The sequence below is a fragment of the Colwellia sp. PAMC 21821 genome, from assembly GCF_002077175.1.
GTDB lineage: Bacteria > Pseudomonadota > Gammaproteobacteria > Enterobacterales > Alteromonadaceae > Cognaticolwellia.
Genome location: NZ_CP014943.1, coordinates 807,399 through 865,069 on the forward strand (window position 1 = coordinate 807,399; position 57,671 = coordinate 865,069).

General features: G+C 39.9%; 41 protein-coding genes (2 of these 41 cut by a window edge). 18 read left to right on the forward strand and 23 right to left on the reverse strand.

The window, feature by feature from the left end:
* Positions 1-247, forward strand: partial view of an amidohydrolase family protein gene (locus A3Q33_RS03430; RefSeq protein ID WP_081178720.1) — the end only. Its footprint begins 608 nt before the window's first position; only the last 247 of its 855 coding nucleotides appear in the window; its start codon lies beyond the left edge, outside the window; its stop codon occupies positions 245-247.
* A 126-nt stretch (positions 248-373) separates the two neighbouring features.
* Positions 374-832: an Lrp/AsnC family transcriptional regulator gene (locus A3Q33_RS03435; protein WP_081178721.1), complete on the forward strand. Its 459-nt coding sequence runs from the start codon at positions 374-376 to the stop codon at positions 830-832.
* A 184-nt stretch (positions 833-1,016) separates the two neighbouring features.
* On the opposite strand, the gene A3Q33_RS03440 is transcribed toward A3Q33_RS03435, so the two are convergent.
* The gene (locus tag A3Q33_RS03440) at positions 1,017-2,201 is read right to left on the reverse strand and encodes a mandelate racemase/muconate lactonizing enzyme family protein (RefSeq protein WP_081178722.1); all 1,185 of its coding nucleotides are present in this window, start codon (positions 2,199-2,201) and stop codon (positions 1,017-1,019) included.
* A 63-nt stretch (positions 2,202-2,264) separates the two neighbouring features.
* Positions 2,265-3,035 carry a class II aldolase/adducin family protein gene (locus A3Q33_RS03445; protein WP_081182254.1) on the reverse strand — a complete coding sequence of 257 codons (771 nt, stop codon included), beginning with the start codon at positions 3,033-3,035 and terminating at the stop codon, positions 2,265-2,267.
* 121 nt (positions 3,036-3,156) lie between these two features.
* Between A3Q33_RS03445 and A3Q33_RS03450 the strand changes: the two genes are divergently transcribed.
* On the forward strand, positions 3,157-3,912 hold the full coding sequence (locus A3Q33_RS03450; RefSeq protein ID WP_081178723.1) for an NRDE family protein: 756 nt from the start codon (positions 3,157-3,159) through the stop codon (positions 3,910-3,912).
* Between the two features lie 109 nt (positions 3,913-4,021).
* Here A3Q33_RS03450 and A3Q33_RS20560 read toward each other — a convergent pair whose 3' ends face one another.
* Complete coding sequence (locus A3Q33_RS20560; RefSeq protein ID WP_155866687.1) at positions 4,022-4,195, reverse strand: hypothetical protein; 174 nt, start codon at positions 4,193-4,195, stop codon at positions 4,022-4,024.
* Between the two features lie 228 nt (positions 4,196-4,423).
* On the opposite strand from A3Q33_RS20560, the gene A3Q33_RS03455 reads away from it, so the two are divergent.
* The 5 genes from A3Q33_RS03455 (at position 4,424) to A3Q33_RS03475 (ending at position 7,948) form a co-directional block, all read left to right on the forward strand.
* Positions 4,424-5,650 carry a threonine/serine exporter family protein gene (locus tag A3Q33_RS03455; RefSeq protein ID WP_081182257.1) on the forward strand — a complete coding sequence of 409 codons (1,227 nt, stop codon included), beginning with the start codon at positions 4,424-4,426 and terminating at the stop codon, positions 5,648-5,650.
* Positions 5,651-5,681: 31 nt separating this feature from the next.
* Positions 5,682-6,293 carry a TetR/AcrR family transcriptional regulator gene (locus A3Q33_RS03460; protein WP_081178724.1) on the forward strand — a complete coding sequence of 204 codons (612 nt, stop codon included), beginning with the start codon at positions 5,682-5,684 and terminating at the stop codon, positions 6,291-6,293.
* Positions 6,294-6,339: 46 nt separating this feature from the next.
* The gene (locus A3Q33_RS03465; protein WP_081178725.1) at positions 6,340-6,954 is read left to right on the forward strand and encodes a hypothetical protein; all 615 of its coding nucleotides are present in this window, start codon (positions 6,340-6,342) and stop codon (positions 6,952-6,954) included.
* 498 nt (positions 6,955-7,452) lie between these two features.
* Positions 7,453-7,671, forward strand: a complete 219-nt coding sequence (locus tag A3Q33_RS03470) for a hypothetical protein (protein WP_081178726.1) — start codon at positions 7,453-7,455, stop codon at positions 7,669-7,671.
* Positions 7,672-7,696: 25 nt separating this feature from the next.
* The gene (locus A3Q33_RS03475; protein ID WP_081178727.1) at positions 7,697-7,948 is read left to right on the forward strand and encodes a hypothetical protein; all 252 of its coding nucleotides are present in this window, start codon (positions 7,697-7,699) and stop codon (positions 7,946-7,948) included.
* A 654-nt stretch (positions 7,949-8,602) separates the two neighbouring features.
* On the opposite strand, the gene A3Q33_RS03480 is transcribed toward A3Q33_RS03475, so the two are convergent.
* The 3 genes from A3Q33_RS03480 to A3Q33_RS03490 all read right to left on the reverse strand — a co-directional run bounded on the left by A3Q33_RS03480 (position 8,603) and on the right by A3Q33_RS03490 (position 21,591).
* The gene (locus tag A3Q33_RS03480) at positions 8,603-20,347 is read right to left on the reverse strand and encodes an Ig-like domain-containing protein (protein ID WP_081178728.1); all 11,745 of its coding nucleotides are present in this window, start codon (positions 20,345-20,347) and stop codon (positions 8,603-8,605) included.
* A gap of 17 nt (positions 20,348-20,364) precedes the next feature.
* Complete coding sequence (locus tag A3Q33_RS03485; RefSeq protein WP_155866688.1) at positions 20,365-20,643, reverse strand: hypothetical protein; 279 nt, start codon at positions 20,641-20,643, stop codon at positions 20,365-20,367.
* Positions 20,644-21,339: 696 nt separating this feature from the next.
* On the reverse strand, positions 21,340-21,591 hold the full coding sequence (locus tag A3Q33_RS03490) for a hypothetical protein (RefSeq protein WP_081178730.1): 252 nt from the start codon (positions 21,589-21,591) through the stop codon (positions 21,340-21,342).
* A gap of 491 nt (positions 21,592-22,082) precedes the next feature.
* Between A3Q33_RS03490 and A3Q33_RS03495 the strand changes: the two genes are divergently transcribed.
* The 3 genes from A3Q33_RS03495 (at position 22,083) to A3Q33_RS03505 (ending at position 24,891) form a co-directional block, all read left to right on the forward strand.
* Positions 22,083-23,405 carry a M24 family metallopeptidase gene (locus tag A3Q33_RS03495; protein ID WP_081178731.1) on the forward strand — a complete coding sequence of 441 codons (1,323 nt, stop codon included), beginning with the start codon at positions 22,083-22,085 and terminating at the stop codon, positions 23,403-23,405.
* 137 nt (positions 23,406-23,542) lie between these two features.
* Positions 23,543-24,127: a TetR/AcrR family transcriptional regulator gene (locus tag A3Q33_RS03500; protein WP_081178732.1), complete on the forward strand. Its 585-nt coding sequence runs from the start codon at positions 23,543-23,545 to the stop codon at positions 24,125-24,127.
* 149 nt (positions 24,128-24,276) lie between these two features.
* Positions 24,277-24,891 carry an MlaC/ttg2D family ABC transporter substrate-binding protein gene (locus tag A3Q33_RS03505; RefSeq protein WP_081178733.1) on the forward strand — a complete coding sequence of 205 codons (615 nt, stop codon included), beginning with the start codon at positions 24,277-24,279 and terminating at the stop codon, positions 24,889-24,891.
* Between the two features lie 85 nt (positions 24,892-24,976).
* Here the strand turns inward: A3Q33_RS03505 and A3Q33_RS03510 are convergent, their stop codons facing one another.
* Positions 24,977-27,508, reverse strand: a complete 2,532-nt coding sequence (locus A3Q33_RS03510; protein WP_081178734.1) for an acylase — start codon at positions 27,506-27,508, stop codon at positions 24,977-24,979.
* Between the two features lie 300 nt (positions 27,509-27,808).
* Positions 27,809-28,753 carry a LysR family transcriptional regulator gene (locus tag A3Q33_RS03515; protein WP_081178735.1) on the reverse strand — a complete coding sequence of 315 codons (945 nt, stop codon included), beginning with the start codon at positions 28,751-28,753 and terminating at the stop codon, positions 27,809-27,811.
* Between the two features lie 140 nt (positions 28,754-28,893).
* Here A3Q33_RS03515 and A3Q33_RS03520 point away from each other — a divergent pair, with 140 nt between their 5' ends.
* The 6 genes from A3Q33_RS03520 (at position 28,894) to A3Q33_RS03545 (ending at position 37,615) form a co-directional block, all read left to right on the forward strand.
* Positions 28,894-30,075, forward strand: coding sequence for an efflux RND transporter periplasmic adaptor subunit (locus tag A3Q33_RS03520; RefSeq protein WP_081178736.1), 1,182 nt, complete (start codon positions 28,894-28,896; stop codon positions 30,073-30,075).
* Between the two features lie 9 nt (positions 30,076-30,084).
* A complete protein-coding gene (locus A3Q33_RS03525) occupies positions 30,085-33,240 on the forward strand; it encodes an efflux RND transporter permease subunit (protein ID WP_081178737.1) in 3,156 nt (1,051 codons plus the stop codon).
* A complete protein-coding gene (locus A3Q33_RS03530) occupies positions 33,233-34,657 on the forward strand; it encodes a TolC family protein (RefSeq protein WP_081178738.1) in 1,425 nt (474 codons plus the stop codon). The genes A3Q33_RS03525 and A3Q33_RS03530 overlap by 8 nt, the downstream gene beginning before the upstream one ends.
* A 10-nt stretch (positions 34,658-34,667) precedes the next feature.
* The gene (locus A3Q33_RS03535; RefSeq protein ID WP_081178739.1) at positions 34,668-35,699 is read left to right on the forward strand and encodes a zinc-binding dehydrogenase; all 1,032 of its coding nucleotides are present in this window, start codon (positions 34,668-34,670) and stop codon (positions 35,697-35,699) included.
* A gap of 244 nt (positions 35,700-35,943) precedes the next feature.
* Complete coding sequence (locus A3Q33_RS03540) at positions 35,944-36,336, forward strand: BlaI/MecI/CopY family transcriptional regulator (RefSeq protein WP_081178740.1); 393 nt, start codon at positions 35,944-35,946, stop codon at positions 36,334-36,336.
* A complete protein-coding gene (locus A3Q33_RS03545; protein ID WP_196798045.1) occupies positions 36,329-37,615 on the forward strand; it encodes a M56 family metallopeptidase in 1,287 nt (428 codons plus the stop codon). Before A3Q33_RS03540 ends, A3Q33_RS03545 begins: the two co-directional genes overlap by 8 nt.
* 240 nt (positions 37,616-37,855) lie before the next feature.
* Here the strand turns inward: A3Q33_RS03545 and A3Q33_RS03550 are convergent, their stop codons facing one another.
* The 11 genes from A3Q33_RS03550 to trmJ all read right to left on the reverse strand — a co-directional run bounded on the left by A3Q33_RS03550 (position 37,856) and on the right by trmJ (position 49,515).
* A complete protein-coding gene (locus tag A3Q33_RS03550) occupies positions 37,856-40,282 on the reverse strand; it encodes a bifunctional diguanylate cyclase/phosphodiesterase (protein ID WP_081178742.1) in 2,427 nt (808 codons plus the stop codon).
* 605 nt (positions 40,283-40,887) lie between these two features.
* Positions 40,888-41,904, reverse strand: a complete 1,017-nt coding sequence (locus tag A3Q33_RS03555; RefSeq protein ID WP_081178157.1) for an IS110 family RNA-guided transposase — start codon at positions 41,902-41,904, stop codon at positions 40,888-40,890.
* 357 nt (positions 41,905-42,261) lie between these two features.
* On the reverse strand, positions 42,262-42,600 hold the full coding sequence (gene fdx / locus A3Q33_RS03560) for an ISC system 2Fe-2S type ferredoxin (protein ID WP_081178743.1): 339 nt from the start codon (positions 42,598-42,600) through the stop codon (positions 42,262-42,264).
* A 4-nt stretch (positions 42,601-42,604) separates the two neighbouring features.
* The gene (hscA, locus tag A3Q33_RS03565) at positions 42,605-44,467 is read right to left on the reverse strand and encodes a Fe-S protein assembly chaperone HscA (protein ID WP_081178744.1); all 1,863 of its coding nucleotides are present in this window, start codon (positions 44,465-44,467) and stop codon (positions 42,605-42,607) included.
* 115 nt (positions 44,468-44,582) lie between these two features.
* A complete protein-coding gene (gene hscB, locus A3Q33_RS03570; protein ID WP_081178745.1) occupies positions 44,583-45,110 on the reverse strand; it encodes a co-chaperone HscB in 528 nt (175 codons plus the stop codon).
* A gap of 27 nt (positions 45,111-45,137) precedes the next feature.
* A complete protein-coding gene (gene iscA / locus A3Q33_RS03575; protein WP_081148935.1) occupies positions 45,138-45,461 on the reverse strand; it encodes an iron-sulfur cluster assembly protein IscA in 324 nt (107 codons plus the stop codon).
* 14 nt (positions 45,462-45,475) lie between these two features.
* Positions 45,476-45,859 (reverse strand): Fe-S cluster assembly scaffold IscU, encoded by a 384-nt coding sequence (gene iscU / locus A3Q33_RS03580; protein WP_081178746.1) that lies wholly within the window; start codon positions 45,857-45,859, stop codon positions 45,476-45,478.
* 18 nt (positions 45,860-45,877) lie between these two features.
* The gene (locus tag A3Q33_RS03585) at positions 45,878-47,092 is read right to left on the reverse strand and encodes an IscS subfamily cysteine desulfurase (RefSeq protein WP_081178747.1); all 1,215 of its coding nucleotides are present in this window, start codon (positions 47,090-47,092) and stop codon (positions 45,878-45,880) included.
* A 29-nt stretch (positions 47,093-47,121) separates the two neighbouring features.
* Positions 47,122-47,631 (reverse strand): Fe-S cluster assembly transcriptional regulator IscR, encoded by a 510-nt coding sequence (iscR, locus tag A3Q33_RS03590; RefSeq protein WP_081148931.1) that lies wholly within the window; start codon positions 47,629-47,631, stop codon positions 47,122-47,124.
* A gap of 241 nt (positions 47,632-47,872) precedes the next feature.
* Complete coding sequence (cysE, locus tag A3Q33_RS03595; RefSeq protein WP_081178748.1) at positions 47,873-48,682, reverse strand: serine O-acetyltransferase; 810 nt, start codon at positions 48,680-48,682, stop codon at positions 47,873-47,875.
* 71 nt (positions 48,683-48,753) lie between these two features.
* Positions 48,754-49,515, reverse strand: coding sequence for a tRNA (cytosine(32)/uridine(32)-2'-O)-methyltransferase TrmJ (gene trmJ, locus A3Q33_RS03600; RefSeq protein WP_081178749.1), 762 nt, complete (start codon positions 49,513-49,515; stop codon positions 48,754-48,756).
* 403 nt (positions 49,516-49,918) lie between these two features.
* Between trmJ and suhB the strand changes: the two genes are divergently transcribed.
* Positions 49,919-50,722 carry an inositol-1-monophosphatase gene (suhB, locus tag A3Q33_RS03605; protein WP_081178750.1) on the forward strand — a complete coding sequence of 268 codons (804 nt, stop codon included), beginning with the start codon at positions 49,919-49,921 and terminating at the stop codon, positions 50,720-50,722.
* A gap of 757 nt (positions 50,723-51,479) precedes the next feature.
* Here suhB and A3Q33_RS03610 read toward each other — a convergent pair.
* The 4 genes from A3Q33_RS03610 to A3Q33_RS03625 form a co-directional block, all read right to left on the reverse strand.
* Positions 51,480-52,718, reverse strand: coding sequence for an IS4 family transposase (locus A3Q33_RS03610; RefSeq protein ID WP_231295619.1), 1,239 nt, complete (start codon positions 52,716-52,718; stop codon positions 51,480-51,482).
* 917 nt (positions 52,719-53,635) lie between these two features.
* Complete coding sequence (hppD, locus tag A3Q33_RS03615) at positions 53,636-54,679, reverse strand: 4-hydroxyphenylpyruvate dioxygenase (protein ID WP_081178751.1); 1,044 nt, start codon at positions 54,677-54,679, stop codon at positions 53,636-53,638.
* 514 nt (positions 54,680-55,193) lie between these two features.
* Positions 55,194-56,996 carry a DEAD/DEAH box helicase gene (locus A3Q33_RS03620; protein ID WP_081182259.1) on the reverse strand — a complete coding sequence of 601 codons (1,803 nt, stop codon included), beginning with the start codon at positions 56,994-56,996 and terminating at the stop codon, positions 55,194-55,196.
* A gap of 356 nt (positions 56,997-57,352) precedes the next feature.
* Positions 57,353-57,671, reverse strand: the 3' portion of a protein-coding gene (locus A3Q33_RS03625) for a DUF4097 family beta strand repeat-containing protein (RefSeq protein WP_081178752.1). Its footprint extends 215 nt past the window's final position; only the last 319 of its 534 coding nucleotides appear in the window; the start codon falls outside the window, past its right edge; it ends in the stop codon at positions 57,353-57,355.

Here is a 57,671-nt window from a genome sequence, read left to right on the forward strand (position 1 = left end):
TATCAAATGCTCTGGCTTGGAAATGGCCGATAGAAATTACTCAACAGCTTGGCAGGAAAAAGTCATCCGTCGATGTATCGAAAGCTTTGGATTTTCGCGGGTAATGCTTGCCAGTAATTTTCCCTTAAGTTTATGGCACGCTAGCTATCAAGATACTTGGCTGGCCTACGCTGCACTGAACTACAACGATGAACAATTACAGCAACTCTGCTTTAGTAATGCGCAACGTTTTTATAAATTCCTTTAAGCTGACCCAAGCTTCTGTAAATAAAAACGCTTTGGCATAAAATATAACTCGCAATAATTGCAGGTTTATCGCAAAATAATTCCATATTAACTCTCAATTAAGTAAAACTATTTCGTTTTAGCGCTTATGGATGCATTCGATAAAAAAATACTCAACATATTACAACATGACTGCACCGCCTCGGTAAGTGATGTTGCCAGCCAAGTGGGTCTGTCAACAACGCCATGCTGGCGACGTATTCAAGCAATGGAAAAATCTGGCATTATTAAAGGCCGAGTTGCATTGGCCGACCCTGAACAACTGAATGTTGGTTTAACCGTATTCGTTACGATTAAAACCAATCAGCACAACCCAGATTGGCTGAGTGAGTTTAGAAAAGTCGCTGTAGATTTCCCCGAAATTTTAGAGTTTTATCGCATGAGCGGCGAAGTAGATTATTTACTACGCGTTGTGGTACCAGACATGAAAGCTTATGACGGTTTTTATCAGCGCTTAATTACCCGCGCAAGCTTTGCTGATATTAGCTCGAGCTTTGCAATGGAAGAAATAAAATACACCACCGCTCTACCCATTGATTACATTTAGCTAAAGTGTCGGTTAGTAACCGTTTTATCCGGTAAAAAAAGCATACTCGACTAACTGATTCACATTGACGAGCCTATTCACACTTCAAGCCAAACATTAAAAAAGGTAGCTAAGCTACCTTTTCAAAAACTAAAATATATTAACTGAATGCTGACAGCTTAAAACTGATAGCTGCCCCACTCTATTACTTCAAAGCATTTACCGTAGCATGAGGCGAGCGTTTAACCACTTCGTCATTCAATTCAATACCAATACCCGGTGTTTCTGATACTTCAAAAAAGCCATTTACCGGTTGAGGGTCTTGTATACATAACTCGCGATTCCAGTCTTTAATCGCATAAGTATGATGCTCATGAATTAAAAAGTTCGGAATGGCGGTTTCAAGATGCAAAGATGCTGCTGTTGCTACTGGGCCGCCACATACGTGTGCTTGAATTCGAATGTCGTAAACATCGGCATAGTCACATACTTTTTTAGCTTCGGTAAATCCACCACATAAGCCAATATCCGGTTGTAATACATCGATACTTTGATCTTCAAAGTAAGGCCTTACGTCCCAGCGGTGATATAAACGTTCGCCACCAGCAATCGGCACATTAACATTATCAGAAACTTTTTTATGTACGGCAGAGTTCAAGTAATTAACCGGTTCTTCATAGAACATACAGCCAACCTCTTCAACAATTCGACCCATTTGAATCGCCGATGCTGCACCCATCAATGAATGCGATTCAAAAATAATGTCAACATCTTCACCAACTGCATCACGAATAGCGCGCAAGCGATTGCCAAATAAACGCATTTGTTTCGGGGTAAATAGTTTAGTGCGATCAAAGGAAGAACTGCCATCGTGGTTATAAACAATAGGGTCAACTTTTACCGCGTCATAGCCTTGAGCGACAGCTTTCAAAGCGGCTTCGGCATATTGTGCCGGTTCAATCAGTTTATTGATTTTTTCATCCCAATCAAACTGCAATTGGCTAGCATAGGTACGCAATTTACCATTAGTTTTACCGCCTAATAATTGATAAACCGGTAAACCTAACGCTTTACCTTTTATATCCCACAACGCAGTATCGATTGCGCTCATGGCAGAATACAATACAGGTCCGCCGCCTAATCCCCAAAAACTTTCTCGCAACATACGCGACCACAACAATTCAGTATTAAAAGGGTTAAAACCGATTAATACCGCTTCAGTAATTTCTTTCAGCATTGCCGCTGCAGCGCTGTGCCCCCAGTCGTAAGCTAAGCCAGCTTCACCAACGCCGGTTATACCTTCATCGGTATGTACACGAATAAATACCGGGTTCCACCCCGGACGTTTAGGACATTCAATATCAAAGATTTCTACATGAGTTACTTTCATTATGCTCTCTTTACATTTTTTTTTAATATACTTAAAAGTGGCTACACCAAAAATTGTTGGTGGTTATAGCGCGAAACTTGGATCTTCTTTATAAACACGTCTTAACATGGCCGGCCATGCTTTTTGCCCACCGGTTAGCCCAGTATGGACAATATTTGCCTGCGCTTTAATGCCGTCAACAATGCTTTGATCAACCAATATTGGTTTCATACCCGTTGACATCACTTGTACTTGAATTTCACAAGCACGGATCAAGTCATACATATGCATAAATGCATCACCGATGGTTTTACCCATGGTTAATGCGCCATGATTACGCAGCAACATAAAGTTTGTATCACCTAAGTCTTGCTGAATACGTAACTTCTCATCAACATTGACAGCTAGGCCTTCATAGTCGTGATAGCTTAACGAGGCTAATGCGAACATTGAATACTGGCTAATAGGCAATAAGCCTTCTTGCAAACTTGCTATGGCTATTGCTTCATTACTGTGAACATGCAGCGCACAAATATCGTCATGACGAACTTCATGAATTGCGCTATGAATGGTAAAACCTGCTGGGTTGAATTCAAATGGACAATCGGCATCGACAATCTTTCCTGCCATATCGACTTTAACTAAATTAGAGGCGGTTATTTCATCAAATCGTAGCCCGAATGCATTAATCAACACATGTTCTGTCTCTGGAATACGCACTGATACATGGGTATAAATTAAGTCATCCCAACCATGCAGCGCAATCAGTCGATAGCAGGCAGCTAAGTCTACTCTGAGCTGCCACTCTTGCGCTGATACTTTATTTTTTAAATCAATTACTGGAAGTGCTAACATCAGCATTTAGTACCTTTTTCTTGAAACATAATTTAAGAGCTTTATATGCTACAAACCTTATCCTATGATGGCATAGAGTGAAAGCACCAGATATTATTACATAGAACAAAACAGGTGAATTATGTGCATTTTGTTTATTGCTGTTGAACAGCACCCTGAGTACCCTATTATTATTTGTGCTAATCGTGATGAATTTCATCCTCGCCCGACACGAAATATGCATTGGTGGCCAGAAAAAAATATATTAGCCGGTAAAGATATGCAAGCTGGAGGCACTTGGCTTGGCTTAAACACTGAAGGATGCTTTTCCGCGTTAACTAACTTTCGTCGACCCGCCGCATTTGATAAAAATAAACGTTCTCGTGGTGATTTAGTCTTGCAGGCATTGACAGATAATCGCCACAAAACACAGCAACATTTGCTCCAAGATTCACGCCAGTACAACGATTTTAATTTAGTTTTTGGCCCACTAAATAACTTACAAGCCTTTGATAGTGTGAATAAGCAATTTGTCAGCCTTACCCCCGGTTTTCACAGCGTATGTAATGGCGCACTAGATGATATTTGGCCTAAAATGGCCTTAGGTGTAACCGCCTTAGAAAACTTAATTACGACTAATAATGTAAATATTGAAGCATTTTTTTCTATCATGATGAATCAAACACTCGCTCAAGAAAAACAATTACCTCTTACTGGTATAAGCACAGAACTAGAATTGTTACTCAGCAGTATATTTATTGTTTCGCCAGATTATGGCACGCGTTCAACCGCTGTAATTTTGCAATCTAAGGCTGGCAATGTAGAAGTGTATGAACGCAATTATAGTAAAACGGGTGAGGTCATTGATAAAAATAAATTTGATATTAAGCCGCGCTAAAAAAGCTAACCTGAATATTTGATCATCTTTATGGTTAATTCACAACTAACCTTCGCCCCTGTATGAAGGTCGCTGTTTGGCTTCAATAGCTATATTAAAATGTAGATAATTACATCATTTGACGAATGATAGCGCCAATAATCGCGATAAAAACCACTACCCATAATATTTTAGAATATTTTTGTTGCTGCTCTGCTTCCATGGGCTTGCCGTAGCGTTCCCCGATAATGACCATGAGTGCAACGGCGGCAAATACACAAAATAAAATAATCAATAAAGTCATTGGGCATACTATCCTATTGGGGCAATTTTATTAGCGACTGTTAAGTTTTGAGAAAAAACAATCACGGAAGTTGAAGTATCATACCGAGATTAATGCTATCTGCAAACTTTCGTAAACAATAGTAAAGTAGCTTTAGAAAACAAATTCATTCAGAACAGACATCTATGCTTTCATTTTAAAATTAATCATTTACCATATACAACTCTCTAAAATTTGAATAAATTTGCCATGGCTGATACTGATAACTTCACCGATAAACGTCGCTTTATAATTCGCTTGGGCAAAGCCTTACATAAATTTGGCACGCCTGCTTATCGATTAGAAGCTCATTTAACTGATGTTTCGAATAGCTTAAATGTATTTGGCTCTTTTGTTATTACTCCGACATCGTTAACTTTTGTTTTATCAGAAGATGACGAAAATCAGGACTACAACCATATTCTTCGCGTTGCCCCAGGCGAGCTCGACTTGGGTTCATTGGCACGTGCCGACGAATTAGTTGATGAACTAACCTCTGGTCAACGCACACTAGCTGAATCTATTGAACGCCTAGACGAAATCGCAAATAAGCCTAACCCTTATGGTCGTTTTTTAACCTTTCTTGCTTTTGGCGCATCGAGTGGTGCTTTTGCCATGTTAATGCACACCAGTTGGAATGACGTGTTTTGGTCTAGCTTGTTAGGCTTAGTTGTTTGCTTATTTACTTTTTGGGCCGAACGATCACGCCGTGTAACGGATATGTTAGAGCCTATTGCCGCAATGACAACCGCTATTTTAGCAACGGCTATTGCCTTAGTTGATCCCAGTATAAATATCCCGCTAGTGGTTTTATCGAGTATTATCGCGTTTATTCCAGGCTTGTCGTTGACCTTGGCACTCTCAGAGCTTGCCGCTCGTAATTTAATATCAGGGACGGCAAGATTGATGGACGCCTTGATGATCTTGTTTAAAATTTACTTTGGTGGTGTTCTAGGTATCGCTTTAGGAAAAATGATATGGGGAGAAGTCGCTTTTATTCAACCTCCAAGCACCCCTAATTGGACCTCTTGGGCGGCAGTTACGACTCTATCAATTAGTTTAGTTATTTTATTTAAATGTCGAAAAAAAGATGCCCCATGGGGAATAATTTCAGGTTATGTCGCCTTTGGCGCGAGCATAATTGGTGCTGAATATTTAGGTGTTGCCCTTGGGGCTTTTGTTGGCGCTTTTGCTTTAGGTATATACAGTAGTATTTTTTCACGCATCATGAACCTACCCTCCAGTATTGTTAAATTGATGGGGCTTGTTGTACTGGTGCCGGGTAGTAAAGTGTATATTGGTTTAAGCAATGCGGTTTCGGGACAAAACATGTTGAACGCCACCGACATAGGTTCACAAACATTTCTAATTTTTATGTCTTTAGTCGCTGGATTAATATTTGCTAATGTCGCCTTTCCATCGAGAAAAATACTTTGACGAACCGCAATATAAATAGGCTGCTAAACTTATGGTGACCAAAACAAAATACCACCACGGTGATTTACGAAAATCGCTGGTCAGTACGGCAACCGACATGGTGACTGACGGCGGTATTGAAGGCTTGTCGTTAAGAAAACTTGCTGAGCGTATTGGCGTTTCACGCACAGCAGCTTATCATCACTTTACCGACAAAAATGATTTACTATGTGCCATTGCTGAGCAAGGTTTTGAACAGTGGCATCAGCGCGTTAGTGATATTTTTTCTGAAGATAAGCTGTCTAATGAAGAAAAGTATCGCAACTTTGTTCATGCTTATATCGGTTTTGCAACGAAGAACCCTTCGTTATACGAATTGATGTTTGGCCGTATTATTTGGAAAGAAAATAATAGCACTGAAGCATTAAAGAAAATTGCCTATGCAAGCTTCAACTACCAAGTTGAAATGACAAAGTTATGGCAAGAACAAGGTATTATTATACCTGATGAAAACTCTCTAAGATTGGCTCAAGTTACTTGGGCAACCCTGCATGGTATAGCGCGTTTAGTTATTGATGGTATATATGCGCAAGAAAACCAAATTGATGAAATGTGTGAGTGCGCAGTGAATGTGTTTCTCGCTAGTACGCATAATACCCATTGAAATAATGAATTAGCCTAACGAAGGCAAAATATAAGGTGATTTATTTATGACTACCGCTAACAATCAAACTAAATTAGCTCAATTTGACGAGTTTTTTTCCATAAACTATGACTTTCATATTAACGCGAGCGTTATCGAGTTAGCACAATTACCGTCTTATCAGCAGTTTATTGAAAACATGCCGGCACCATTTAAAATAGCATCCGAAGTAAATTCAATCGATCAAAATGCCCTACGGCCGCTGCAAGCTGCTGCTGGTGTTGCTAGCCAATTAATGGAACACCTTAATCTTCAAGCGAAAAAAATGGACTTACTCGTTGGCTATATTCTGAGTCAACAAAATGAAGCCAGCATGCGATTTCAAGCCGTTAAATTTGGTGGTGGAGGCATTATTTTTAAAGCCAAAGATCCAACAACTTTTATCACAAGTGATTTTATTGAATTAAAGTTGTTTTTTTCCGATGAGAATACGGCCCTTTACTGTATTGGCGAAATCGTCAACAGTGAATTAGTTGACGGCGAAAGCCAGCATAAAGTAATTTTTCATCATATTCGTGAAGAAGATCAAGAAACACTGGTGCGTAATAGTTTGCATCAGCAATCAAAACAGCTTCAAGCCTTAGCTCAGCAGCGCAATCAAGCTAAGAATACAGAAGTGTAAACTCTAGAATAAGAATTACTTCTCGTTTACTGTAGCCGTTTACAGTAGGCGTTTACAGTAGCCGTTAAATTAAGCTTAAATATAATGCAGTAAAGTGCCTATAGACTAACAAAAACGACAATCTACGGCACTTTTACGGGCTTTATAGAGTTAAAATTGATTCAAACAATATTTATTTAAAATAAAAGTAATACAAAGCCTACTATCAACACTTTCATACCTTGCTTGTCTTTATAATCACACATTGTAGAACCACCTTTATTTACACCAAAAAACACAGCTCAACACATTGTTTTATATGTAATTATTTTAAAATCATTCATTCTCGCATTACTTTATATCTGTTAATAATCACTTTATTTTATGCAATTTAGCGCTTAGATTTATTTGATTAAAAATTTTGATTAATAACAGCAAAATATTTCACTTTTCTATTTCCAATTATCGGCACATTATCTAGTGGAAAATCCAAATATGATGTTTTTATAAGGTAAAGAAATGAACATTGATACATATTCAGACACTGATATTGATGAAGATTCAAATTTTGATACTGGTATTGCTGGTTTTGAAATTGCCTATGGTTCCGCCAATAAAAAAGCAATTAGAAAGACAACGAAACAAACATATCAAATCAGACAACGTTTAGATTCATTAAACGAAAAAAAATTTCTTGATAGACAACTTAATTCATTAAGTGACTATTGGGACATGTAATAGCGATATATTAACGAGATTCAATATGAAAAAATTTATTTTAGCATTGGCTGTAGTGGCACTAACGTCAAATACAGCGTTTGGTCAAGACGATGCACCAGAATTAATGGCAGCATCGCCTGAGTATGTTTTAAGCCTTCTAGCCCAGTGTAAAAACGATGCTGCGGAAGATGAAATTTCAACGTCAGAAATGAATAGTTACTTATTAACTTGTATCAATGACGAGTTAGAAGCTAGCTTTTATGAGCCAATAAAAGTTCTGCCAAAAGCAGAATAAGTTTATTTAGTCATTTAACGCTAAGTCACTCAAATTATTTAACTCATTTAATAAAGTGTGTTACTTAATTTGAGTTCACTTATTTTTTAATGCACAACAAATTAACGGCTAAATCATCACTACTATTCCCATTGTTCACTGTCGTAATTCAATGGATATAATACCAATCTCATTTAATATCTGAACATTCCTACTGCTTAAAACGACCCTCAGCTGCGTTATACCAATTGAAATAAATAATCGATCATTTTAAGGCGGTTTAAATCGTCAATAACTGCGTTGTTTTCAATCACACACGCCCGCTATTACTCGACAATTGCTCCTGCATTGTTCTACTTACGGGCATCCATGCCCTAATCAATCAAACGCCTTGCCTGCAGGGATAATGGTACTTATGTTTAGTCTGGAACAATAAACATGTATTCTTGAACAATTTATCCTCGCTTAAAATTGGTCAATAACTTATTACATTTGGTATTATTTATTTAATCATTATCGCTGCATAGATGCAGCTTATTATAAAATGCAGGAGCATATTGTCCTGAACAACTCGTTATTAAAATAAAGACCTTGTGCTTGGGCATTTTTCCTACGTATAAAATAGCTCACCTGATTAATGAAATTGGTATAATTTCTTTTAAAGTAACTATTCAGCTAATAAGTTCTATTATCAGCGGCAAGTTTAGTTTTACTCGTTCTGTAACGAATCAAGTTCAATAACATAAGCATCATAATCAACAATCCGCCGACATTACCAGAGCCTTTTAAGTTACTCTGCACTTTTTTCTGGTCTTGAGTGGTGTCATTAATACCATCGCTATTATAATCACCATCTTCTTCTTTATCAGGAATGCCATCATTATCACTATCAAGATCTAAATAGTTAGATGAACCGTCACTGTCCAGATCATTAATCCCTTCTATAGCATCACTGAGACCATCGTTATCACTATCAAGGTCTAAAAAGTTGGCTGAACCATCACCATCAAAATCAGTAGCTCCCTCAAGTGCATCACTAATACCATCGTTATCACTATCAAGGTCTAAAAAGTTGGACGCTCCGTCGCCGTCAAAGTCAGTATCTCCTTCTATAGCATCGCTAATACCATCATTATCACTATCAAGGTCTAAGAAGTTGGACGCTCCATCGCCGTCAAAGTCAATATCTCCTTCTATAGCATCGCTAATACCATCGCTATCACTATCAAGGTCTAAAAAGTTGGACGCGCCGTCAGAGTCGAAGTCATTTAACCCTTCTATATTATCGCTGATATTATCATTGTCGCTATCAAGATCAAGGTAGTTAGGTATACCGTCATTATCGAAATCTACTGCTTTTTCATCAATATCTTTAATGCTGTCACCGTCGCTATCTATATCTTGAAAGTTCAACCGGTCATCGCCATCTGGATTAGTTAAAATAACCAGGGTATCGTCAATTCCATCTAAATTATCATCTTGATTAGAATTAAATACCGGATCAAACGCATCATCGATACCATTTAGATTCACATCAAAGCCTGATGGCTCAACGGTAAGCTGTTCTAAGTTATCACTAATTCTATCATTATCGCTATCAAGATCTAAGTAATCTGGCACTAAATCTCGGTCGGTATCTTTAACGGTAAAAATATCATCAATGCCATCGAGATCATTGTCTTCGCCACCGGTAAAGTCAGCATCGAACACATCATCGATACCATCCATATCGTGGTCGAACCCCGATAAATTGGGTCTGCCATTTTCGATTAAATCAGATATACCGTCGTTATCACTATCCTGATCTTTTTCATCGATAATGCCATCTTTGTCAGAATCCAATGAGCGTATATATTTATTGGTCTGCATTCCATTGGTATTTATGTTCGAAACGCTATTAATGCTAGCAACTGCATTTCCGTCATCTACAAATGCACGCTCAGTAACATCCGCAATACCGTCGTTATCATCATCCTTGTCTATAATATCCATCACAGAGTCATTGTCGGTGTCGGCGTTATTTCCATGACCTAGCACTTGTGTATCGCCATCAATCGAATCATCGATGCCATCTTTATCAATGTCCTTAGTGATATCAGCACGTCCATCATTATTTAAGTCAAATGTACTAAATCCATTAGTTTGAATATCAAAAATACCATTATTATCTTTATCTAAGTCTAGCTGATCTGGTATGCCATCTTCATCGGTATCAACCACCAGAGTAGTGACTAATGCTCCAATATCAAGAATTCCATCTCTGTTATCATCTTGAACATTCGCTTCTAAAGTATCAGTATCACCATCATTGTCACTATCAAGATCATTCATATCAATAACACCATCGCCGTCTGAATCTATGAAGACGTAAACATCAATAACCCCATCACCGTTTTCATCTAATTCGTTATAAAGATCAGAGTCAAAAGCATCATCAATACCATCATTGTCATGATCAAAGCCTGTAACTTTAGCTTCTACACCATCTAAAATGCCATCGCTGTCACTATCAATATCGAGGTGATCCGGTTTAAAATTTCTATTGTGATCATTTAGCAATACTCGCAAATCATCGATACCGTCATTGTCGGAATCTACACCATTGGTTTGATTGACATCATAAAAATCTATAATCCCGTTATTATCCACATCAAAACCACCCGTTACGGTTTGGTCATATCTATCCCAAATGCCGTCATTATCTACATCCTTGAAGCCAATAAAAGCTTCTAGTGCGTCTGGAATGCGATCTCCATCTGAATCTTGATCCAAGTAATCAGCAATACCGTCATTATCCGTATCAATAATTTGATAGGTAATCCCGTCACCATCAGGGTCGTCTCCCCCTATGTCTGCATCAAATATGTCATCAATACCATCTTGGTCAATATCATTACCAGAAATTCGCGCTTCAAATCCATCAACAATGCCATCATTATCACTATCTGCATCAAGTGCGTTAATAATACCGTCATTATCAATATCGCCATTACCCTCAATTATATCAGGGATGCCATCACTATCTTCATCACTACTTGAATCTTGAAAATTAGGAATGTTGTCATTGTCATCATCACCGATACCTTCTTCGCTATCAAGAATTCCGTCATTATCAGAATCAGTATCTAGGGCATCAGGTATGCCGTCATTATCAGTATCACCATAACCTTCAATAGAGCTTGGAATGCCATCATTATCTTCGTCTAGATTTACGATTTGCGTAAAATAGATAATGGCGAGGTTTCCTGCTATATCTTCAACTTCAGCTCGAAGATCATAGCTTCCTTCTGATAAAGCAAGCGCACTTTCACACTCCCAAAGGCTTTCAGCTACTGGTGCTAAACATAGCGTATTGTCTGTTGATTCTATAATGGACACAGCGGTCCCATCTTCCGAGTTAGATGCACCTCTAAAGACTAAAGCACCGCTTAGACTATAAGTAACACTATCAAGACTAAAAATGGGTTCTTCCGTGTCCTTATCAATAACAATAGGCTCTGCATTACCAATATTTCCAGCATTATCAGTTTGGCTAGCATTAATCGTCACGACTTCTGCGCCATCAGGAATAGCACTCATATCTTCTGTTAATAACCATTGGCCTGAAGCACAAGTTGCTGAGTTTGAATTCAAACTGTTAATAATAACGTTTACGGAGATACCTTCATCACTACATGTCCCTTCAATGATATAACTTGATTGGTTAATAATATTAATTGCTGCGCCTTTAACAATAGTTAATTCAGGAGGCGTAGTGTCATAATTACTGGTTGCGCGCACGGCTGCAGTATTGAAGTTATTATTACTATCTTGCGCAACATTAGCGTTGACATCTAACGTGACATCGCCGTTCAGTAATGGTGTGATCAACGCTGTAAAGTTACTGCTATCAACTACAGTAAAGCTACTTACTGTTGCATTAGTAACGCTGATATCAGTAATGATAAAATTGAACACCGGCTCACTGAATGAAAAAGTAGCGGTAAAAGTCGTGTTCGTCTCTAAAGGTACATTTTGAATTTGTACCGATGGACGACTACCATCATATTGGCTGCTGACCTGTAAAGCCGCTATGTTAAAATTACCACTGATATCTTGTGCCACATTCGCATTAACATTTAGCGTCACTAAACCATCGGATGTTGGTGTGATCAACGCCGTGTAGTTGCTACTACTCACCGTAATAAAGTTACTAGCTACGCCGTTATTGACACTGATATCACTCAAAATAAACCCAGTAACAGGTTCATTGAATACAAAACTCGCCACAAAAGCACTACTGGTATTCGGTAACACACCTTGGATCGCAATGATCGGACGGCTCATATCAAAGGTACTGAGCGCTGGCACGGCGGCGGTGTTAAAATAGCCACTACTGCTTTGTGCTACATTCGCGTTAACATTGATGGTCACCACGCCATCAGCTGTTGGTGTGATCAACGCCGTATAGGTACTGCCACTAACCGTTGTAAAGTTACTCGTTGTGGCATTTATCACACTTATATCACCCCGAATAAACCCAGTAACAGGCTCACTAAACGCAAAGGTCGCCGTGAAGGCCCCCTTGCTATTGGTTGGTACGTTTTGAATAACAACAGAGGGCAAATTAGCATTAAAGTTACTGCTGACTTGCACCGCGGCAGTATTTAAGTTGCCACTGCTGTCTTGCGCTACATTGGCATTAACATCAATAGTGACCACACCATTGGATATCGGCGTGATCAAGGCCGTGTAGTTGCTGCTACTCACCGAAATAAGGTTGCTGGCTGCGCCATTATTAACACCGATATCACTCAAAATAAATCCAGTGACAGGTTCATTAAAGGCAAAAGTGGCCACAAAAGCGCTATTGGTATTCGGTAATACACCTTGGATCGCAATGCTCGGGCGACTCGTATCAAAGTTACTGAGCGCTGGTACGGCCGGTGTATTGGCATTGCCACTGCTGTCTTGCGCTACATTCGCGTTAACATTGATGGTCACCACACCTTCAGCTGTTGGTGTGATCAACGCGGTGTAACTACTGCCGCTGACCGCATTAAAAGTACTCGCCGTGGCATTTAGCAAACTGATATCACTCAAAATAAATCCAGTAACAGATTCACTAAACGCAAAGGTTGCTGTGAAAGCAGCGTTGGTGTTAGCTGGCACGTTTTGAATCGTAACCGACGGTAAAATCGCATCATAAAGAGTGCTGACTTGCACGGCAGCCGTGCTCAAGTTACCACTACTGTCTTGCGCCACATTAGCATTCACATCAATAGTCACTACTCCATCTGCTGATGGTGTGATCAACGCCGTATAGGTACTGCTGTTAAGGGTTATAAAACTACTGACTGCGGCATTAGTGACACTAATATCACCCAAGATAAAATTACTGACGGGCTCGCTGAAACTAAAAGTGGCCACAAAAGCACTGCTGGTATTTGGTAACACACCTTGGATCGCAATGCTCGGACGACTCGTATCAAAGTTACTGAGCGCAGGTACGGCCGGTGTATTAAAATTACCACTGCTGTCTTGTGCCACACCCGCGTTAACACTGATGGTCACCAGGCCCTCAGCTGTTGGTGTGATCAACGCCGTGTAACTACTGCTGCTGACCGCGGTAAAAGTACTCGCCGTGGCATTTAGCAAACTGATATCACTCAAAATAAATCCAGTAACAGATTCACTAAACGAAAAGGTTGCTGTGAAAGCAGCGTTGGTGTTAGCTGGCACGTTTTGAATCGCAACCGACGGTAAAATCGCATCATAAATAGTGCTGACTTGCACGGCAGCCGTGCTCAAGTTACCACTGCTGTCTTGCGCCACATTAGCATTCACATCAATAGTCACTACACCATCTACTGATGGGGTGATCAATGCCGTATAAGTACTGCTGCTAACGGTTAGAAAACTACTGACCGTGGCATTAGTGACACTGATATCACCCAAGATAAAATTACTGACGGGCTCGCTGAAACTAAAAGTGGCCACAAAAGCACTGCTGGTATTCGGTAATACACCTTGGATCGCAATGCTCGGACGACTCGTATCAAAGTTACTGAGCGCAGGTACGGCCGGTGTATTGGCATTACCACTGCTGTCTTGTGCCACACCCGCGTTAACACTGATGGTCACCAGGCCCTCAGCTGTCGGTGTGATCAACGCGGTATAACTACTGCCGCTGACCGCGGTAAAAGTACTCGCCGTGGCATTTAGCAAACTGATATCACTCAAAATAAATCCAGTAACAGATTCACTAAACACAAATGTTGCCGTAAAGGCGCTATTACTATTGGTTGGCACGTTTTGAATAGCAACCGATGGTAAACTCGCATCAAAATTAGTGCTGACTTGCACGGCAGCCGTGTTCAAGTTGCCACTGCTGTCTTGTGCTACATTTGCATTCACATCAATAGTCACCAAGCCATTAGATGCCGGTGTGATCAAGGCCGTATAGGTGCTACTACTCAACGCAATAAGGTTGCTGGCTGCACCATTATTAACACCGATATCACTCAAAATAAATCCAGTGACGGGTTCATTGAAGGCAAAGGTGGCCACAAAAGTACTGCTGGTACTTGGTAACACACCTTGGATCGCAATGCTCGGGCGACTCGTATCAAAGTTACTGAGCGCAGGTACGGCCGGTGTATTAAAATTACCACTGCTGTCTTGTGCTACATTCGCGTTAACATTGATGGTCACCACACCTTCAGCTGTTGGTGTGATCAACGCGGTGTAACTACTGCTGCTGACCGCGGTAAAAGTACTCGCCGTGGCATTTAGCAAACTGATATCACTCAAAATAAATCCAGTAACAGGTTCACTAAACGCAAAGGTTGCTGTGAAAGCAGCGTTGGTGTTAGCTGGCACGTTTTGAATCGTAACCGACGGTAAAATCGCATCATAAATAGTGCTGACTTGCACGGCAGCCGTGCTCAAGTTACCACTGCTGTCTTGCGCCACATTAGCATTCACATCAATAGTCACTACTCCATCTACTGATGGGGTGATCAACGCCGTATAAGTGCTGCTGTTAAGGGTTATGAAACTACTGACCGTGGCATTAGTGACACTAATATCACCCAAGATAAAATTACTGACGGGCTCGCTGAAACTAAAAGTGGCCACAAAAGCACTGCTGGTATTCGGTAATACACCTTGGATCGCAATGCTCGGACGACTCGTATCAAAGTTACTGAGCGCTGGTACGGCCGGTGTATTAAAATTACCACTGCTGTCTTGTGCCACACCCGCGTTAACACTAATGGTCACCAGGCCCTCAGCTGTTGGTGTGATCAACGCCGTGTAACTACTGCTGCTGACCGCGGTAAAAGTACTCGCCGTGGCATTTAGCAAACTGATATCACTTAAGATAAATCCAGTAACAGGTTCACTAAACGCAAAGGTTGCTGTGAAAGCAGCGTTGGTGTTAGCTGGCACGTTTTGAATCGCGACCGACGGTAAAATCGCATCATAAAGAGTGCTGACTTGCACGGCAGCCGTGCTCAAGTTACCACTGCTGTCTTGTGCTACATTGGCATTCACATCAATAGTCACTACTCCATCTGCTGATGGGGTGATCAACGCCGTATAAGTGCTGCTGTTAAGGGTTATGAAACTACTGACCGTGGCATTAGTGACACTAATATCACCCAAGATAAAATTACTGACGGGCTCGCTGAAACTAAAAGTGGCCACAAAAGTACTGCTGGTATTCGGTAATACACCTTGGATCGCAATGCTCGGGCGACTCGTATCATAGTTACTGAGCGCTGGTACGGCCGGTGTATTAAAATTACCACTGCTGTCTTGTGCCACACCCGCGTTAACACTAATGGTCACCAGGCCCTCAGCTGTCGGTGTGATCAACGCGGTGTAACTACTGCCGCTGACCGCATTAAAAGTACTCGCGGTGGCATTTAGCAAACTGATATCACTTAAGATAAATCCAGTAACAGGCTCACTAAACGCAAAGGTTGCTGTGAAAGCAGCGTTGGTGTTAGCTGGCACGTTTTGAATCGCGACCGACGGTAAAATCGCATCATAAAGAGTGCTGACTTGCACGGCAGCCGTGCTCAAGTTACCACTGCTGTCTTGTGCTACATTGGCATTCACATCAATAGTCACTACTCCATCTGCTGATGGGGTGATCAACGCCGTATAGCTGCTGCTGTTAAGGGTTAGAAAACTGCTGACTGTGGCATTAGTGACACTAATATCACCCAGGATAAAATTACTGACGGGCTCGCTGAAACTAAAAGTGGCCACAAAAGCACTGCTGGTATTTGGTGACACACCTTGGATCGCAATGCTCGGGCGACTCGTATCAAAGTTACTGAGCGCTGGCACGGCCGGTGTATTGGCATTGCCACTGCTGTCTTGTGCTACATTCGCGTTAACATTGATGGTCACCAGGCCCTCAGCTGTCGGTGTGATCAACGCGGTGTAACTACTGCCGCTGACCGCATTAAAAGTACTCGCGGTGGCATTTAGCAAACTGATATCACTTAAGATAAATCCAGTAACAGGTTCACTAAACGCAAAGGTTGCTGTGAAAGCAGCGTTGGTGTTAGCTGGCACGTTTTGAATCGCGACCGACGGTAAAATCGCATCATAAAGAGTGCTGACTTGCACGGCAGCCGTGCTCAAGTTACCACTGCTGTCTTGTGCTACATTGGCATTCACATCAATAGTCACTACTCCATCTGCTGATGGGGTGATCAACGCCGTATAAGTGCTGCTGTTAAGGGTTATGAAACTACTGACCGTGGCATTAGTGACACTAATATCACCCAAGATAAAATTACTGACGGGCTCGCTGAAACTAAAAGTGGCCACAAAAGCACTGCTGGTATTTGGTAACACACCTTGGATCGCAATGCTCGGACGACTCGTATCAAAGTTACTGAGCGCAGGTACGGCCGGTGTATTGGCATTGCCACTGCTGTCTTGCGCTACATTCGCGTTAACATTGATGGTCACCACACCTTCAGCTGTTGGTGTGATCAACGCGGTATAAATACTGCCGCTGACCGCGGTAAAATTACTCGCCGTGGCATTTAGCAAACTGATATCACTCAAAATAAATCCAGTAACAGCTTCACTAAACGCAAAGGTTGCTGTGAAAGCAGCGTTGGTGTTAGCTGGCACGTTTTGAATCGTAACCGACGGTAAAATCGCATCATAAATAGTGCTGACTTGCACGGCAGCCGTGCTCAAGTTACCACTGCTGTCTTGCGCAACATTAGCATTCACATCAATAGTGACTACTCCATCTGCTGATGGGGTGATCAACGCCGTATAAGTACTGCTGTTAAGGGTTATGAAACTACTGACCGTGGCATTAGTGACACTAATATCACCCAAGATAAAATTACTGACGGGCTCGCTGAAACTAAAAGTGGCCACAAAAGCACTGCTGGTATTTGGTAACACACCTTGGATCGCAATGCTAGGACGACTCGTATCAAAGTTACTGAGCGCAGGTACGGCCGGTGTATTGGCATTTCCACTGCTGTCTTGTGCCACACCCGCGTTAACACTAATGGTCACCAGGCCCTCAGCTGTCGGTGTGATCAACGCGGTATAACTACTGCCGCTGACCGCATTAAAAGTACTCGCCGTGGCATTTAGCAAACTGATATCACTCAAAACAAACCCAGTAACAGGTTCACTAAACGTAAAGGTTGCTGTGAAAGCAGCGTTGGTGTTAGCTGGCACGTTTTGAATCGCAACCGACGGTAAACTCGCATCATAAAGGCTAGTAACTTGCGTCGCTGCAGTATTCAGATTACCAAAACTGTCTTGTGCCACATCAGCATTCACATCTATCGTCACCAAACCATCTGCTGCAGGAGTGATTAACGCTGTGTAGTTACTACCAGTAACCGTAATAAAATTACTCGCTACGCCATTATTGACACTGATATCATCCACGGTAAAACCGCTAACATTTTCGCTGAAATTAAAAGTGGCCACGAAGGGACTAATGGTATTCGCTAACACACCTACTATGGCTATTGACGGGCGGCTGGTACTGAAGGTACTGAGCGCTGCCACGGCGGCTGTATTTAAATTACCACTAATATCTTGTACCACATTTGCGTTAACATTGATGGTCACCACACCATTGGCTGTTGGTGAAATCAATGCAGTATAGTTACTATCACTAACCACGATAAGATTGCTCGCAGTGGCATTTGTTAAGGTGATATCAGCCAGGTTAAACCCGATAACGGATTCACTAAAGGCAAACGTAGCAGTGAATGGATTATTGCTAGTTACAGGTACGTTTTGAATGGCAATTGATGGACGACTAGTATCATACTGACTAGTAACTTGTGCTGCCGCAGTATTCAGATTACCAAAACTGTCTTGTGCCACATCCGCATTCACATCTATTGTCACCACACCTTCAACTGCTGGTGTAATCAAAGCAGTGTAGGTAGTGTCATTAACTGTAGTAAAGTTACTCGAAGTGCCATTTATTACATCGATATCACCGAGTAGAAATCCAGTAACAGATTCACTAAATACAAAAGTAGCTGTAAAAGCGGCGTTACTGTTTAAGGGGACATTTTGAATAAGAATTGACGGTAGGCTTGTATCGTACAGGCTGGTAACTTGCGCAGCCGCAGTATTGAATTTACCACTACTATTTTGTGCTACATTCGCGTTAACATTAATGGTGACAACACCATCAGTTATTGGTGTAATTAAAGCAGTATAGCTGCTGCCATTAACATCAGTTAAGCTAGTCGCAGTAGCATTGGTAACACTGATATCAGCCAGAACAAACCCAGTGACTAATTCACTAAAAGCAAAAGTTGCCGTGAATGATCCATTACTATTGGTTGGCACATTTTCAATCAATATTGAAGGACGACTCGCCGTAAAGTCACTGCTAACTTGCGCCGCTGCTATGTTTGAATTACTTGCACTATCTTGTGCAACATTACCATTCACATCGACAGTCACCGCACCATCCACTGTTGGTGTGATCAACGCAGTGTAGGTACTATCATTAACAACCGTGAAGTCACTGGCTGTTGCATTCGACAGACTAATATCACCCAAAGTAAACCCGGTAACAGGCTCACTAAACGCAAAAGTCGCCGTAAAAGCAGCGTTACTGGTAGCCGGAACATTTTGAATAGTGATTGTCGGCTGAATAAAATCTACCGTTAGTTCTAAGCTACTTTGATCCGAAACATTATCAGTACCATTTGTTACGGTAGCAATAACATTATAGGCTCCTTCAGATAATGAATTACCTGAAGGAATAGTTAACGACCATGTATTATTTGTGACAGTAAAGTCGATATCTTCAACGTAGGTAATACTGTTCAATACAATGTTTAATTTTTCTGAGCCTACTGCAGAACGATAAGCTAAACCGGTAAGTGTCGGCGTAGCATTATTTGTATTTAAACTATTAACGGTTGGAATACAACTATCGCCAGTGATAGCAAATACTTTTTCGGTAGCATTACCGATACTAATACCTAACGCATCAACCGTTGGGTCAGCAAACTTATTCACAATATCACTAATAACAGGTGCTAAAACATCATCGACGACAGCACTACGAATCAAGTTTGTAACTTGAGTAGTAGTGAGTAAAGTTGGATCTGGCGTAGTGGTCAGTACTGTATTCGTCAGTAAAGAACTCAGCAGTGTATTAACAATACCAACACCCGACGTTGTGGTTTGGCTTTCAGGAAACGGAGAAATAAAATCAAGGCTTTCTAATAAGCCATTTGCATTGGCATTAGCACGTGCTTCTAATGCAATGGTTTCACTAGCTAAACCTAAATCTAAAGCTATACTACCGATAACAACAGGCGTTACTTCAGTTGTATAGTCAATATCACTGTCTAATGTTCTGTCATTAAAATCGGCGGCATCAATTTGTCCTAGGTATAAACTTGCGACTCCTGGTGTTACATTTAAACGTAAAGTTTGAGTTAAATATGACAACTGATCGATGGTGCCATTTGCTCTTGCAACGTCCGCATACATTTCAAAGTCAGTCAGAGTTACAGCAACATTGGCTGTCCCTAAAGTTAAGCCTAAGTCAATCGATAATGGTGCTATAGCTACATCAACCAGATCAGCTAATATTCTAAGCCTAATAGACGAGGTACTAAATGCTGTTCCTACTGGACCACTGACTAGTTTAGGTCCTTCAACAGCAATTATACCGACAGATATATCGCTAAGAGAAACACCTAATGGACCAATGTTACCATTAAGTCCAAGTGCTGATAAATTTAAAGAAATGTCTTGTGCGCTAATGGCATTTTGGTGATTAAATGCTTGTATTATCAGCATATGAAAATCGAGTACATTAACCGTAGTTGACAATATAGCGTTGTCTGCCACATCTAAATCAATAACATCGAGTAATGAAAAAGTACCGACTGGCACCTCAGCTTTTATGGTATTTAATGTGGCAATGGCAAGCGTATTCCCCCCTGACTTTGCAGAACGGTAATTGCCGCATTAATTGCTTGAGTGAGGGTTATGTTGGCAGCAACAGCATCTGATTTGTTAGCAACACTGAGATCTAATGCTAAGGTGTCGAGGTAAGTTTCTAGATCTATTCCCGCCGTTAGCAAAGAGCTATATTCAGTGTCTGCAACGGAGAGTTTTACATTTAATCCTAATAGCCCGCCAGTAATAAAATTGAGTAACTCTGCATCAGAGGTACTAATTGTAGCCACGCCACTACTTGCTACAAAAACCGATTCGCAAGTTTCAATTGATTTTACATAAAATGATGTAATCAACAGCTGAAAAATAATAACAAACCGTAAAGAACTTAATACTTTTTTAAAAAAAACATCCATATTTATTGACCACCTGCATTTTGAAAAATCTAATAAAACATCAAAATTGTTCAACGTATCAATAAAGCGTAGGTCAAGAATTTAAAAAGTAAAAAAAAAGTAAAAAAAATTAAAAAATAAACATGAAATAGTTTTAGCTAAAATAAAAAATAAAATCATTCGGCCGCATACCTGTACCCCTTGTTTTATATAGCTCTATTTTCTCACTAAAAAAAAATGTGATATCTGCTTTATTTTATCTCTAGATTAAATCAGTAGTAAAAACAAAATTCGTAAAGTTAAAGTTACAATAAAAAAGTTATTAACGTATGTAGCCTAACTAATAAAGAAGTTAAGTTTGCTATTTTATCAATTAGCGAGATGTGTTTTTATATGCATAATCAAATAAAAACATGGTGAAGCTGGCTTGTGTAGTTTTGTGTGGTGATGAATTAACGAAGCGATATTTTAACGGGTAAAACTTAGTCTAAGGCTTTTCCATTTATCATAGCTCGAGAGTGCAATATTTGACGCCTTTAGTCATTTTCAAACCAGCAAAGCATTAGTATCAAACATTTGACTTAATGACTGTTATTTAAACCAAACTTTACCACCAATAAATTTATAAGCTGGCAATCCTCGGATCAGACTCTCGCGAGCAAAGGGTTTTTGGCATTTAGGACAAACACAAGACTCAACCGTATAATCTTGACTGATGCGTTCTTTAAAACTTTTAACTAACGCCCCTTTTCCGCCCTTCCGATATTTAAATAGTAAGCTGTTGCAACCGACACAAAAAATATCGACGGTTTTCGTGGGGCCTTTTTTATTTGGTTTTGCCATAAATGTATTCTATGTATGAGGTCAATTGTGAGTAATGATTTACCTGAATTTTTGGTGGACTATTGATATTTTTAATAAGGAGCCTGCTTATCTCATTTGGTTAAGGTAACCGACTTTACAATAACTGAAATTAGTCTGTTATCTCGTCGATATTATGGGATAAATCCATTAAATTAAACTATTAGCCACTTTTTCTCGATTATAAATGCTACGAAAGCTCCCTTTCACCTGATATAACCTACTGTTAGACAAGCTATATGCCGATATTAACACCTAGTAAAATTTGCCGCTACAAGCCGTTTCTTAACATCAACAACACCGGTTATTTCCAGTAAATAGTACAGTCGTTTTATCATTCATATTCATACATCCCATGAACTTGGCTTTTTGTCGGTTACCGCTTGCTCATTAATAAAATAAACGCTAGCGTAAAGTTATAAAATTGTGCATCTCCAATTAGGTCGCACTTTGACGCTAGACAGGAAAAACCCATGAATATCAGTAAAAGAACTTTTTTAAAAGCTGGTGGTGCAAGTGTTGCCACTTTGGCGATTGCCACTCAAACAATCACGTCAACTGGCCTTGCAGCATCCTCTAGTGCTCAATCTACTGGAGATAAAAGCCAAGATTCAACCCTGAAGCCAATTACAACGACTATTAAAGGCATCAGTAAAACTGAACGACTTGCGCGTATTAGCCATGCTCAAAAATTAATGCGAGAACTTGATATTGCAGCGTTGATCCTTGAACCCGGCGCAGCCATGGACTATTTTTCTGGTGTGCAATGGTGGCGCAGTGAGCGTTTAACGGCGGTTATTATCCCACGTGAAGGTAAAGTTTCTGTGGTTTGTCCTTTTTTTGAAGAGCCAAGCGTACGTGAAAGTTTAGCGATAGGTGATGATATACGTGTTTGGCAAGAGCACGAAAGTCCATTCATATTAATTAAGCAAATATTAAAAGACGCAGGACTAAACAAAGGCAACCTTGCCTTTGAAAACTCAGTACGATATTTCGTGTTAAGTGGTGTTATGGAACAGCTTTCTGACATGCAACATGTTAGCGCCGAATCTGTAACTCGTGGCTGTCGTATGTATAAAAGCCAGCACGAACTCGAGTTAATGCACAAAGCTAACGAAGTTACTTTACTTGCCTATGCTGACGTTTTCTCAAAACTAAAAGCAGGTATGAGCCAAAGCGATGTAAAAGCATTAATGCACACAGCCCAAGGACAATTGGGTGGTAAAGGTGCATGGAATATGGCGCTATTTAATCAAGCTAGTGCTTATCCACATGGCACTAAACAAAAACAGGTACTGACCGAAGGCTCAGTAGTCTTAATGGATTGTGGTTGTAATGTTCATGGTTATCAATCTGATATCAGCCGTACTTTTGTCTTTGGTGAGCCAACTAAGCGCCAGCGTGATGTTTGGCAAACTGTAAGACAAGGTCAAGAAATCGCTTTTGAGCAAGCTAAAATAGGTACACAAGCCGGCTTAGTTGATGATGCCGTACGTAAATTTTATCAAACTAAGGGCTTTGGTCCTGGCTACAAATTACCAGGCTTATCGCACCGAACTGGACACGGCATTGGCATGGAAGGACATGAAAGTGTCAACTTTGTTCATGGTGAAACTACGATTTTAAAACCCGGTATGTGTTTTTCTAATGAGCCCGGTATTTATATTCAAGGTGAGTTTGGTGTGCGTTTAGAAGATTGTATTTACATGACCAAAAATGGTCCTCAATGGTTTACTATGCCGCCAACATCTTTAGACGATCCCATAGGTAAATTAATTAAACTTAGCACAATATAAAGCAGTACTTTAGTTTTAATAAGCCAATACCTTGGTAACAATTTTTATACACTTTGTTCATACTTTAGCTTTGCAACCGACCTAGCGGTCGGTTAAACTAGGGGTATTCTATTACTAAGGTGTTTTAAGGTAATCTCATGAGAGACTCAGAGCAAACTCGTCAAAAAATATTAGAAGTTAGCGCCGATGAAATCCATAAAAAAGGTTTCACCGCCACCAGCCTATCTTGTATTTTAGCGCGCTGTGAAATATCAAAAGGGGCTTTATATCATCACTTTGCTAATAAAATGGAACTGGGTTACGCGGTATTTGAAGAAGTTTATGCTCCTGCTTTTATTGCACTTTGGCAGCCAACTGTAGAAGCAGATGATCCTATAGAAGGCTTATGCGAGTTTTTCAGCGCTATGTCTAAGAACATGAGTTGCGACGAACTTGTTTGCGGCTGCCCTTTAAACAACCTCTGTCAGGAGATGTCTGGCGTGGATGAAGGCTTTCGAATTAGAATACTGGCGATGCAACAACAATTAAATTTATTAATTTCCACGAATCTATCTCGTGTTAGCCAACAATTACAACCCGACCTTGATTTTAGCCAAGTTGCTTACTTCATTGTTTCAACATTTCATGGCTCTTCAAGTTTAAGTAAAAGCTCATTAAACAAAGAGTTGTTTGTCAAAGTCATTAAAGAGCTTTGCCGTTACATGCGCCAATTAAAGCGCTAATATTAAATTAATTCTCCGCATAGATAACAATTCTTAACACTTTATCGACTATCTTAATCCTAAATGCTATTTACAGACCGAGCGGTCGGTATGTATAATAGCCTCAATTCAGAACCACTTTAATTTAACTGTATTTCCCAAGGACCATCATGAAAAAGCTTTTAGTACTGTTTGTATTACTCACTAACTTTGTACAAAGCAGTATCGCAGCTGAGACGACACCAGCGATTTCTCCCTATCAAGTAATAGAAGTCACAGGTAATAACCTCTTTACTAAAATTGCTGACAATCAAGATGCTTTAAAAAAATTCCCAGATCTAATGCGAGATATTGTTGAAGAAGAATTAATGCCATCGGTTGATTACCAATATGCAGCGTTTAAAATTCTAGGTAAACACTTACGAAATACAACAAAAGAGCAACGCGTAAACTTTATAACCGCTATGCGCTCTTACTTGGTTCGTACTTACGCTAATGCGTTAACGCAGTACAGCAATCAAAAAGTGTTATTTGAACCAGAAACTAAGTTAAAAGAGAATGCAAAATCGGCTTCTGTTGATGTTAAAATTGTCGACTCAGGTAAACCAGACATAAAAATCACTTTTCAAATGCGCAAAGATACGCAGTCGCAAGAATGGAAAGCCTACGATATGGTTGTTGAAGGCATATCGCTAATTAGCAGCAAACAGTCTGAATTAAACCGTAGAATATCTGATTTAGGCTTAGATCAAGTCACCTTAGAACTTGCTTCAATCGCCAGTTAATACTAAAAACTTAGCAAACTATCGCTAATAAAAAGCCCGCATAACCTGTAAGTTAAGCGGGCTTTTTTGATCACGACGTAAAGTATTATTCTGGAGCAGAGCTTATCGTCATTTCCGTCACTTTATTCGCTTCAATATCCGCCTCAGTAAATCGTAAAGGCCTAAGTTGCGGTTGTTGCGAGTACAATAAACTTTGATCTAAGTTATGGTCGCTGCCGTATTCTGACGACTGTGAATAACTCAATAAACCTCTAGCGACAGGGCCTTCATCGGTAAAGTTGACTACTGTCATCCAACTACTGCCGTAATTAATATGATAACCGCCACCTTCAGCACTTAAAATAGAATCGCTATTTTGTGCTGGGTAAACATGACGAGGAACCAATGAGCCATCATTACCTGGACGCGTACTAAAGACATTAAACCCGCCTTCTATATTGTGCGCGCCAGCCCAAGGTATTTTAACGCCAGTCGCACTACCATCAGGTAAACTCCGTTCAACAAACTGCACTGTGCCTAAAGTCGCATCTAACGCTAATCCTGCCGATTCAACATTAAGAATAGCTTGCGCAAACTGCTCTAACGTTGTGTTGTTATTCACTAAACCACTAGGTGTAGTTGTAGCGTTGTCAGTAGAAAAGACATTAACCCATTGTGGATTTTTATTGAATTGAAAAGCAAACTCTCTAAATAAATGCGCAGAACTGCTGCCTTTATTCATTTTGCCGTCCCACATAGCCAAAGCGGTGCAACCCGCACTGATATCAACACTATCAGAACCAACAACCACCGCTGTACTGCCTTGCGCTTGGCAAATAGCTAATAATTCTGTCAATACACTTTCAGCAAGATAATTTCGATTATTCAATAAGGCTTGTTCAACCTCTGCAGGATTAAATAACCCGTCACTGCCTGCACTATCCGCTAATAATTGATGTGCCATACGTGAACGTAGCGACTGCTGATTTTCAACAGAGCCGTATAGTGGCGAAACATTTGTAATAGGCGACTCAAGATTGGTTAGCCAAAAACTATCATTTGAATTTTGTACATAATCAGTGCCTGAATATTTTGGCGCATTTTCATAAGGTACTGCTCGGTCAAAATCAAAAGCCGATAAAAATCCCGGTAAAATAGTAAAGCCTGCAGCTTGCTTAGCACCAACAAGTAATGGATTAGTGGTCATTTCATTAATCGCGGTAGCGGTTAAGTTAGGTACGGTTGAGTCATCAATGTAGAAAACATTACCCTCGCTGTCGGCCGACATTGTATTGTTAAAAATAACACCATCGTAGTCTTTAAAAGCTTGTTTGAATTCATCGATATTACCGGCTAAATTCATCGCTAACCAATGATCGATAATATCGACATTACCTAAATTAGCATCTTTTATGGCAAAGGCATTGCCCCCTGGACCCCATTCGAAATTTCCTGGCACAACAACCATAGGACCATGATGAGTAGCATAAGTCATCTTCGCCAATTTAATCGTTTGTCCTGGCCCAACAGCAACATCAATGGCGATTTCTTTACTTGTGATTAAACGGTTTGCACCGTCAATAACTTGCGACATTTGGGCTGGATCATTCGGATTTAAAGTCAACTGATATACCACGAAATGTTCAGCTGATGAAAAGGTATGCGTCCAAGCAACATTTTCATTAAATCCAATATTAACTACACCTGGCACACCAGTTAGCGAGCCCCCCATCACATTTAAATGATCAGGAATAGTGATATGAAACTGCCAAAAACGCAAATTTCCGGTATGTGGAAAATGCGGATTAGCCAACACCATACCTTTACCGTTTTCTGTTTTATCTTTGCCTAAGCCCCATCCGTTCGATCCTAAATCACTAGGATTATTTTCTGGAAGTGTAATTGTAGGCTTGGAATTAACTACGTAGTTATTATCATCAACATTTTGAGGGTAAGGGGCGAAGCTTTCTCCTGGAGGTGCGGCTAAAAACATAGGCCCTAGAAAATTAGCGGCGCCTGGTAACAAAGCAATACCCAGAGAATAAGTAAACATATCAATATTGCTAATCGGCTGCACCCAAGGCATGTTGGCACACGAGGCATCTATATTTGCAACACCGGTATCAGCTAGGTATTTATTATAGCCTTGTGCATATCCCGAAAATAACGCTTGGCTGTTGACTGAAAGTGCATTGATATTTTGTTCTGCATGCGCTCTTATACCTAAAGTTAAAAAGCCAAAATCATTAATTAAATGTGCAGAGTCACCTGAGGCAGGCACCAAGTCTGGGCCATAAAATTTTGCACGTTGAGAGTTATATTTCAAGATTTGATCTGCAAGTATGCAGATATTGTCTTTAGCAAACGCATAGCCTACACCGTACGACATACTTTCTAAGTTGTCGGCCTTAATATGAGGCACACCATAATCTGTCCAACGAATATTTGCCGACAATACGCCGTCATCATCAAATGATGGCACAGGTGTAGCGACTACTGGTGGTGCAATGGGCGTAGGAATTTCGGGTTCTGGCGTTCCTATATAGGTATAGTCACCGCCCCCACATGCAGATAACACTGAAATTAACCCTATGATTGAAATAGGCTTTATTGTATTTTTTATTGAATAATTCAAAATAAACTCCCTTTAACTTCTATTATTTTTATCATACGTTAAACTTTACTTACCTCGACATACTTGCACAATAAACCACCAACCTCAAACGATTATTAGTCGTTCATATTCAATAAAAATTTAATCACTTTAAAGAAAAATATGGCGCTATCAGTTTACTAGTAGCAGTCAGCATTCATACAAATGCGGTATTTAAGATATGTTTTACTTAAATAGAGAAATCTAAAAAGGGAAATTTAACTGCGATTTTTATAAAAGGTTTGTTGATAATGTATTGACTAGGTGTGTTTTATTTTACTTATACTAACCTTGATATAAATGCTCAAAATCTGGAATATTACTTTCCCAAATCGGTCTATCTTTACCAATATATTCTTGAACAGCATCAAAAAACAATCGTGTTCTGACGGGCAAGTCACGATGTGGATATATCGCATACATGGCACTGAAATCTGACAACTGTAGATCGGTCAGCAGTGGTACCAATTGTCCATCAATAACTTCATTGCCAATAATAAATGCTGGCATAACAACAAAAGCAGTACCTGATAATGCTTTTAATAACAATACCTCGCCATCATTGGCACGAAATACGCTTTTTATCATTTTTTCACTTCTATCACCTTTTTTATCTAAATAGCTGATGCTTGTAACTCGTAAAGTATTACTCGTATAGGTTGCTGCAGGTAGTAACGCGAGGTCGTCAATGGTTTTAGGTAACCCATAGGTATCAATAAACTCGGGAGATGCAAGAATAACCAGACGATTACGGGCTAGCTTTCGCGCAATTAAGGTCGAGTCTTTAGGTTCGCCAACACGGAAAGCCAAATCAAACCCTTCGGCAACAATATCAACAACACGATCATCCAAACGTAACTCTACCTCAACCTGTGGGAAACGTTTCTGAAAGTCATTAATTACCGGTTGTAAATAGCGTTTCGCGATGATGGTAGACGAGGTTATTTTTAGCACCCCTCGTGGTTCTTGATGATAGTTTTCAGCTAACCTGATGGTATGTCCAAGCAACTCTCGTAATTCCCGAGATTTTTTTATCATTTCGGCGCCGGCAGCCGTAAGCGAAAAAGAACGTGTTGTTCTATTTAGCAACCTTACGCCTAAGTCATCTTCTAGCCGGCTTATTTGCTTTGAAATCACCGATCGGTCAATGTTTCTGCTTTCTGCTGCACTGGAGAATGATCCTAATTCAACTACATCTAACAACATTAATAACCGACTTGTAGTATCCATTAATCACTCTTCAATAGCTTTATTGGTGCAATTTTGGCACTAATGAAATTAAAAATCTATGCTTTTTATCCACACATTCGTTCCGTATCATGCACGTCATGAACCTTAAGACCATTATTTCGAGCAAAACGAGAACTTTTATGAACAAACACATTTTTATTGCCGCTTTCATCACCATTAGTTTAGCTGTAACAGGCTGTACTGAAGAGCCTAAGCAAAAAACCGCGTCACAACCATTACAACCTATCGATGTTGCTGAAGTATTAGTTAAGCCCGTACAAAACTGGCATGTTTATACTAGTCGTTTAGAGTCTCCTGAAGAAGTAGCATTAATGCCACGCGTGTCTGGTGTTATTGACCGTATTGCTTTTAAAGAAGGTGATAACGTAAAACAAGGCGATTTATTGTTTCAACTTGATGACCGCCCTTTTGCTGCCGTTGTTGCTAGCCTAGAAGCTCAAATTCTTAGTGCAAATGCTGCATTAGATCAAGCGCAAAGTGAAGCTAAACGTGCGGTACGCTTAACTGAGCGTAATGCTATATCAACCGAACAAGCGCAAGCGAGAACGTCTACTTTACATCAACGTGAAGCACAATTAGCGGCATTACAAGCGCAGTTAACTTCAGCGCAACTTGATTTAGAGTTTACCGCCATTCGTTCACCTATAAATGGCGTAATTTCACGTGCCAACATTACCCGCGGTAATAACGTACTTGCGGGTCAAAGCATACTAACGTCAATCGTTTCTAATCATGAAATGTACGCTTATTTTGATATTGACGAACGCACGTGGAATAGTTCATTTGCTGATGTGACTGCCGCAAGTAAGCAGCAAGTCGTTATGCAAAAAATAGGACAACAAAGCTTTACCCATGATGGCTACATTAACTTTATTGATAACCGCATTAATCCGTCAACGGGTACCTTAAGAGTGCGTGCTATTTTTGAAGGTCAACATAGTGAAGTAAACGACCAATTACGTGCCGGATCTTTTGCCCGTATTAAGCTCGCGGCTAACGCGATTACCAAGCAAATTATTATTCCTGAACGCGCCATAGGTACAGACCTCAAAAACCGATTTGTGCTTACTGTCGGTGAAAACAACGTTCTAGAATACAAATTAGTTGAAATTGGTGAGCGCTACGGGAAATTACGCGCGATTACTTCAGGCTTAAAAAAAGGCGACATTATCGCTGTTAATGGCCCGGCTCGCGTAGGACCAGGTATGCCAATTAGCCCAACGACTGTCACTATTGATACGACTGATATCGCCTTTACTTTGTCATCAAATGACGACGTAAGCCTTATTGCTAAAAACTAAGAGCTGATCATGAATTTTTCTCACTTTTTTATCCAACGACCCATTTTTGCGGCCGTACTATCGCTCATTATTTTGATCGGTGGTGGAATTTCATTGTTTCAATTACCGATCAGTGAATACCCTGAAGTTGTACCGCCTACGGTTGTTGTAACCGCTAGTTACCCTGGCGCAAACCCAACCGTTATTGCACAAACAGTAGCAACACCGCTTGAGCAAGAGATTAACGGCACTGAAAACATGCTATATATGTTTTCACAAGGCACCAGTGATGGCCGCATGACCTTAACGGTTACCTTTGCATTAGGTACCGATTTAGACCGTGCACAAGTGCAAGTACAAAACCGTGTCAACAGTGCTTTGCCGCGTTTACCTGAAGAAGTACAACGTTTAGGTGTCGTCGCCGAAAAGTCATCACCTGACTTAACCATGGTAGTACATCTATATTCACCTGAAAAAACCCACGATACCGCGTATTTATCTAACTATGCCGATTTAAACATAAAAGATGAAATTGCACGTTTACCGGGCGTAGGCGACATTCGTTTATTCGGTGGCGGTAAATATGCTATGCGCGTTTGGTTAAACCCAGATGTACTGGCGTCACGTGGACTTACCGCGACTGATGTAGTAACTGCATTGCGCGCTCAAAACCAACAAGTTGCCGCAGGTAGCTTAGGTGCACAACCTATTTCGAACGATAGCCAATTCCAAATCTTATTAAATGTTAAAGGTCGTTTAAACAGCATTGAAGAATTTGAACAAGTTATTATTAAAGTTGGCGAGCAAGGACAATTAACCCGTTTATCTGATGTGGCCCGTGTTGAATTAGGTCAAGACTCATACTCACTTAGAGCTGAGCTTGATAACCAACCTGCACTCGCTATGCCTATTTTCCAACGTCCGGGCTCAAACGCTATCGAACTTTCTGATCAAGTGCGTGAAACTATGGCGCGCTTAGCACAAGACTTTCCGACCGGTGTTGAATACGACATTGTTTATGACCCAACGGTTTTTGTACGCGGTTCAATTGACGCTGTAATTACCACTTTATTAGAAGCAATTGCCTTAGTGGTAATCGTGGTAATTGTATTCTTACAAACCTGGCGCGCGTCTATCATTCCATTAATAGCTGTGCCTGTTTCATTAATTGGTACTTTTGCCGTAATGCAATGGTTAGGGGTTTCGATAAATACCTTATCACTGTTTGGCTTAGTGCTCGCGATCGGCATTGTGGTGGATGACGCCATTGTGGTGGTCGAAAATGTTGAACGTAATATCGAAAAAGGCTTATCGCCATTAGAGGCAACCCGTGTTGCCATGACAGAAGTAACAGGCCCTATTATTGCGATTGCACTTGTACTGTGTGCTGTATTTATTCCAACAGCATTTATTACCGGTTTATCAGGACAATTTTATAAGCAATTTGCCTTAACTATTACTATTTCGACAGTTATTTCAGCCTTTAACTCGCTTACGTTATCGCCTGCTTTAGCGGCATTATTATTAAAGCCGCATGACGCTAAACCTGATGCTTTTACACGACTATTAAATAAGCTTTTTGGTCGTTGGTTATTCGAACCTTTCAACCGTGTATTTAATCGTGGTGCTAAAGGTTATGAAAAATTAGTGCAAAAATTAATACGTATGACTGTTGTGGTAATGGTCGCATATTTCGCATTATTGGGCGGTACGCTTAAATTATTTGACGCGGTACCTGGCGGTTTTATTCCACAACAAGATAAACAATACCTTGTGGCAATTGCCCAACTACCCGACGCTGCAAGCCTTGACAGAACAGAAGAAGTGTTAGCACAAATGCAGCGCATTGCCTTAGAAGTACCTGGCGTAGCGCACACGGTTGCTTTCCCTGGCTTATCGGTTAACGGATTTACCAATAGCCCGAACAGCGGTATTGTATTTACGCCGCTTGATAGCTTCGACAAACGCACCGACCCAAGCCAGTCAGCCATGGCGATAGCGGCGCAATTAAACCAACGTTTTGCTGCCATTGATGAGGCCTTTGTCGCGGTATTTCCGCCACCGCCAATTCAAGGTTTAGGTACAACCGGTGGTTTTAAACTACAAATTGAAGACCGTGAAAATAAAGGTTTTGAAGCCTTATTTAATAGTCTACAAACCGTAATCGCCAATGCACAGAAAGATCCTGCGTTAATGGGCCTTTACTCAAGCTTCCGTATCCAAGTACCACAAATGGATATAGACATTGATCGTGAACAAGCGCTTATTCAAGGTATACCGCTAGATGAAGTATTTAACGCGTTACAAATTTACTTAGGCTCTGTGTATGTAAACGACTTCAACTTGTTTGGCCGTACCTACCAAGTTAATGCCCAAGCAGATGCTGACTTTAGACAAGACCCAGAGCAAATATTGAACCTGAAAGTACGAAATCGTGCCGGTAACATGGTGCCATTAGGCTCAGTATTAACAGTAACGCCAACAATTGGTCCAGACCGCGTAATGCATTACAACGGTTACCCAAGTGCAGAACTTAACGGCAGCCCAGCGCCAGGTTATAGCTCTGACCAAGCACAACTAGCGATTGAAAAAGTACTAGCAGACACGTTACCTGATGGCATTGTATATGAATGGACAGAAGTTACTTATCAGCAAGTTTTAGCCGGTAATACTATGGTTTATATATTCCCATTGGTTGTTTTATTGGTCTTTATGGTACTTGCAGCACAGTACGAAAGCTTGCGCTTACCATTGTCGATAATACTGATTGTGCCTATGACTATTTTCTCGGCATTACTGGGGGTTTGGTTGGTTGGCTCAGACAACAATATATTTACCCAAATAGCCTTAATTGTACTGGTGGCCTTGGCCTCGAAAAACGCCATATTAATGGTAGAGTTTGCTAAAGACAGGCACGACAACGGTTTGTCGCATTTAGAAGCAATACTTGAATCTTGTCGTATGCGTTTACGCCCAATATTAATGACCTCAATTGCCTTTACCGCTGGTGTTATACCATTAGTATTAGCTACAGGTGCTGGTGCAGAAATGCGTCATGCCATGGGTAACGCAGTATTCTCAGGGATGATTGGAGTTACGGTATTTGGTTTATTATTTACACCTGTGTTTTATATGTTAGTTACTCGTAAAGAAGAAGAAAAATCTCAGGAGATTTCTCATGACTAAATTAGCCAACAAAAAACTTAAAACACGCTTTACCTTAGGTGCTGTTTTGGTTGTTGCCTTTTTATCAGGCTGTGCGAGCAAAATTGACATTGCAAGTGAGAATAACCAAATAAGCGAATTCATCACCAAAGCAAATATTGCTAGTAAGTTAGATAGTCAGCTTAGTGGTGCTGATGAAACAAATTGGTGGAAAAAGCTTGAGTCAACTCAACTTAATCAACATGTTTCACAAGCTTTAGCGAATAACTACGACCTAAAAACAAGCCAATTAACCCTTAAAAGTGCTTTAGCACGATTAGGCGAACAAAAGGCGCAATACTTACCTCAAGGTGGTATTGATATAGGTTCAAAGCGTAGTGATGCAGTGTCAACTTTTGATCGTCAATCAAGCGCTGGAGTTAGCCTTGATTGGCAGTTAGATTTATTTGGTCGCATTACGGCCTTGGTTGACGCTGCTCAAGCGTCAACCATGAGCCAAGCGGAACAAGTACGTTTATTGCAAATTGAAGTGGTATCTTCTGTAGTAAAAGGTTTTATTAGTTACCAAGGTAATGTTGAAAAGCAAAATATTATTACCCTGCAAATTGATGCATTAAGACAAGGTATTGATGTACTGCAAGCAAGAGTAGACGAAGGTGTAGCGAACGAGCTTGATTTAAACCGCACCATGGCGCAATTAAGACAACAACAAGCCTTAATACCGGCAATTAAATATGCTAAATATCGAGATTTATCTACTTTAGCTGTTTTGACCGGGCGCTTAACTCAAGATGTTGAACTTGTTGATGAGCAAAGCATTTTAGCACACGAGTTTAACGTAACACTGAGTGAGCCAAATAATGCCATAGCGCTTAGACCCGATATTAGCCGTGCGCTTTATGACTTTAGCCAAGCTAATAGTTTAAGTGTTTCAGCAAGCAAAGCCCTTTTACCCGATATTAGCTTAAGTGCTTTTGCGAATGTATTAAGTATTAATAGCTTAGGCTTAAGTGACACCCAGCAGCAATGGCAAGTAGCACCGCAGTTGCAATGGTCATTACTCAGTTACCCTGCGCTTTTAGCCCAGCGTGACGCACAGCAGTTTTTAAGTGAAGCCGCTTATAGCGATTACCAACAAGTGGTATTAAAAGCACTTAGTGAAAGCGAACTGTCTCTGCAGTTACTGGTAAACCAAGCGCAACAAAAGCAATTTGCCGATCAGCGATACAGTTTTGCCAATAAAGCATTTTTACAAGCAAATGCTATGTATGAAGAAGGTCAAATACCATACTTAGAGTTGTTAGATGCGCGTCAGGATGTTTTAATAGCGCAAGAAAATGCTGTTGATTTAACCATTTCATCACTGCTTGCTAAAGTAAATGCCTACCAGTCATTTAACGGGCAATGGAGTTATGCGTTAAACAAGATTAATAAGTAGAGTTAAAAAGATGCCACATACTGATATTTTACCTGAATTCACTATTCCGCAAACGATGCGAGCGATAGTTCTGCCCGAAGCAAATGAGAAAATTAGCTTAGAAAGCATTGAACTTAGCGTGCCAGAATGCAGCGATAACGAACTTTTAATAAAAGTAGAGTATGTTGGCCTTAACCCTTTAGATGCACAATATGCCAAAACCGGGTTTTGCCATTGGCAATACCCGCACGTGCTTGGTTTAGACGCTGTTGGCATAGTGGTTAAAGCGCCAAAAGGTATTTATCCCAATATTGGCGCACGTGTAATGTGGCATGCCAGTATGGGCACACAAGGTGTACTGAGTGAGTACACCAAAGTACCTAACTATGCAGTATCGGTAGTACCCCAAAGCGTCAAGCCTGAACAAGCAGCAGCACTGCCTTGTGCTGGCATGACCGCACTAATTTCACTTGATAAGCTACAAATTACCGAAGGTGACACGTTACTCATTGAAGCCGGCGCTGGCGCTGTCGGCCAAATTGCTATTCAATTTGCCAAACAACGTGGCGCCGATGTTTTTACCACGGCAGCAAAACGTAATCATAAATTAGTGAAATCTTTAGGCGCTGACGCGGTATTTGATTATCAAGATAAAAAGCTTTGTGAAAAAATTCGCCGAGAGTTAGGCCCGCAAGGATTTGACGCAGTACTTGACGCTATAGGCGGTGAAGTTACTGCGCGTAATATTGAATTAATGCGCTTTTGTGGCCGTATAGCGTGCTTAAAACCACTACCTGAATTTGAGCAAGAACTGCTATTTCGAAAATCCCCAAACATTAGCATAGTATCACTGCCTGGCGCATGGCTAGCTAATAGTTTATGCGCACAACAACGCATGAGTTTCATGAGTAATTTATTGCTTGAAAGTGTTGAAAAAGGCGACTTAATCGTCCCAGAAATAAGCCTTATTGAATTTAGTGCAGCGCATATTTCTGCTGCACTGAATAAACAGCTAGCGGGTGGTTTTACGGGTAAACAAGTGGTAAAAATAACGTCGATTTAAATTACAAAATAACTTAATAAAATTTCACTAACAGCTAACTTTATGTCTACCAAAAAAGGGTAATAATACGAAAATATTATTACCCTTTTTTTGATGTTCAAATTTCACATTCGATCCGTCCTTTCTGCATACGCAAAATTTAAAGCAAATAAAAATACTTGCACGCTACGATTACAAGTGTAATTATAAATACAACGATTACATTTGTAATATTAGTATTTACTCATTAACCAGAGAAATAGCCATGTCAAACTCAGTTCCAGATATTAGTGATGCAGAATTCGCAGTGTTAGATGTGCTATGGCAGCACAATCCAGCCAGCGCCAATGACATCATTACTAAACTTAATGACAGTAAACCTTGGCATGAAAAAACCGTAAAAACGCTGCTCAATCGCTTAGTAAAAAAGCAAGCCATTAGCTATGAAAAACAACAACGCAGTTATTTATACTCTCCCTTAATTGAGCGGGAAAACTATTTAGTCAAACAAAGTAAAACGCTAGTCGATAAACTGTTTCGAGGTCGTCTCTCCCCTCTTGTTACTGGTTTTGCTCAACAAAGTCGCTTAAAAAAAGATGATATTGCCGCACTTAAAGCCATTATTGCGGACTGGGAACAGGAGCATAAAGATGATTAATTTGTTATTAGATTTACTCTGGCCTTTAACAATTATGTTAGTGCTCATATTGCTTTGCCATAAGCTTACTTTAAAACACGGTGGCGCAAAAATAGCTTATGCCTTATGGGGCCTGATCCCGCTATCCCTACTCACTTATTTAGTCCCTATGCCATGGCACAAAGTCGCTGTAGCGCCGAGCGGCACCTTGCAACATTATCTAGTATTGCCGACAGAGCAGTTTATTGATATTCAACCCAATGGCTTAATAACGCTTTGGCTACTCGGCCTGTTGTTAGTAATAGGTAACTGGCTTTCTAGTCATATTCGCTTTAGCCGTCAGTTGCAATTAACTGAAGTTAATAAGACTACACTTGCGATTACCTTACCGCTTAAGCTCAAAGCATATAATTGTGATACAGCCTATAGCCCTATGTTATTGGGCTTATTCCCACAAAAAATTATTATCCCGGCCAACTTTGCTAGCAGTTTTTCTCGCTCACAACAAAAGTTGATCTTGGAACACGAAATTTGTCATTTTGATCGCAATGACATTTATTGGAACACATTGGCGCTACTTTGTGTCGCGCTCTTTTGGTTCCACCCTTTGGTCTGGTTGGCTTATTTTAAGTTCCGCCAAGATCAAGAACTATCTTGTGACCAAATTGTTCTGGCGCGCAAACAGACCGAAAGCAGGATTGCATACAGCAAAGCGTTATTAGTAGTGGCAGAATTTGCTCCCGCTATGGCCTTTGCGCAACTTTCTTTTAAGAAATATGGAGATAAACAAATGATGTTTGAACGTATTAGACAAATTAAAGCCAATACTCAAGCGACAAAGCTAGCAATGGTGGTGATATCAGCAGTTTCGGTGAGTTTGTTATCCGGTGTTAGTTTTGCGGGTAATCAAGGATTTACCCCAGGGACAGAAGCACAACTTAGTGTCTCGCCAAGTGATGAAAAACGAGTGCGCCGCCTACCACCAACACAGGTAAATGATATAAAGCCCACTTACAGAGTTGAGCCCAAATACCCACTGAAAGCAGCGGCAGAAAACATTGAAGGGTCAGTGGTGTTGAAGTTTGATATTGATCGCGCTGGTATGGTGAAAAATGTTGAAATATTGCATGCTGTGCCCGCTTATGTCTTCGATAAAGTCGCAAAAACAGCCTTAGAGCAATGGCAATACGCGCCATCAAACGCATATCACAAAAACAATTTGGTGCAATTAGACTTTGCTATGGACATGGATTCCGCTCAGCGAGAAAGTTTAATTGAACAAATCCAAGTGACAAATTAGTCGAACACAATTCCAATGAACTAAAGGTAATAACAGCGCTGCTATTACCTTTTATCTTTTGCATTTTGCATTTTGCATTTTATGTGAAATTAAATATTAGCGTTATTCAAATATTATTTTGATATCTGTTTTAGTTTTCGATGTATTTTTAATTTTTCAAATTAGCTATTACGAATAAACAACTGATAATGAGTAATTTATGTCTCAGCGTAAAAATATTCACTGCTGAGTAAATATAACTCAGGCAATTTTACGTCGATTATAGTGGTTCAACAGAAAACACTTAAAATCAGTATCAAGCAGTGGTTTTGCAATATGGTATCCTTGACCTACATCGCAGCCAATTTCTTTAAGCTTTTGATATTGCTCAACGGTTTCTATCCCCTCTGCGGTAGTTTTTATCTTTAACGCTTTAGCGAGATTAACTACAGCATCTAATATCAATACTTTATTGCTCACTTCATTTAAATCATCCACGAAGCTTTTATCTATTTTCAAATAATCTAAAGAAAATTGATGTAAGTAACTTAACGATGAATAACCCGTGCCAAAATCATCCAGTGCCACTAGAATATTCAGTCTTTTCAATATCTCTAAATGATTTTTCACTGCATCAACGTTTAAAATTAAGCTTTCTTCGGTAATTTCTACGCATAGGCGGGAAGTAATATCTGCAGACTTTAGGTGCTGCTCTTGTAAATAGGTAATAAATTCTTTCGACGCAAAACCTGATGTTGACACATTAACATTAAGCTTAAATTTATCTGGTAACCAATCTGCCCAAAGGTTTAGGTTACTAACGGCCAACTTTAGCATGTAAAGATCAAGCTGAACTATTTGTCCTGACTTTTCTAGAATCGGGATAAAAACATCAGGAGGCAATAGTCCTAACTTTGGATGCTGCCAACGCACTAAGACTTCAGCGCCAATGACATCACCAGTAGCAAAGTTAATTAAAGGCTGATAATTCCCAATAAACTCTTGGCTTTTTATCGCACGTTCGAAATCATATTCGAGCTTAACATTGGTTGATTTATTTTGTTCTTCAAGCGCTTCAAAAAATACATATTGATTACGCCCTTTTAACTTAGCTTGATACATTGCATGATCAGCATCTATCAATAATTGTTCTGCATTTGCACTGGTATTAGTATAAGTTGCTATACCGATACTTAGACTGCTGGAAACATTCAAGCCCTCTATATTGAAAGCCTCTGCCATCGCGTTAATTATATTTTCACTTATGCGGCAAATGGTCTCATGATCAATTTTACCGTCAAGTAAAATAGCAAATTCATCTCCCCCTAAACGGGCTAGGGTATCAGTATTCCTTAATGTGGTTTTGATCGACTTCACAATGGCAATAAGCAGTTTATCGCCAACGTGATGACCATAAGTATCATTAACTTGTTTAAACCTATCTACATCAATAAACAGGATCGCTATATTGTCGTGACGATTGTTCTCGCAATGTAAAAACGCATGCTGGATTCTATCTTTAAATAGTGATCTATTAGGTAAGTCTGTGAGAGGGTCATGTAATGCTAAAAACTGAAGCTTTTGTTGTGCTTCCATTCTTTCAATCGCATTATTGATATGTTTTGCCACAAAAGATAAGAGCTGTTTGTCTTTTTCTTGGAATAAAAAGTCAGTACTATAGCTTTGTACAACGACAATACCTTTATTATCTCCTTTACCAAAAGGCACACCTAGCCAAGCTTTAGGTATGCTGCCTAGAATATAGAGTTCTTTACTGTCTAGCATTGCCTGAATATCTTTTTCGTATAATAAAAAAGGTTTATCTTTTGACAAGGTATAGCCGGTAATACTTAAATTTTCAGGATCAATAGCCACTTTTTCAAATATTTTTCCTTGGTCAAACTCATCGACGATATCTTGGTCGAACTCGTCTACAGCATAAGGAAATTCGATGGTTTTTCCATTATCTTTAAGTAAAGCTACAAAAAAATTCCTGGCGAACGTTAGCCGCCCAATACATTGATGTAAGTGCCGATAGAACTCACCCATTGTTTTAGTTTTAAAGGTAAGTTCAGCAATCTCAAATAAAGCATCTTGTATTTTGTTAGCATATTCTAAATTTTCAATAATCTCTTCTAAGCCATCAACTTTGATGATTTGAGATATTTTCATTGCAGCAATAGACGCCAGTGCGGTCAATGTTTTTAGGTGATATTCGGTGTAAAAATCTACTTGAGCATGTTCGGTGTCAATGACTCCTAATAATTGCTCTTTAAATAAAATAGGCACGGCTAACTCTGATAATGTAGCCTCACCGTCAACAATATAACTTTCGAATTCACGCGTGTCTTTGACCAGAATAGATTTTTTAGTTGCTGCTACTTTACCGATAACCCCTTGGTTGAAAGGAATAACCATTAAGTTAGATGAGGTATCGCTTAGCTGAGTATTACTGATTTTTTCATTATTAATTGATGTGCTTTTTTTAAAACCTGACATTCGACTTAAGGTCTTCCCCCCTTCGTCTAACGTGTAAATAACAGCATCGTCAAAACCTAGCTTTTCAACAATATTTTGCGCTAAATATTGCCAAACTTCATTAGGGGTATTTAATAATAAAATATCAGTAGCAAACTGATTAGTAATAGTTAAACTTTTTATCGTTTGTGATTTAGATAGTTCGGACAAAGTGAGTATGCCTAATAGTTAAATATTCGCTTAATTGATATTAATAATTCAACGTGCGAATTTTTTTATTTTTTGATTAGAGCAAATTTTTGATGAGGTGTCTATTGACTAGAACAATAAAATTTAACAAATAATTAACTTTAAATTCAACTTTATTCAACACATTGAATTTATTGGTGTAATTTTTCAACTATGAAAAAGAGGTGATATATTATACCAAATGTAATAAGTTATTGACCAATTTTAAGCGAGGATAAATTGTTCAAGAATACATGTTTATTGTTCCAGACTAAACATAAGTACCTGCATATATGGACCCACTCCGTTTGCAAGACATTTAATCGTTATGTAAGAGAAAATCATTGCTCTCATATATCCGGCCTGTTTATGAAGGATTTTTACCTTCTGGCCCCGATGGTTGTTTGCGCTCACACTCCTCATCATCCCTCCGGCTTTTTATTAGCCAATGCAGGTACCAGGTTTTGTGCAAGCCAGTCTGACTATCTTACCATCCGATTAATTTATCTTTTGCAACTGAAGTAAAAGGGTTTTACTGTTATCTCATCACTGAAACCAATCTAACTTGCTTCAGTTTTGAGCTTTATTTATATAGCCGGGCGATAACTTTCCCCCTTCGCCATTATTACCCAAGCCATTCTTGCTATTTTATTCGCCACAGCAACGCATGCTTTGTTGTGTCCTCGTCGGGATTTTAACGCTTGTGCCCACAAACTAAATCGGTCAGTTTTGTTTTCACTGTGCCTTAATACTGCCCGGGCCCCGTGGATGTATAGTGTTCTTAAATAACTATTACCGCGTTTACTTATACCGAGTAAGGTGGCCTTTCCACCCGTTGAATGCTGCCCAGGAACAAGCCCAAGCCATGCCGAAAAATGTCGACCATTTACAAAGTCTTTTCCATCTCCTGCAGCTGCATAAGTAGCGCTAGCTGTGATTGCTCCAATACCTAATATTTCATCTAAGCGAACACATATTTCATTTTCTTTATTCATCGTGTTTAAGCGAACTTCACACGCTTTAAACTTCACTTCTGTGACTTGAAATTCAAGCCATAACTCATTAAATATCTCCCGACTTAAATACGTTAACTCATTTGTCGCATCCTCTAAAATATCCGGCAGTTCATTGCGAATTGCAGAAATACCTTTATTGATGACAATGCCATATTCTCCTAACAAGCCTCGTATCTGACTTGCTAATGCTTTACGTTCTTTCTTTATGCGTTCACGTTGTCGATGGAAGTTTTGAATATCTTGTTGTTCTATCGATTTAATTGGCACAAACCTCATGGTCGGGCGTTGCGCTGCCTCTGCAATACCTTCGGCATCGTTATAATCATTTTTATTGCCTTTAACGAAGGGTTTTACATATTGAGGCGCAATAAGTTTTACTTGGTGCCCCAATTCAATAAATTTTCTAGCCCAGTAGTTCGCACTGCCACAAGCTTCCATTACAATTAGGCAAGGCTCTAATGTTGCCATGAAACTCAACACTTGTTTTCTTCTTAATTGTTTCTTTTTTACAAATCGCCCATTTTTATTCACAGCGAACATGTGAAAAATTGATTTTGCAATGTCTAAACCGATTGTAGTAATCTTCATGTTGATCCACTCCGCTTTTATAAATGATTGTTGTCACTTTCATTTTGGCCCTAAAGAGGCCGGAAATAAAGTTGGAGTGGGTCCATACCATTATCCCTGCAGGCAAGGCGTTTGATTGATTAGGGCATGGATGCCCGTAAGTAGAACAATGCAGGAGCAATTGTCGAGTAATAGCGGGCGTGTGTGATTGAAAAAAACGCAGTTATTGACGATTTAAACCGCCTTAAAATGATCGATTATTTATTTCAATTGGTATTATACCCAGTTGATTAATCTTTTTTGGCTATTAGCTCGGATCAAAAAAGGGTAATAACATTCGCATGCTATCACCCTTTTTTATAATTCAAGTAACTGAAACTAGTGGTTTTCAGAAACCATATTCACAGTATATTTAGGAATTTCTACAACTAAATCTTCATCGCCAACTAATGCTTGGCAACTTAGACGTGACTCTGGCTCTAAACCCCAAGCCTTATCGAGCATATCGTCTTCGAGTTCATCACCCTCTTCAATAGAGTCGAAACCTTCACGAATAATCATATGACAAGTGGTACAAGCGCAAACTTTTTCACACGCATGCTCAACGCCAATATCATTTCTAAGCGCTACATTTAACACGCTTTCACCTTTTTCGGCTTGTACTACTGCGCCGTCTGGGCAAAGTTCTTCATTGGGTAAAAATATAATCTGTGGCATTTAACTAAACCTCGTCTACTGAATGGCCAGAAAGTGCTGTTTTGATAGAAGAATCCATTCTACGTTCAGCAAATGTGGCAGTACTATTATTTAATTTCTCTATTGCCGCTTCAACTTCATCGGCATTACCTGTTTGGCTTATCTTTTTAAGTGCAGCAATAGCATTATTGATTGCGCTACTCTCTGCGCCATTTAATAAAGCACTATCAGCTAAAAGCGCCGCTTGAATCGACTCAATAACGCGTAAAGCTTCAACTTGCTGTTCTTTCAACATACGCACTTGCATATCTTGTTCAGCATTTTCCATAGAGTCTTTCAACATGTTAGTGATTTCATCAGCTTCTAAACCAAAGCTTGGTTTAACCGTGATACTCGACTCTACACCAGTTGATTTTTCCATGGCCGATACTTCTAGCAAACCATCTGCATCTACTTTAAAAGTAACACGAATATGGGCAGCACCCGCAGTCATTGCTGGAATGCCACGCAGTTCAAAGCGCGCTAACGAACGACAATCGTCAACTAGCTCACGTTCGCCTTGCAATACATGCACTGCCATGGCAGTTTGACCATCTTTAAAAGTGGTAAATTCTTGCGCTTTAGCCACTGGAATAGTGGTATTGCGCGTTATAACCTTTTCAACTAAGCCGCCCATAGTTTCTAGGCCTAATGATAAAGGAATAACATCTAGCAATAGCATATCGCTATCTGGCTTATTGCCCGCTAATATATCTGCTTGAATAGCAGCGCCTAGCGCCACAACTTTGTCAGGGTCAATTGAGGTTAAGGGCTGTTGTTTGAAAAAGGTTTCTACTTCAGCACGCACTAATGGCACGCGCGTTGAACCGCCAACCATCACAACTTCAATCACATCATCAATAACCAGCTCTGCGTCTTTAACTGCCCGACGACATGCTCGCAATGTTTTCTTTACCAATGGTGCGATAAGTTGCTCAAACTCAACTCTGGTTAAACTGCCAGTCCACGATTTATTTTCTGCAAGTGATAACGAAACTTCAACATTATCGACGTTCGACAATTGCTCTTTGGCCAAACACGCTTGCTGAGTTAATTGTCGCTCCATTGACGTCGATAATGGACGCACTAAACCAGCTTTATTAATAAGATGTTCAACCAAAATGCCATCAAAATCGTCACCGCCCAGAGCAGAGTCGCCACCGGTCGCTAACACTTCAAATACACCTTTATTTAAACGTAATATTGAAATATCAAATGTGCCGCCGCCCAGGTCATAAACAGCTACAACGCCTTCTTGCCCAGTGTCTAAGCCATAAGCAACGGCAGCCGCTGTTGGCTCGTTCAGTAAACGTAAGACATTAACGCCAGCTAATTTAGCCGCGTCTTTGGTGCTATGGCGTTGCGCATCATCAAAATAAGCAGGCACAGTAATGACCACACCGGTAAGCTCACCGCCTAACGATGATTCAGCGCGTTGCACTAAACTTTTAAGTATTTCTGCCGACACTTGTACTGGGTTCACGTCACCAGAACGAGTCGCAATTGAGGGATGATTTTCATCACCACAAAAGGCATAAGGAAGTGATGCATACTTGGTCGTAATATCGGCCTTAGAGCGACCAATCAGGCGTTTTGCCGAGACGATAGTATTTTCAGGATCACTGACAGCGAACGCTTTTGCGTCATGGCCTACTAAAATACCATTGCTTTGATAACTCACTACTGACGGTAAAATATCAAGGCCATTAGTATCAACAATAGTTTCAGCTAAGCCACTTTTTACGCTAGCGATTAAAGAGTTTGTCGTACCCAGGTCAATACCTGCGGCTAGTCGATGCTCGTGAGGAACGGTACTTTGCCCAGGTTCAGCGATTTGTAATAATGCCATTGTAAAAGCTCGTTAGGTAATAGTTTTACGGATTTTTTATTAATAACTACATTGTTTTTAATAGCAAAGAAAATGCAGTTATTAACGTCTTAATTTTCTAGCTTAGTCATCTAGCCTAGTCATCAAGTAAAAACTCTTCGAGTTTATCGAGATCGACATGAAGCTTTTGATAAAATTTAAGTTTTCTTAAATTGTCACAGGCTAAGTTATTTGACTCGGCCGTGTTATCTGCCAATTGAGTTTGCAATTGATTAAACAGTTGCTGGAATTCTGAATCAAACACTTGTGATACCTCTGATACAGCGGCGTCAACATCATCAGCATGCTTGACTTCATCTAGCATTTCTCGCAATTCCATTTGATGCATTAAAAAACTCACATCACCAAAAGATGATTGCTCGCTAGGCATATTAACGCCACGCAATTCTAATAGATATTGCGCACGTTTTAGTGGTTTTTTTAGCGTTTGGTATGCATCATTAATCAGCGTAGATTTTTTCACGGCAAGCATTTGCTCTTGGCTTGAGCCATGAGCAAAGCGATCAGGATGTACTTTTTTTTGTAATGTTTGGTAAAGTGTTGAAAGCTTAGCCAAATCAAGTTCAAATTGAATGTCTAAACCAAATAATTCAAAATAATTCACAACAACTCCAGTGAAGTTAACTGATCACTAAACATTAAAACTTTCACCACAGCCACATTCGCCTTTAGCGTTTGGGTTGGTGAATTTAAAGCCTTCGTTCAAACCTTCTTTAATAAAATCAAGTTCGATACCGTCAAGATAAACCAAGCTCTTGCCATCAATGATGATATTACAGTCATTGATAGAAAACAGCGTGTCGTCTTCATTTAGCTCATCTACAAATTCAAGTACATAAGCTAAACCAGAACAACCGGTTGTTTTAATACCTAATCGTAAACCAAGGCCCTTGCCTCGGTTTTCGATAAACGATTTTACCCTGTCAGATGCGGCAGGTGTCATCGTTACACTCATAGTTAGTCTCCAGCTTAAGCTTTGTGCTTACTACGGTAATCTGCGATTGCCGCTTTGATTGCGTCTTCCGCTAGGATTGAACAGTGAATTTTAACTGGCGGTAAGGCAAGTTCTTCTGCAATAGCGGTGTTTTTGATTTCACCTGCTTCATCAATTGATTTCCCTTTAACCCATTCTGTTACCAATGAGCTTGAGGCAATTGCAGAGCCACAACCGTAAGTTTTAAATTTAGCATCTTCGATAATACCGTCAGCTGAAATTTTAAGTTGTAACTTCATCACGTCACCACATGCGGGTGCGCCAACCATACCAGTAGCAACTTGAGGGTCGTTTTTATCTAAAGAACCAACGTTGCGTGGATTTTCATAATGATCAATTACTTTTTCGCTATAAGCCATAATATTTCTCCTAGTGCTCTAGTGAGCAGCCCACTCTATTGAGTCTAAATCGATACCGTCTTTGAACATTTCCCAAAGCGGTGACATGTCACGTAAATGGCCAATTGCCTTTTTAATCAGGTCAATGGCGTAATCTATTTCTTCTTCTGTTGTAAAACGACCGAAGCTAAAACGAATTGAGCTGTGCGCCATTTCATCATTTAGCCCTAATGCTCGAAGTACATAAGACGGTTCTAAACTTGCAGAAGTACAGGCAGAACCTGAAGATACTGCTAAGTCTTTCAACGCCATAATTAACGATTCGCCTTCAACAAAGTTGAAGCTAACATTTAAGTTACCTGGGTAACGTTTGTCAGCGTCGCCGTTAATAAAAACTTGTTCCATATCGTTTAAACCTGCCCATAAACGATCACGCATTTTTGTCACGTGTGCTTCGTCTTGTGCTAGCTCTTCTTTGGCAATTCTAAATGCTTCGCCCATACCCACGATTTGGTGAGTTGCTAGTGTGCCAGAACGCATACCACGCTCATGACCACCGCCGTGCATTTGAGATTCAAGACGAACTCGAGGTTTACGACTAACATAAAGTGCGCCAATACCTTTTGGACCATAAATTTTATGAGCCGAGAAAGACATTAAATCAACTTTTAAATGCTGTAAGTCAATGTTGATTTTACCGGCACTTTGCGCAGCATCAACATGGAATATAATTTTACGTGCACGACACATTTCGCCAATTTCGGCAATATCTTGAATAACACCAATTTCGTTATTCACATGCATAATACTGACCAATACAGTGTCATCACGCATAGCATCGTTTAATTTGTTTAAATCAATTAAACCATTACTTTCAGGATCAAGGTAGGTTACTTCAAAACCTTGACGTTCAAGCTCACGACAAGTATCTAATACCGCTTTATGTTCAGTTTTACAGGTAATAATGTGCTTACCTTTTTTGCTGTAAAACTTAGCTGCACCTTTAATACCAAGGTTGTTCGACTCTGTCGCACCTGAGGTAATTACAATTTCGCGTGGGTCAGCATTAATCAAATCAGCAATTTGATTACGTGCGATATCAACCGCTTCTTCTGCTTGCCAGCCGAATTTGTGTGAACGTGATGCTGGGTTTCCGTAAAAACCATCAGTGGTCATGTATTGCATCATTTTTTCAGCTACACGTTTATCTACCGGTGTGGTCGCTGAGTAATCAAAATAAATAGGAAGCTTCATTGATTAATATTCTCCAATTGTACTAGCGATTAATGCCAGTCATTCATAATATTGCGAGTGGTAATTAAGGTCTCTAACGAAGGTGATTTTCGAGCTTTCGCTGTCGCTTCATCTTGTCGTTGTGACACTATTTTTACATTTCGTTGCTCGACGAGCTCGGCAAGTGAAATGCTTTTTAAAAAATCTTCAATTCTATCGCTTAAATCAGTCCATAAATAATGCGTTAAGCATTGTTGACCGTCTTGACAGTTACCTGTACCACCACATTTAGTGGCATTGATACTTTCATCTACAGCGTTGATAACATCAGCAACCGTAATTTGCGCCGAACATTGCCCTAAACGATAGCCGCCACCTGGGCCACGAACACTATTAACCAGTCCGTATTTTCTAAGTCGAGAAAAAAGTTGCTCTAAGTATGATAAAGATATGCCTTGGCGTTCAGAAATATCAGCCAATGGCACAGGACCTGTTACGGCATGTATAGCCACATCAAGCATCGCTGTTACCGCATATCGGCCTTTAGACGTCAATTTCATTTACTACCCCTATCAATTTGCTGCGCAATTTTACATAACCTTATAAAATAGTCAACTAAATACCCGAGTGATTTACTCAAGTATTCTACGCGGGTTAAATAATTAGTCAATAAAAAGGAGGAACATTAGCGGTTTTTATCGCCCTAATGTTTAAGTTACCTGTGCATAAATAGCGCTATCACAAGGAAAATATACTAATACTGTTTATGAATATATCTACCTTGCAAATGACAAAATTTCGCTAGATTGTTGGGTCAAAAGATTCTGTCACACTTTCTCGACGTTTTGCTGCTGCTTTTTCATCTTCGTCAAACTCACCCACCCTTAATTCAGGTAATGCTTCTTGGCAAACTTCACCGCCGAGTTGATTTACTTCTCGACATAAATCAGACACTTTATTGTCCATTAAATGCATATGATCAAGTAAACGACCGATAGCTTTAGCGACCGGATCAGGGTTATCGGTAGCAACAGCATAAGCATCAAAGCCATATTTTTTTGCTACTTTCTCACGCTTTTCAGCGTCACCTTTATCCTTGCTTGAATTAACGATACGCGCTGGAATACCAACCGCTGTTGCATTTTCAGGTACATCTTTTACTACCACTGAGTTAGAGCCAACTTTGCCGTTCTTACCAATAGTAATTGGACCTAAAATTTTAGCGCCTGCACCAATAACAACATTGTCCATTAAGGTCGGATGACGTTTGCCTTCTTTCCAACTTGTGCCGCCTAACGTAACGCCTTGGTAAAGTGTTACGTCATCACCTATTTCTGCTGTGCCACCAATAACCACGCCCATGCCATGGTCAATAAAAAATCGTCGACCAATGGTAGCACCCGGATGGATCTCAATGCCGGTTAACCAACGGGAAAAAGTCGACAGCGAACGCGCTAACCATTTCCAGTTATATCTCCACAAACGATGGCTTATACGATGAAACCAAACAGCATGTAAACCGGGGTAGTTAGTTAAAATTTCAAATACATTGCGTGCTGCAGGATCTCGGTCGAATACACTGTTTATATCTTCTTTCATGCGGTCAAACATACAACGTTCCTTAATTCTCTAGCCAATAACCATGGTGAATAACTTATTTAAATTGCCAACCAAAGCGATGATTAATCTTTATTTTCTTCAGTGTTAGAGCTTTTCGCAGCGCGATCAACTGAGGCTAAAATACCACGCATCATTTTCAATTCTTTTACATCTGGTCGAGCACGATTAAACAAACGACGCAGCTTGGTCATCACCAAACCAGGATGACTAGGCACAATAAAGCCAGTTAGCTTAAGTGCATTTTCAAAATGCTGATAAAAGCGCTCTGTTTCATCAACAAGGGGATATTCTTCCTGGTCATTTGACGTAAAAGCTTGTTCTTGATGGATCAAGAAGCTAGTCCGCACTTCATAACTTAACGTTTGTACCGCCATTGCTAAATTTAAAGAGCTATATTCAGGGTTAGCTGGAATTTGTACATGAAAGTGACATAGCTGTAATTCTTCATTCGTTAAACCACTACTCTCTCGACCAAAAACTAATGCTACAGGATACTCTTGTGCTTCTGTGATCAGTTTTTCACCACAACCGCGAGGTTCTAACATCGGCCAAGGCAATGTGCGAGAACGAGCACTTGTGCCAACCACTAAGCCACAATCATCAATTGCTTCTTCAAGGGTCGATACAACTCTGGCATTTTTCAACACATCAGTTGCACCTGCTGCTAAAGCCTGTGCTTGACCATTAGGCATTTCAATCGGGTCAACTAAAACAAGATCTGTTAAGCCCATTGTTTTCATGGCACGAGCGGCAGAGCCTATATTACGACAATCTGAGGTATTAACGAGAACGATACGTACTTTACTTAATAAAGAATCTGACATTATCTACACTTACTTAATTCGAAGGCAATATCCCGTTAGCACTTTTATAATTGGCTAAGGTCATTACCTATCTAGACGGCTAAAATTGTCGATAATGTTAACACAGAACATTATCCTTGTACTGTGAAAAAATCAGCCCTTTTGCGTGTTTATCAATCTGGGCTAGTTCTTTTTCTTATAAGGTAAAGAAAACATAGTAACTTAGACATCCTATGCTATTACTTTATTTAGCCTCATCAACATCAGTTGCTGAATAATAAATAAGAATGTCGCAAATTGATAATTAGTTTGCTATAATTCGCGCGCTTAATTTTGGGGGTTCATCTCAGTATGACTTTTAAAATTAACCTCGTTCTTTTACATAGCTGTTTATGACATTTTACAACATATAGGGTAGTCGATAATGCATCCGATGCTAAATATTGCCGTGCGCTCTGCACGTGCTGCGGGCAAAGTAATTCTGCGCGCTTTTGAACAAGTAGATAAGATTGAAATTGAATCTAAGGGTACTAACGATATCGTTACTAATGTTGATATAAGTGCTGAACTAGCTATTGTTGAAACAATTCAAAAATCTTACCCACACCACACCATTATTGGTGAAGAGTGTGGCATTATAGAAGGTAAAGAAAGTGACTATCAGTGGATTATTGATCCATTAGACGGTACTTCTAACTTCGTTAAAGGTATTCCACACTTTGCGGTTTCAATCGCTTTAAAAGTTAAAGGAAAATTAGATCAATCAGTGATCTACGATCCTATTCGTGGTGAGTTATTTACGGCAAGTCGTGGTAAAGGTGCTCAATTAAACGGTTTCCGTATTCGCGTGAAACAATCTAAAGAACTTAAAGGTTCTATTTTAGCGACAGGCTTCCCTTTCAAACATAAGCAACACACTAATGCTTATTTAGAAATGTTTAAAACACTTTTCGGTAAAACATCAGATATGCGTCGCGCTGGCTCTGCCGCGTTAGATTTAGCATATGTTGCTGCTGGACGCGTTGACGGTTATTTCGAAATTGGCTTAAAGCCATGGGATACTGCTGCTGGTGAATTAATGGTCATCGAAGCTGGTGGTTTAGTCACTGACTTTGTTGGTGGTCATAATCACAGCAACTCGGGTAACATAGTTGCAAGTAGCCCACGTTTAGCCAAAGAAATCTTAAAAGATATTCGCCCTCATTTAGGTGAAGCTCTAAGCAAATAACGCTTAGTACTTACCGTAAAAAAGCGCCTTCTGGCGCTTTTTTTGTGCCTGAAATATAGCAAGGCTGAGTAATCACTTATAAAGTGGGGTCAGATACACATTTAGTTATTCAGCCCCTAAAACTGCACCATTGTAAGTAGAGATTAAATTTTACAGGGAGAAGAGAATGAGAAAAGAATGAGGGTTTCAGCGGCATAATGATGATTTTGCGCTTCCTCCTTAAGTCCTCTTTGTTTTCTCCCTGTGAATAAATGTTGTCCATGACAAAATATAAAAACATATAAAGTAGGCTCAGGTACACATTAGTTAACGTGTAAAACAACGATGAAAATGGTTCACACGGAGAAAACAAAGAGGACTGAATGAACTGAACACAGGAAAAAACTTGTCAGCTAATTTCGCTAATTTATCGAATTAAAGACCTTTGTTTTTAATTCAGGGAATTGGTGTAATTGGTTGGCGGTGTCTAAAAAATAAAAGATATTCTACCACCGAGGCACCGAGGCACCGAGGGACTACGTCCTGCACAGAGAAGAGCTAAGACCCCGAAAAAAAATTATGGGGTAAGATCTTACAATTCATGTTACTTATTTTTTTGTAACTTCTCGGTGTAGCGCATAGCGCCTCGGTGCCTCGGTGATAGGATATTTTGAACTATTGTTTTTACCTTAGAGTGCTCGGTGGTAAAAGGTTTAACTTTAGGCGACAACTAACTTGTATAAAGTGGGGTCAGATACTGAGCGATCCCCACAAAATATCAGAGTCTCTCAATGATATAAGCTCCACCAAATAAGTGGAGCTGCCTGACCGCTTTTAAAAACGTCTTTATCGTTAACTTTGCATACCTGTCCGCAACAACGCGCAGTCCAATAAAATGCAGCGATAGTATTGTGTCACTCTTCAAGCTGTTAGCTTGGTATTGCCTATGTTTATTCTCATTTTTTGTCGCTAATCCTATCGCCATTAATAACCAGTGCGCAATGCTTGATAATAGAATGAGTATGGATAATCTACTCGTTTTAGTTGTTTTATTGTACTCAAATCCTTGCCCGAATTGATGACTTTTCATATCTCGAAATCCTTCTTCAATTTGCATACGTAAACGATAAATTTTCATGACTCGTTTTGCTAATTGTTTCCCCTGTGGCAACGATGTAGCCAATAGCCATGGGTCGTTTCCTGACTTTCTATAAGTCTTTGAGGTTTTTGATTTCCTCGGTGCACCTAGTTGATTCATATCTTTTCTTCCTTTCTTTTTCTGCTTATAAAGTACTAATCGACATTTCAAAGGATTGCTTCTGGCAATGGTCCCAGAATAAGACGTCGGACAGGTGGTTGCCCGTTTGTAAAAATGGGTAATGCTCTGCCAATTTGAATCATCTAAACTATAGAAGTTCGGCAAACGTGCTCTTCCTACATAATCCCAGCCCCTAGCTGATACCGATCGAAACCAAGGTGTTTTAAATCCTGCATCACTGACAATAATAGGGCAGCAGTCTTTATCGATAACCTTTGCTAAATGGCTCAAAAATTTAATGTGCGTTTGGGGTTTTTCTTTAGTGCTAATGTCGTGCACTTCTTCATAAACACATATACCTCTTCCATGTGACGCTAAAGTAGCGCGCAGTAAGAAATGGCCTTTATACTCATCTAAATCGGACCAATCGACTAAGATAATCGGCCGCTTGGCTTTGCCAACCGTGTATTTGGCGAGTTCTTGGTAAATAGAAAAGGACTCATTTTGTAAATTGGTGTTAGATAACAATCTATCAGCGCGTTTTATCCGGTGCTTTTCTTTTGCTTTAGAATTTATTCCTCTACCAAGGTTAGTCACCGTGGCTGAGGCACCATTTAATAAGCTATCAACTGAACTTATTAATGAAGTTCTGCGACGGGCGTGCATTTTAGGGGTGACAAGCGTAATTGTTTTCTTCAAAATAGAGCGGACATTCATGGCGTTTCCTGGTTGTATTTGTTTGGCGATAGATCTGATCACTAAACGTCATGAATGTTCCCTGCTTTTTAAATTATTTTATTGATTCTTATCGTTTATTTGTGGGGATAGGTCAGGGTCAGATACACATTTAGTTATTCAGCCCCTAAAGCTGCACCATTGTAAGTAGAGATTAAATTTTACAGGGAGAAGAGAATGAGAAAAGAATGAGGGTTTCAGCGGCATAATGATGATTTTGCGCTTCCTCCTTCAGTCCTCTTTGTTTTCTCCCTGTGAATAAATATTGTCCATGACAAAATATAAAAACATATAAAGTAGGCTCAGGTACACATTAGTTAACGTGTAAAACAACGATGAAAATGGTTCACACGGAGAATAGAATGAGGACTGAATGAGCTGAACACAGGAAAAAACTTGTCAGCTAATTTCGCTAACTTATCGAATTAAAGACCTTGGTTTTTAATTTGGGGAATTGGTGTAATTGGTTGGCGGTGTCTAAAACATAAAAGATATTCTACCACCGAGGCTCCGAGGGACTTCGTCCTGCACAGAGAAGAGCTAAGACCCCGAAAAAAAATTATGGGGTAAGATCTTACAATTCATGTTACTTATTTTTTGTAACTTCTCGGTGTAGCGCATAGCGCCTCGGTGCCTCGGTGGTAGGATATTTTGAACTATTGTTTTTACCTTAGAGTGCTCGGTGGTAAAAAGTTTAACTTTAGGCGACAACTAACTTGAAAAACACATTTAGTTGTCGCCTAAAATTTCGCCACGGTATATAAAGATTAAATTTTACAGGGTGAAGATAATGGAGTTTTAGTGGGCATAATGATGATTTTGCGCTTCTTCCTTCAGTCCTCTTTGTTTCTCCCTGTGAATAAATGTTGTCCATGACAAAATATAAGAAACAAAAAAGCCAGCATAAGCTGGCTCTTGGTCGCGTTTATTAAGCTAATGGCTTAAAGAACGCCACGCTCTATTTGGTTGAGCTCAATTGACTTAAATAGAGCGGTGAAGTTGCCTTCGCCAAAACCTTGGTCATCAACACGTTGGATCATCTCAATAAAGATAGGTCCGAAAATATTCTTAGTAAATATCTGTAACAAGTAAGAATTTTCTTTCTGGCTATCCACTAATACTTGATGATCACGAATACGTTGTTGGTCTTCTTTTACCCAAGGAATACGATCAAACACATCATCATAATATTCTGGCACGATATTTAAGGTATCAATAATGCCCTTGTCTAATTGATCCAACGAGCCTAATAAATCATCGGAGATAAATGCTAAGTGTTGTACACCAGGACCATTGTATTCATCTAAATACTCGTCAATTTGGTTATTGCTTGTACCTTTACCTTCATTGATTGGAATACAGAAAGTGCCACAAGGAGATTGCAAGGCGTATGAAACTAGCGCTGATTTTTCACCTTTGATATCAAAATAACGGATATCAGTAAAGCCAAATATATCTTTATAAAAATTAGCCCAATGCTCCATTGTGCCTTGATAAACATTATTTGTTAAATGATCAACAGCTTTAAAGCCTTTATCTTTCACTAATACAGGCTCAGCAATATCTTCACAGTCATCTTGATATATTGAACCTTTAGCGCCAAATTTTTCGATGAAGTAAATTAAGCTATCGCCGATACCAAAAATAGCGGGATAAGGTAATTTTTTATCTACGTCTTGCGCTGATTTAGCGCCACGAGCAACCGCTTGTTCAAAAGCAAAGTCAGCATCTTCTACACGCCAACCCATTGAACAAATTGCTGGACCGTGGCTTTTAGCAAATTCTTTAGAAAAACCCGCTTGCTCATGATTTAAGAAAAAATGGATATCATTCTGATTAAAGTAATCGATATCACGACCTTTGAATTTTTTTGTTTTTGAAAAGCCGAAACCATAAAAAGCATCAGCCATAAAATCAGAATCTGGCGATGCATATTCAATAAATTCGATACCACGTAAATTTAGTGGGTTTAATAAGTCTGTCATAGTTGTTTCTCTCACTGTAGCAATAAGTCGATTATTACCGTGATTTCGACATAGAGGAAGTGAATGAAAAAACTGGTATTTTTTGCAGCGTAAATCTATTTTTACGTGTAAAGTAGACTAATAGACAGCTGTGATGATCGTAAGCTATAGCTAGCAGCGCCCACAGGTGTAACATTATATTTACAGTGAATTTAAGCTACTACAAATCGTTCAGATAACCCTCAAAATCTTCGTTAAAACAGCCTACTAATAATATTGATAAACGCCAATAACCTCCACTTTTCTCTCTCCATTTTCTAGTCAGTGTTAACGCTAATTCATCAACTAGGTATAACAACCGTATCTATTAACATAATGACTAATTGAAAAGCTAGGGTGTTATGTATCCATCAAACAAACTATTAAACTGTTAAAAGTCGAATGCATTTTTTTTGGCTTCATATTCATCAGACGAAAAAAAACGCCAACTCTAATGAAGCGTTGGCGTTTTTTACAATACTAGTTACACAAATGATTAGTTAGTGCGTTGCTCTTTGCGTGGGCGTGCTGGACGCTCAGCTGCTGGCTGTACATCTGATACCGTAATAGCGAGTGCTTGACGACGAACTTGAACACGCTTTAACTGTGTAAAAGACTTTTCAGGCATACCTTTAGGTAACTGCACAAAACTATGCTTGTCGTGTAAGTTAATAGCACCGATGTAGCTACTGTCCAAAGATATTTCATTAGCAATTGCGCCAACGATATCACCAGGACGTGCACCATGCTCTTTACCTACTTCTAAGCGGTAAGTCTGCCAATCAACGTCTGAACGTGCCACTTTCGCTTTACGAGGAGCGCGCTCTGCACGACCTTCATTACGACTATCAGGACGACCACCGCGAGCTTCATTGCGACCGCCACGACTATCGTTACGACCACCACGTGCATCATTGCGACCACTGCTATCACGATCATTTCTTTCACGTGCATCACGACGAGGCTTAGGATCTTCTTTCGGTTGTAATGGTTGCTTTAACTGTTTTTGATAAAGTAACGCTGCCGCTAAATCTGTCATTGAAAGTTCTGACTCACTCGCCATTGTTTCAATAATTTCACGCATTGCGGTTAATTCTTTATCAGCAACAATAGACGCTAACTCAGTACAAGTACGCTCGATACGGGCTTTACCAATTTCTTGAATATTAGGCAAGTCGTACATCGCAATCGTGCCAGAGGTTAAACGCTCATAATGACGTAAAGAATACATTTCACGTGGACGAACAAATGAAATCGCTGTACCACTACGACCAGCACGGCCTGTACGACCTATACGGTGAACGTAAGCTTCGTTGTCACCTGGTAAATCATAGTTAATAACTAATGAAAGGCGTGGAATATCAAGACCACGAGCAACAACATCAGTCGCTACAAGAATTGATGAAACACCTGATTTAAGTTGGTCAACAGTACGTTCACGCTGTGCTTGGTTCATATCGCCGTTTAGGGCAACAGAGGCATAGCCTGCACGTTCTAATTTTTCAGCAACGTCAATAGTATCATTACGAGTACGTACAAAGATGAGCATTGCATCGTATTCAACAGTTTCAGCAATACGCTCTAAAGCTGTCATTTTGTTAATGCCGCTAACTTTCCAAGCGTATTGTGTAATATTGGCTTTTTCTTTTTTCACTGCAGCAACTTTAATATGCTCAGGATTTTTCAAAAAGCGATTCGCTACTTTGCGAATTTGCGGTGGCATGGTTGCAGAGAACAACGCCATTTGTGTTTCTTTAGGTAGATGCTCAAGGATCCACTCAATGTCTTCTAAAAAGCCCATGTTTAACATTTCATCAGCTTCATCAAGCACACAAAATGATAAGTTATCTAATTTAAGGCTCTTACGACGTAAGTGATCCATTAAACGACCAGGTGTACCAACAACAACTTGTGCACCACGTTCTAGTTGTTGAAATTGTGGTTGGTAAGATTGACCACCGTATAAAGTGGCTACTTTTAAACCTTTCATGTCTTTTGCAAAAGTTTCAATCGCTTCTGCTACTTGAATGGCTAATTCACGTGTTGGCGCTAGCACCATTAATTGTGGCTTACGAAGCGTCACATCAATTTTTGCTAGTGCAGGCAGACCAAAGGCAGCAGTTTTACCTGTGCCGGTTTGTGCTTCACCAAGAACGTCTTTACCTTGAAGTAAAGGGGGAATTGTTTGCGCTTGGATTGGTGTAGATGATGTAAAACCTAGTGCTTTTACAGCAGATACTAAGTTTTCAGGCAAACCAAGGGCGTCAAAGCCTACAGAGGCATTGTTAAGATCAGTCATATAATTTTGTCTTCTCATGGTAGAAACTGGCTATGCGCCAAAATTCCTACGTACATATACGAGGAAACCACCAGGAAGACTTAAGGCACATTCATTACGTTAACGTTGAAAAGTTAACTGGGCAAGTCTATGGGCGGATATACCCCACTCATTTTAAAAATTCTGTAATTATCTGAGTTTCTCTTAGAAACTATTTCGATTCACGATTACAGAGCCGCGCATTATACAGATACTGCTAAATTATACAAGTTATAATGTACATTTAACGCTATTTAACATTAAAAATAGCTTAAAACACCTAAAACTGACACTTTAGGCTGCTCTTAACTAGATGTGATGACTTAAGTTTTTATACGTTAACTATCAATTTCAACGCTATTTTTTACCTGCTTAACACGTAATCCACCAGAGCCACTTTCAAGTATTTTTAAACCACCAGCTTGCTCAACATCGATATCGCCAGAGCCGTCATCGATAGTTATTACACCACCTACTTTTTTAACTGTTAAGTCTCCTGAGCCGTCTTCGAAAACCGCACTACCAGATACACCTTTCACAAAAATGTCGCCTGAGCCATCGTCAATATCAAGATTGCCATCAACATCATTAATCTCTATTTCACCAGAGCCGTCAACAATAGTTACATTACCAATGACCTGACTAATATAAAGGCCA

Excerpts from the sequence above, each read along its gene's own strand:
- A3Q33_RS03435 (WP_081178721.1), top strand. The coding sequence starts at position 374 with ATGGATGCATTCGATAAAAAAATACTCAACATATTACAACATGACTGC.
- A3Q33_RS03440 (WP_081178722.1), bottom strand. The coding sequence starts at position 2,201 with ATGAAAGTAACTCATGTAGAAATCTTTGATATTGAATGTCCTAAACGT.
- A3Q33_RS03445 (WP_081182254.1), bottom strand. The coding sequence starts at position 3,035 with ATGTTAGCACTTCCAGTAATTGATTTAAAAAATAAAGTATCAGCGCAA.
- A3Q33_RS03450 (WP_081178723.1), top strand. The coding sequence starts at position 3,157 with ATGTGCATTTTGTTTATTGCTGTTGAACAGCACCCTGAGTACCCTATT.
- A3Q33_RS20560 (WP_155866687.1), bottom strand. The coding sequence starts at position 4,195 with ATGACTTTATTGATTATTTTATTTTGTGTATTTGCCGCCGTTGCACTC.
- A3Q33_RS03455 (WP_081182257.1), top strand. The coding sequence starts at position 4,424 with ATGGCTGATACTGATAACTTCACCGATAAACGTCGCTTTATAATTCGC.
- A3Q33_RS03460 (WP_081178724.1), top strand. The coding sequence starts at position 5,682 with ATGGTGACCAAAACAAAATACCACCACGGTGATTTACGAAAATCGCTG.
- A3Q33_RS03465 (WP_081178725.1), top strand. The coding sequence starts at position 6,340 with ATGACTACCGCTAACAATCAAACTAAATTAGCTCAATTTGACGAGTTT.
- A3Q33_RS03470 (WP_081178726.1), top strand. The coding sequence starts at position 7,453 with ATGAACATTGATACATATTCAGACACTGATATTGATGAAGATTCAAAT.
- A3Q33_RS03475 (WP_081178727.1), top strand. The coding sequence starts at position 7,697 with ATGAAAAAATTTATTTTAGCATTGGCTGTAGTGGCACTAACGTCAAAT.
- A3Q33_RS03490 (WP_081178730.1), bottom strand. The coding sequence starts at position 21,591 with ATGGCAAAACCAAATAAAAAAGGCCCCACGAAAACCGTCGATATTTTT.
- A3Q33_RS03495 (WP_081178731.1), top strand. The coding sequence starts at position 22,083 with ATGAATATCAGTAAAAGAACTTTTTTAAAAGCTGGTGGTGCAAGTGTT.
- A3Q33_RS03500 (WP_081178732.1), top strand. The coding sequence starts at position 23,543 with ATGAGAGACTCAGAGCAAACTCGTCAAAAAATATTAGAAGTTAGCGCC.
- A3Q33_RS03505 (WP_081178733.1), top strand. The coding sequence starts at position 24,277 with ATGAAAAAGCTTTTAGTACTGTTTGTATTACTCACTAACTTTGTACAA.
- A3Q33_RS03515 (WP_081178735.1), bottom strand. The coding sequence starts at position 28,753 with ATGGATACTACAAGTCGGTTATTAATGTTGTTAGATGTAGTTGAATTA.
- A3Q33_RS03520 (WP_081178736.1), top strand. The coding sequence starts at position 28,894 with ATGAACAAACACATTTTTATTGCCGCTTTCATCACCATTAGTTTAGCT.
- A3Q33_RS03525 (WP_081178737.1), top strand. The coding sequence starts at position 30,085 with ATGAATTTTTCTCACTTTTTTATCCAACGACCCATTTTTGCGGCCGTA.
- A3Q33_RS03530 (WP_081178738.1), top strand. The coding sequence starts at position 33,233 with ATGACTAAATTAGCCAACAAAAAACTTAAAACACGCTTTACCTTAGGT.
- A3Q33_RS03535 (WP_081178739.1), top strand. The coding sequence starts at position 34,668 with ATGCCACATACTGATATTTTACCTGAATTCACTATTCCGCAAACGATG.
- A3Q33_RS03540 (WP_081178740.1), top strand. The coding sequence starts at position 35,944 with ATGTCAAACTCAGTTCCAGATATTAGTGATGCAGAATTCGCAGTGTTA.
- A3Q33_RS03545 (WP_196798045.1), top strand. The coding sequence starts at position 36,329 with ATGATTAATTTGTTATTAGATTTACTCTGGCCTTTAACAATTATGTTA.
- A3Q33_RS03555 (WP_081178157.1), bottom strand. The coding sequence starts at position 41,904 with ATGAAGATTACTACAATCGGTTTAGACATTGCAAAATCAATTTTTCAC.
- fdx (WP_081178743.1), bottom strand. The coding sequence starts at position 42,600 with ATGCCACAGATTATATTTTTACCCAATGAAGAACTTTGCCCAGACGGC.
- hscA (WP_081178744.1), bottom strand. The coding sequence starts at position 44,467 with ATGGCATTATTACAAATCGCTGAACCTGGGCAAAGTACCGTTCCTCAC.
- iscA (WP_081148935.1), bottom strand. The coding sequence starts at position 45,461 with ATGAGTGTAACGATGACACCTGCCGCATCTGACAGGGTAAAATCGTTT.
- iscU (WP_081178746.1), bottom strand. The coding sequence starts at position 45,859 with ATGGCTTATAGCGAAAAAGTAATTGATCATTATGAAAATCCACGCAAC.
- A3Q33_RS03585 (WP_081178747.1), bottom strand. The coding sequence starts at position 47,092 with ATGAAGCTTCCTATTTATTTTGATTACTCAGCGACCACACCGGTAGAT.
- iscR (WP_081148931.1), bottom strand. The coding sequence starts at position 47,631 with ATGAAATTGACGTCTAAAGGCCGATATGCGGTAACAGCGATGCTTGAT.
- cysE (WP_081178748.1), bottom strand. The coding sequence starts at position 48,682 with ATGTTTGACCGCATGAAAGAAGATATAAACAGTGTATTCGACCGAGAT.
- trmJ (WP_081178749.1), bottom strand. The coding sequence starts at position 49,515 with ATGTCAGATTCTTTATTAAGTAAAGTACGTATCGTTCTCGTTAATACC.
- suhB (WP_081178750.1), top strand. The coding sequence starts at position 49,919 with ATGCATCCGATGCTAAATATTGCCGTGCGCTCTGCACGTGCTGCGGGC.
- hppD (WP_081178751.1), bottom strand. The coding sequence starts at position 54,679 with ATGACAGACTTATTAAACCCACTAAATTTACGTGGTATCGAATTTATT.
- A3Q33_RS03620 (WP_081182259.1), bottom strand. The coding sequence starts at position 56,996 with ATGACTGATCTTAACAATGCCTCTGTAGGCTTTGACGCCCTTGGTTTG.